General features: G+C 75.0%; 48 protein-coding genes. 22 read left to right on the forward strand and 26 right to left on the reverse strand.

The window, feature by feature from the left end:
* The coding region (locus ACFVU3_RS30225) for an ABC transporter permease (protein ID WP_390071169.1) at positions 1–749 on the forward strand (749 nt) is incomplete at its 5' end.
* A gap of 154 nt (positions 750–903) precedes the next feature.
* On the opposite strand, the gene ACFVU3_RS30230 is transcribed toward ACFVU3_RS30225, so the two are convergent.
* Both ACFVU3_RS30230 and ACFVU3_RS30235 read right to left on the reverse strand, forming a co-directional pair.
* On the reverse strand, positions 904–5,028 hold the full coding sequence (locus ACFVU3_RS30230; protein ID WP_390071170.1) for a HEAT repeat domain-containing protein: 4,125 nt from the start codon (positions 5,026–5,028) through the stop codon (positions 904–906).
* Positions 5,029–5,307: 279 nt separating this feature from the next.
* Positions 5,308–5,445, reverse strand: a complete 138-nt coding sequence (locus tag ACFVU3_RS30235) for a hypothetical protein (protein WP_390071172.1) — start codon at positions 5,443–5,445, stop codon at positions 5,308–5,310.
* 331 nt (positions 5,446–5,776) lie between these two features.
* Here ACFVU3_RS30235 and ACFVU3_RS30240 point away from each other — a divergent pair, with 331 nt between their 5' ends.
* The 3 genes from ACFVU3_RS30240 (at position 5,777) to ligA (ending at position 9,605) form a co-directional block, all read left to right on the forward strand.
* Positions 5,777–6,442: a hypothetical protein gene (locus ACFVU3_RS30240; protein WP_390071173.1), complete on the forward strand. Its 666-nt coding sequence runs from the start codon at positions 5,777–5,779 to the stop codon at positions 6,440–6,442.
* The gene (locus ACFVU3_RS30245; RefSeq protein WP_390071175.1) at positions 6,439–7,449 is read left to right on the forward strand and encodes a nucleotidyl transferase AbiEii/AbiGii toxin family protein; all 1,011 of its coding nucleotides are present in this window, start codon (positions 6,439–6,441) and stop codon (positions 7,447–7,449) included. Before ACFVU3_RS30240 ends, ACFVU3_RS30245 begins: the two co-directional genes overlap by 4 nt.
* 68 nt (positions 7,450–7,517) lie before the next feature.
* Complete coding sequence (gene ligA, locus ACFVU3_RS30250) at positions 7,518–9,605, forward strand: NAD-dependent DNA ligase LigA (protein ID WP_390071177.1); 2,088 nt, start codon at positions 7,518–7,520, stop codon at positions 9,603–9,605.
* Between the two features lie 101 nt (positions 9,606–9,706).
* Here ligA and ACFVU3_RS30255 read toward each other — a convergent pair whose 3' ends face one another.
* A complete protein-coding gene (locus ACFVU3_RS30255) occupies positions 9,707–11,407 on the reverse strand; it encodes a DEAD/DEAH box helicase (RefSeq protein ID WP_390071179.1) in 1,701 nt (566 codons plus the stop codon).
* Positions 11,408–11,497: 90 nt separating this feature from the next.
* Positions 11,498–11,701, reverse strand: coding sequence for a cold-shock protein (locus ACFVU3_RS30260; protein WP_007502648.1), 204 nt, complete (start codon positions 11,699–11,701; stop codon positions 11,498–11,500).
* A gap of 447 nt (positions 11,702–12,148) precedes the next feature.
* Here ACFVU3_RS30260 and ACFVU3_RS30265 point away from each other — a divergent pair, with 447 nt between their 5' ends.
* Entirely contained in the window at positions 12,149–16,843 is a 4,695-nt protein-coding gene (locus ACFVU3_RS30265) for an RHS repeat-associated core domain-containing protein (protein ID WP_390071181.1), read from the forward strand.
* Between the two features lie 96 nt (positions 16,844–16,939).
* Positions 16,940–17,425 (forward strand): hypothetical protein, encoded by a 486-nt coding sequence (locus ACFVU3_RS30270; protein ID WP_390071323.1) that lies wholly within the window; start codon positions 16,940–16,942, stop codon positions 17,423–17,425.
* Between the two features lie 20 nt (positions 17,426–17,445).
* Here the strand turns inward: ACFVU3_RS30270 and ACFVU3_RS30275 are convergent, their stop codons facing one another.
* The 5 genes from ACFVU3_RS30275 to ACFVU3_RS30295 form a co-directional block, all read right to left on the reverse strand.
* On the reverse strand, positions 17,446–19,338 hold the full coding sequence (locus ACFVU3_RS30275; protein WP_390071182.1) for a helix-turn-helix domain-containing protein: 1,893 nt from the start codon (positions 19,336–19,338) through the stop codon (positions 17,446–17,448).
* A 122-nt stretch (positions 19,339–19,460) separates the two neighbouring features.
* Positions 19,461–19,943: an NUDIX domain-containing protein gene (locus tag ACFVU3_RS30280; protein WP_390071184.1), complete on the reverse strand. Its 483-nt coding sequence runs from the start codon at positions 19,941–19,943 to the stop codon at positions 19,461–19,463.
* 41 nt (positions 19,944–19,984) lie between these two features.
* Positions 19,985–21,598 (reverse strand): apolipoprotein N-acyltransferase, encoded by a 1,614-nt coding sequence (gene lnt / locus ACFVU3_RS30285; RefSeq protein ID WP_390071186.1) that lies wholly within the window; start codon positions 21,596–21,598, stop codon positions 19,985–19,987.
* Positions 21,599–21,707: 109 nt separating this feature from the next.
* Complete coding sequence (locus tag ACFVU3_RS30290; protein ID WP_390071188.1) at positions 21,708–22,265, reverse strand: hypothetical protein; 558 nt, start codon at positions 22,263–22,265, stop codon at positions 21,708–21,710.
* A gap of 79 nt (positions 22,266–22,344) precedes the next feature.
* Entirely contained in the window at positions 22,345–23,142 is a 798-nt protein-coding gene (locus ACFVU3_RS30295; RefSeq protein WP_390071190.1) for a glutamate racemase, read from the reverse strand.
* 58 nt (positions 23,143–23,200) lie between these two features.
* On the opposite strand from ACFVU3_RS30295, the gene ACFVU3_RS30300 reads away from it, so the two are divergent.
* From ACFVU3_RS30300 to ACFVU3_RS30320, 5 genes are all read left to right on the forward strand, one after another.
* Entirely contained in the window at positions 23,201–24,427 is a 1,227-nt protein-coding gene (locus ACFVU3_RS30300) for a glycosyltransferase (protein ID WP_390071192.1), read from the forward strand.
* A 316-nt stretch (positions 24,428–24,743) separates the two neighbouring features.
* The gene (locus ACFVU3_RS30305; RefSeq protein WP_390071194.1) at positions 24,744–25,256 is read left to right on the forward strand and encodes a DUF6643 family protein; all 513 of its coding nucleotides are present in this window, start codon (positions 24,744–24,746) and stop codon (positions 25,254–25,256) included.
* A gap of 52 nt (positions 25,257–25,308) precedes the next feature.
* Positions 25,309–26,133 (forward strand): MOSC domain-containing protein, encoded by an 825-nt coding sequence (locus tag ACFVU3_RS30310; RefSeq protein WP_390071196.1) that lies wholly within the window; start codon positions 25,309–25,311, stop codon positions 26,131–26,133.
* Between the two features lie 128 nt (positions 26,134–26,261).
* Positions 26,262–26,870 (forward strand): hypothetical protein, encoded by a 609-nt coding sequence (locus tag ACFVU3_RS30315; RefSeq protein WP_390071198.1) that lies wholly within the window; start codon positions 26,262–26,264, stop codon positions 26,868–26,870.
* 206 nt (positions 26,871–27,076) lie between these two features.
* A complete protein-coding gene (locus ACFVU3_RS30320) occupies positions 27,077–29,497 on the forward strand; it encodes a right-handed parallel beta-helix repeat-containing protein (protein WP_390071200.1) in 2,421 nt (806 codons plus the stop codon).
* Here the strand turns inward: ACFVU3_RS30320 and ACFVU3_RS30325 are convergent.
* A complete protein-coding gene (locus tag ACFVU3_RS30325; RefSeq protein ID WP_390071201.1) occupies positions 29,467–31,908 on the reverse strand; it encodes a hypothetical protein in 2,442 nt (813 codons plus the stop codon). The genes ACFVU3_RS30320 and ACFVU3_RS30325 overlap by 31 nt on opposite strands.
* 135 nt (positions 31,909–32,043) lie before the next feature.
* Here ACFVU3_RS30325 and ACFVU3_RS30330 point away from each other — a divergent pair, with 135 nt between their 5' ends.
* Genes ACFVU3_RS30330 through ACFVU3_RS30340 form a run of 3 tightly spaced genes read left to right on the forward strand, consistent with a single transcriptional unit; the run spans position 32,044 to position 33,869 of the window.
* Positions 32,044–32,862, forward strand: coding sequence for a DeoR/GlpR family DNA-binding transcription regulator (locus ACFVU3_RS30330; protein ID WP_390071203.1), 819 nt, complete (start codon positions 32,044–32,046; stop codon positions 32,860–32,862).
* Positions 32,859–33,317 (forward strand): SRPBCC family protein, encoded by a 459-nt coding sequence (locus ACFVU3_RS30335; protein WP_390071205.1) that lies wholly within the window; start codon positions 32,859–32,861, stop codon positions 33,315–33,317. Before ACFVU3_RS30330 ends, ACFVU3_RS30335 begins: the two co-directional genes overlap by 4 nt.
* 51 nt (positions 33,318–33,368) lie before the next feature.
* Complete coding sequence (locus ACFVU3_RS30340) at positions 33,369–33,869, forward strand: SRPBCC family protein (protein WP_390071207.1); 501 nt, start codon at positions 33,369–33,371, stop codon at positions 33,867–33,869.
* Here ACFVU3_RS30340 and ACFVU3_RS30345 read toward each other — a convergent pair.
* Positions 33,829–34,956: a PLP-dependent cysteine synthase family protein gene (locus ACFVU3_RS30345; RefSeq protein ID WP_390071209.1), complete on the reverse strand. Its 1,128-nt coding sequence runs from the start codon at positions 34,954–34,956 to the stop codon at positions 33,829–33,831. The genes ACFVU3_RS30340 and ACFVU3_RS30345 overlap by 41 nt on opposite strands.
* A 193-nt stretch (positions 34,957–35,149) precedes the next feature.
* Between ACFVU3_RS30345 and ACFVU3_RS30350 the strand changes: the two genes are divergently transcribed.
* Together ACFVU3_RS30350 and ACFVU3_RS30355 are read left to right on the forward strand one after the other, a co-directional pair.
* On the forward strand, positions 35,150–35,467 hold the full coding sequence (locus ACFVU3_RS30350; protein WP_390071211.1) for a hypothetical protein: 318 nt from the start codon (positions 35,150–35,152) through the stop codon (positions 35,465–35,467).
* 189 nt (positions 35,468–35,656) lie between these two features.
* Positions 35,657–36,235, forward strand: coding sequence for an ATP-binding protein (locus tag ACFVU3_RS30355; RefSeq protein ID WP_390071213.1), 579 nt, complete (start codon positions 35,657–35,659; stop codon positions 36,233–36,235).
* 144 nt (positions 36,236–36,379) lie between these two features.
* On the opposite strand, the gene ACFVU3_RS30360 is transcribed toward ACFVU3_RS30355, so the two are convergent.
* The 3 genes from ACFVU3_RS30360 to ACFVU3_RS30370 form a co-directional block, all read right to left on the reverse strand.
* On the reverse strand, positions 36,380–37,150 hold the full coding sequence (locus tag ACFVU3_RS30360; RefSeq protein ID WP_390071215.1) for an SAM-dependent methyltransferase: 771 nt from the start codon (positions 37,148–37,150) through the stop codon (positions 36,380–36,382).
* Positions 37,151–37,228: 78 nt separating this feature from the next.
* The gene (locus ACFVU3_RS30365; RefSeq protein WP_390071217.1) at positions 37,229–38,455 is read right to left on the reverse strand and encodes an ROK family protein; all 1,227 of its coding nucleotides are present in this window, start codon (positions 38,453–38,455) and stop codon (positions 37,229–37,231) included.
* 481 nt (positions 38,456–38,936) lie between these two features.
* Positions 38,937–39,647, reverse strand: a complete 711-nt coding sequence (locus ACFVU3_RS30370) for a TetR/AcrR family transcriptional regulator (protein ID WP_390071219.1) — start codon at positions 39,645–39,647, stop codon at positions 38,937–38,939.
* A gap of 227 nt (positions 39,648–39,874) precedes the next feature.
* Here ACFVU3_RS30370 and ACFVU3_RS30375 point away from each other — a divergent pair, with 227 nt between their 5' ends.
* Positions 39,875–40,339: a nitroreductase family deazaflavin-dependent oxidoreductase gene (locus tag ACFVU3_RS30375; RefSeq protein ID WP_390071221.1), complete on the forward strand. Its 465-nt coding sequence runs from the start codon at positions 39,875–39,877 to the stop codon at positions 40,337–40,339.
* Between the two features lie 55 nt (positions 40,340–40,394).
* Here the strand turns inward: ACFVU3_RS30375 and ACFVU3_RS30380 are convergent, their stop codons facing one another.
* Positions 40,395–41,831 carry a geranylgeranyl reductase family protein gene (locus tag ACFVU3_RS30380; protein ID WP_390071325.1) on the reverse strand — a complete coding sequence of 479 codons (1,437 nt, stop codon included), beginning with the start codon at positions 41,829–41,831 and terminating at the stop codon, positions 40,395–40,397.
* Between the two features lie 253 nt (positions 41,832–42,084).
* Between ACFVU3_RS30380 and ACFVU3_RS30385 the strand changes: the two genes are divergently transcribed.
* On the forward strand, positions 42,085–43,452 hold the full coding sequence (locus ACFVU3_RS30385) for a dipeptidase (protein WP_390071223.1): 1,368 nt from the start codon (positions 42,085–42,087) through the stop codon (positions 43,450–43,452).
* 119 nt (positions 43,453–43,571) lie between these two features.
* On the forward strand, positions 43,572–44,264 hold the full coding sequence (locus ACFVU3_RS30390) for an MBL fold metallo-hydrolase (RefSeq protein ID WP_390071224.1): 693 nt from the start codon (positions 43,572–43,574) through the stop codon (positions 44,262–44,264).
* Positions 44,265–44,298: 34 nt separating this feature from the next.
* Here ACFVU3_RS30390 and ACFVU3_RS30395 read toward each other — a convergent pair whose 3' ends face one another.
* Positions 44,299–45,336, reverse strand: a complete 1,038-nt coding sequence (locus ACFVU3_RS30395) for an NUDIX domain-containing protein (RefSeq protein WP_390071226.1) — start codon at positions 45,334–45,336, stop codon at positions 44,299–44,301.
* Between the two features lie 138 nt (positions 45,337–45,474).
* On the opposite strand from ACFVU3_RS30395, the gene ACFVU3_RS30400 reads away from it, so the two are divergent.
* Positions 45,475–45,684 (forward strand): hypothetical protein, encoded by a 210-nt coding sequence (locus tag ACFVU3_RS30400; protein ID WP_390071228.1) that lies wholly within the window; start codon positions 45,475–45,477, stop codon positions 45,682–45,684.
* 19 nt (positions 45,685–45,703) lie between these two features.
* Here the strand turns inward: ACFVU3_RS30400 and ACFVU3_RS30405 are convergent, their stop codons facing one another.
* Positions 45,704–46,666 carry an ROK family protein gene (locus tag ACFVU3_RS30405; protein WP_390071230.1) on the reverse strand — a complete coding sequence of 321 codons (963 nt, stop codon included), beginning with the start codon at positions 46,664–46,666 and terminating at the stop codon, positions 45,704–45,706.
* Between the two features lie 152 nt (positions 46,667–46,818).
* Between ACFVU3_RS30405 and ACFVU3_RS30410 the strand changes: the two genes are divergently transcribed.
* The gene (locus ACFVU3_RS30410; protein WP_390071231.1) at positions 46,819–47,859 is read left to right on the forward strand and encodes a LacI family DNA-binding transcriptional regulator; all 1,041 of its coding nucleotides are present in this window, start codon (positions 46,819–46,821) and stop codon (positions 47,857–47,859) included.
* Positions 47,860–47,871: 12 nt separating this feature from the next.
* Here the strand turns inward: ACFVU3_RS30410 and ACFVU3_RS30415 are convergent, their stop codons facing one another.
* The 5 genes from ACFVU3_RS30415 to ACFVU3_RS30435 all read right to left on the reverse strand — a co-directional run bounded on the left by ACFVU3_RS30415 (position 47,872) and on the right by ACFVU3_RS30435 (position 52,429).
* Entirely contained in the window at positions 47,872–49,176 is a 1,305-nt protein-coding gene (locus ACFVU3_RS30415; protein ID WP_390071233.1) for a DUF6986 family protein, read from the reverse strand.
* A gap of 155 nt (positions 49,177–49,331) precedes the next feature.
* The gene (locus ACFVU3_RS30420) at positions 49,332–50,294 is read right to left on the reverse strand and encodes an electron transfer flavoprotein subunit alpha/FixB family protein (RefSeq protein WP_390071235.1); all 963 of its coding nucleotides are present in this window, start codon (positions 50,292–50,294) and stop codon (positions 49,332–49,334) included.
* Positions 50,295–50,350: 56 nt separating this feature from the next.
* Entirely contained in the window at positions 50,351–51,136 is a 786-nt protein-coding gene (locus ACFVU3_RS30425; protein ID WP_390071237.1) for an electron transfer flavoprotein subunit beta/FixA family protein, read from the reverse strand.
* Between the two features lie 198 nt (positions 51,137–51,334).
* On the reverse strand, positions 51,335–51,859 hold the full coding sequence (locus tag ACFVU3_RS30430) for a flavin reductase family protein (protein ID WP_390071239.1): 525 nt from the start codon (positions 51,857–51,859) through the stop codon (positions 51,335–51,337).
* A 243-nt stretch (positions 51,860–52,102) separates the two neighbouring features.
* A complete protein-coding gene (locus tag ACFVU3_RS30435) occupies positions 52,103–52,429 on the reverse strand; it encodes a TlpA family protein disulfide reductase (protein WP_390071240.1) in 327 nt (108 codons plus the stop codon).
* A 226-nt stretch (positions 52,430–52,655) separates the two neighbouring features.
* On the opposite strand from ACFVU3_RS30435, the gene ACFVU3_RS30440 reads away from it, so the two are divergent.
* On the forward strand, positions 52,656–53,381 hold the full coding sequence (locus ACFVU3_RS30440; RefSeq protein WP_390071242.1) for a lysophospholipid acyltransferase family protein: 726 nt from the start codon (positions 52,656–52,658) through the stop codon (positions 53,379–53,381).
* A 13-nt stretch (positions 53,382–53,394) separates the two neighbouring features.
* Here the strand turns inward: ACFVU3_RS30440 and ACFVU3_RS30445 are convergent, their stop codons facing one another.
* The 4 genes from ACFVU3_RS30445 to ACFVU3_RS30460 form a co-directional block, all read right to left on the reverse strand.
* Positions 53,395–54,096, reverse strand: a complete 702-nt coding sequence (locus ACFVU3_RS30445) for a B3/4 domain-containing protein (protein WP_390071244.1) — start codon at positions 54,094–54,096, stop codon at positions 53,395–53,397.
* Positions 54,097–54,121: 25 nt separating this feature from the next.
* A complete protein-coding gene (locus ACFVU3_RS30450) occupies positions 54,122–54,721 on the reverse strand; it encodes a transglutaminase family protein (RefSeq protein ID WP_390071246.1) in 600 nt (199 codons plus the stop codon).
* Between the two features lie 80 nt (positions 54,722–54,801).
* Positions 54,802–55,884 carry a threonine aldolase family protein gene (locus ACFVU3_RS30455; protein ID WP_390071327.1) on the reverse strand — a complete coding sequence of 361 codons (1,083 nt, stop codon included), beginning with the start codon at positions 55,882–55,884 and terminating at the stop codon, positions 54,802–54,804.
* Positions 55,881–56,639: an SDR family NAD(P)-dependent oxidoreductase gene (locus tag ACFVU3_RS30460; protein ID WP_390071248.1), complete on the reverse strand. Its 759-nt coding sequence runs from the start codon at positions 56,637–56,639 to the stop codon at positions 55,881–55,883. Before ACFVU3_RS30460 ends, ACFVU3_RS30455 begins: the two co-directional genes overlap by 4 nt.
* Between the last annotated feature and the right edge of the window lie 34 nt (positions 56,640–56,673).

The following is a 56,673-nucleotide window of genomic DNA, read 5'->3' on the forward strand; positions in this document are numbered from 1 at the left end:
TGCTCCGCCGCAACCTCCTGCACGCCCGCCGCTACCCGTCGCTGACGCTGAACCTGCTGCTCACCCCGGTGATGATGCTGCTGCTCTTCGTCTACGTCTTCGGTGACGTGATGAGCGCCGGCATGGGCGGAGGCGCGGACCGCGCCGCGTACGTCGCCTATGTGGTGCCCGGCATCCTGATGATGACCGTCGGCGGCACGGTGGTGGGGACGGCGGTCTCCGTCTCGAACGACATGAGCGAGGGCGTCATCGCCCGCTTCCGCACCATGGCGATCCACCGGCCCTCGATCCTCGTCGGACACGTCGTCGGCAGCGTCCTCCAGTGCCTCATGAGCGTCGTCCTCGTCGGTGCCGTCGCCGTCGCCATCGGCTTCCGCTCCACCGACGCCACCGCTCTCGAATGGCTCGCCGCGTTCGGCCTGACCGCCCTGATCGCCTTCGCGCTCACCTGGATCGCCGTCGGCATGGGCCTGGTCTCCCCGAACGCCGAGGCCGCGAGCAACAACGCCCTCCCGCTGGTGGTGCTCCCGCTGATCTCCAGCGCGTTCGTCCCGATCGACTCGATGCCGGGCTGGTTCCGGCCCATCGCCGAGTACCAGCCCTTCACCCCCGCCATCGAGACCCTCCGCGGCCTCCTCCTCGGCACCGAGATCGGCCACAACGGCTGGCTCGCCCTCGCCTGGTGCGCCGGCCTCACCGTCCTCGGCTACCTCTGGTCGAAGTCCGTCTTCGACCGCGACCCCACGTAGTCCCCCGCGGCCCCTCAGCGGGGCCACCGGCCGCCTGGGCGGCGTACCCGACACCGGTCGGCGTACGCCGCCCCCGCCGCGTTCGCCCGCGCCGCGTTCGCCCCCGCCGCGTTCGCCCGCGCCCCGAGCCCGGCGGGATCCCGGAAGGAACGGCCTACCCCTGCGCGTCCCGGATGCGCGCGAGCAGGCTCTCGTAGCCGGCCCGGCGGTCCGGGCGGGCCCGGGAGACCGTGCGGCGCAGCAGGGGGACGGCGTCGGCTCCGGCGCGCAGCACGGCCTCCTCCGCCGCCCGCCGCACGGTGGCCCGCCCGTGGTCGAGGAGCGCGACGAACGCCGGGACGGCCGGCTCCCAGCGCGCCCGCGACAGGATCCGGATCGCGGTGCGCACCAGGTCGGGCCGCGTGTCGTCGAGCAGGACCTCGGTCAGCCGCAGGTGCGCGTCCCGGTCGAGCAGCGCCCGCGAGGTCCGGTGCGCGTGCAGCCGTACGCCGGTCTCCGGGTGCGCCAGCAGCTCGCGCAGCGCCTCTTCGAGGCGCTCCGGTCCGAGGACGGCGGAGCGCTCCGTGAGACGGGCCAGGGTGCGGCGGATCCGGAGGGGTTCCGGCGACCGCAGCAGGGCGAGCAGCTCCTCGTACGAGGGGGCGGACGTGCCCGCCGGTACGGGTGCGGGCGCGCGTTCCCGCAGGGCGCGGAGCGCGACCGCCTGGCGCTCGGCGGCCCCGGGACCCGACAGCGGACCGTCGACGAGGACGAGCCGGGCCTCGGGGTGCCGCTCGCCCAGCCGGGCGAGGAGGGGCGTGCGCAGCAAGGGGCGGTCCGCGAGCAGCTCCAGCAGGCCCGGCTCCCCGGTGGCGACGCGATGCTCCAGGTGGACCGCGAGGGCGTCGGCGGGCACCCGGCGCAGCGCCCCGAGCGCGTCCGCCCGTGCCTCCCGCGGCCCGTGCCGCCACAGGTGGAGGAGGACGGGCAGGAGGGGCTGGAGCTGCCGCGCGTCGAGGCTCGTGGCGGCGATCCGGGCGATCCGGCCGGGCAGCGCACCACCGGCGCCGGCGAGCAGCGGTTCCGGGTCGACCCCCGTCAGCGCGCGGGCCAGCGCGGTCCCGAGGGCGCGGTCGTCGGGTACGTCGGTGCGGCCGCGCAGGCAGGCGTCGAGGACGGCGTCGGCCGCCTCCGGTTCGGGCCAGGCGAGGAGGGTGCGCGCGGCCGTGTTCCGCTGCTCCGGGGTGCCGGAGGCGAGCAGGGCGAGCAGCCGGTCCCGCTGGGCGGCGGAACGGGGCTGGTCCAGGTCGGCGGCGTGGGCGGCCCGGGGGGCGCGGGCCGCGGCCGCCCGGGCGTCCTCGGCGAGGGTCCAGGGCGCGGCGCCCAGCGGCTGAAGGTCCGTCATCCAGTCGACCAGCCGGGCCTGGACGTCCGGGGGCGCGGCGGCGTGCGCGTCGGCGAGGGCGGCGAGCAGCGCGCGCGATCCGGCGGCGGTCCCCCGCTCGCGGTACGCGGCGAGCGCGCGCACGCTCCGTGCGGCGGCGGCGAGTTCGCCGTGCCAGGCGGGCAGGACGGTCGGCCGGACGGCGGAGCGGACAGGGGTGCGGTCGGCGGGGCCGTCGCTTCCGAACGCCTCCCGCAGCAGCGCGGCGCCCGCGGCCTCCGGGTCGGAGGCCAGGGCCGCGGCGGCGAGTTCGCGGTCGAGGTCGGCGCGGACGACGACCGCTCCGGCGAGCCGGAGCAGCCGCAGCGTCGTCCGCCGGCCGGGGCGCCTCGGGGGCGAGGCCCGTACGGCGCCGGCGATCCGGTCCCGGACGGAGGCGCGTTCCGCGATCGTCTCCAGGAGGGAGACGAGTCCGTCCCGGCTCTCCCCCTCCGCCTCCGCGAGGCCGTCGAGGAGGACCGTGACGTGCCGGGCGAGCGCGTCGCGTTCGGGTGCCGTGCGGGGGCCGGGGCAGACGCCGTCCGGCAGCACGCCGAGGACGGCCCGCCGGGCGCGCTCCGACGTGGCGGCGAGCGCGAGCCAGTCGGAGAGGTGCGGGCGCGTGGCCTGGAGCCGCGTGGCCCGGCGGGCGGCGGGCGTGCCGGGCGCGTGGCGTTCGGCGAGGCCAAGGGCGGTGTCCGGGTCCCATCCCTCCCGTGTCAGGCGGTCGAGGCCGGTCTCGTCCGGGTCCGGGTCCGGTGTGGCGAGCGCGGCGCGGAGCCGGTCGCGGACGCGGTCGTCCGTCGCGCGGGCCGCGGCGGCGGTGACCGCCGCGGGCAGGGTGTCGCCGAGGAGGGCCCGGAGGGCGTCGAGGAGGAGGGTGCGCAGGCCGGGGTTGTCGTCGTGGCCGAGCCGGCGGAGGAGCGGCGGTACGGCCCGGGCGGTCCCGGCGCCGGCGAGGGCCCGGGCGGCCGTCTTGCGGACGTTCATGACGGGGTGGTCGAGGCAGGCGGCGATCGCGCCCGACGCCCAGCGGGCCCCGGCGTCGCCGAGGGCTTCCAGCGTCCGGCGCACGGTCTGCGGATCCCGGTCCGGTCCGGTCAGCGCGAGCAGCGTCGCCGACACGGCTTCGACGCCGTCACCCTCGGTGTCGCGGGCGAGGAGGACGACGGCGTGCTTGCGCACGTGCGGGTCGGGGTGGCGCAGGAAGGGGTGCACCCGGCGCCGGACGGTGCGGTGCGGGGCGCGCGGGAGGTCGGTCAGCAGGCGCAGCAGGACGGTCTGTTCGCCCGCGGTGAGCCCCGGCCGGTCCAGCAGCCCCAGGGTCAGCTCCGTGACGAGCGCCTGTCCTGCGGCGTCGGCGTCGTGGACGTCCAGCAGGCACACCGGACGGATCCGGCGGCGCTCGTGCAGCCGCCGTCCGAGACCCCGCAGCGCGTCGGCGGCCTCGGGCGGGACGACCGGCTCCGCGCCGGGCACGGGCTCCGTGCCACCGGGTTCCCACGCCGCGGCCGCCTCCCCCGCGATGCGCAGCAGCAGGTCGGCGAGGACGGGCAGGAGGCCCGGGCCGGCGTGTGCGGCGAGCCGGGTCAGGGCGGCGACGGGCCGGTCCGGATCCAGGTGCGCGGCGAGGAGGGCGAGTTCGCGTTCGTCGGGTCCGCCGAGGTCGGCGGCCATCCGGGCGGGCAGTTCGGCGGCGTCGGCCCGGACGAGCAGCTGGCGCCGGACCCCCGGATCCGTGGCCAGCAGCCAGACCAGCTCCAGGGCCCGGTGCCGGAAGGCCCGTACCGCGCGCTCGACGTGCGCCGGCTCGGGCAGGCCGCGGGAGGGGGCCGCCTCCGGGCCGTCGAGGCCGAGGGCCGCGCCGAGGACGCGTACCGTCCGCTCGCCGCCGACGGCCTCCAGCGCGTCGAGCGCGTCGGCGGGCGCGTGCGGGAGGGCGGCGAGGACGGCGTCCTCGGTCCCGGGGTCGCGCAGCGCGCGGAGGGCGCGGAGGAAGGGGCCGGGGACGGTGGCGAGCGGCAGGACGCGGGCGATCTCCGCGGCCACCGGCAGGTCGCCGACGCCCTGTTCGTCCAGGGCGACGAGGAGGTCGAGCCGGCGCGGCCACGCGGGGTCGTCCGGCGTGGTGTCGGCCAGCAGGCGCAGCAGCTCGCCGCGGGCGGTGTAGAGGACGGTCGCCACGGTGCGGGCGGGGATCGTGTGGTCGGCGAGCGCGAGGGCCAGCACGGCCGGGACGTCCGGGCCGGTGGCGAAGTGGCCGCGCCGGTGCATCGCGCGCAGGCAGTCCGCCGCCGGCCCGGCGAGCAGCAGCGGGTCCTCCCCGGCGAGGTCCAGGACGGCGGGCACGTCGCCCCGTCGCGCGGTCTCGCCGTACAGGGCCAGGGCGCGCCTCCGTACGCCGGGGGCGTGGTCCGGGTCCCGCGCGGCCTCCCACAGCAGGTCGCCGTGCCCGTGGGCGGCGGCGGTGGTGAGCGCGGCGTCGGCGGTCGCCGGGCCGAGCAGTCCGGCGAGCCGGGCGGCCGGCAACGGCTCGGCGGCGGCCCAGGGTTCGGCGAGCGCGGCGAGCGCGCCGCCGACGACGGCCGTCGCGGCCGAGCCGAGCAGGCCCGTCAGCGTGGCGCGGACGAAGGCGGGGTCGAGGACCTGGGCGCGCAGCCCCTCCCCGGCCAGCCGCAGCGCCTCCGCCTCCAGGACGGCGTCGCCGCTGCCCGCCAGCGCCCCGACGAGGACGTCCGGCGCGCGGGTGGTGGTGTCGGCGTGCGCGCCCCGGACGGCCTGGTAGAGCGTCTCGCCGCGCTCCTCGTGCCGCAGCGGCGCCGGATCCCGTACGAGCTCCGCCGTCAGCAGCGCCACCCGCACGGGCGGCACCAGCACCTCGGCGGGCCACGCGCGCCAGCCGGGCGGGGGTCCCCCGGCGGCCGCGGCCAGGGCGAGCGCCTCCTCGGGGCTCGCCGGAACCGCGGGGCACGGCGAGGGACTCGCCGGTGCCGGGCGGGACGGCGACGTGCGGGACGTCGACGTGCGGGACGGCGACGTGCGGGGAGGGGACGGGTGAGGCGGGGACGGGCGGGGGGACGGCTGGTGGCTCGGCTGCGGGCTCGGCGTCGGAAGCACTCCGGGATCGTAGGGTCCGCGCCGGAATCGCCCCACCCGTTATTCCGGCGCCCCCTTGTGGAGGACGTGGATCCTGCCCTCGTCCGGGTCGCCGACGGGCACGAACAGCTTCGGGTGCTCCGGCGTTCCGTAGGCCCTCCACGGCTCCAGGCCGCAGCCGTCGACCTCGACCCTCACCCGCTGCGCCCACGGGTCGTCGCCCGGGGAGTACCTCCAGGCGCCGGTAGCGCTGCACCGGGAGGCCGCGGTCTCGTCGCCGGACCCGTCGAGCGCGCCAGTCCCGTCGCCGGACCCGTCGAACGCGCCGAACGCGCCGGTCCCGACGCCGTGGGTCGCGGCGCGGTCGCCCGCGCCGGCGCGAAGGGCGAGGCCACGACCAGCAGGAACAGTCCCATCGCGTGGTATCCCGGCGCCGGACACGGCCGGACGCCGCGCGCGGTAACCGGGATGAGCGAGCGGTCTCCCGTCTGGCACACTCGCCCCGCCAGGAGAAGGGGCGCGGGTGCACGTGAGGAAAGAGACCGGCGGGGCGGCCGACGCCCCCGGGACGTACGAGACGCACATCACCGTGCGCTGCGGCAGCGAGGACGAGCGGACGCGGCTGGCGTCCTGGGCCGATCGCCGGGGCCTCAAGCTGACCACCATCGTGCTGGCCCGCGGCCGCACGCCGGTCCAGCCGATGCTGACGCTCCCCGACCGGACCGGCCACCCGGCGCTCGTGGAGGCGCTGCGGTCGGACGGGTTCGCGCCGGTGCGGGTGAAGGTCGAGACCGTCCCGTGGAGCGAGGAACCGGCGGGCCCCGGCGGCGGCTATCACGAGCACCACCTCAAGCTGGCGCTGCCGGCCGCCTACGACCGGGCCGCCCTCGAAGCCCTCGTCGTGCCCCACGGCGCGCACGTCTCCTGGAACGCCCGCCGGGCCCTCCCCGGGCCCGGGGGCCGCCACGAACGCTTCGTCACCCAGCGGCACCCAGGACCGGCCCCCGCCGCCCTGCGCGCCTGCGACGCCCTGCTCGCCGCCCTGACCGCGGCCGGACACGAGGTCGTCGGCGAGGAGCGCGAACGGGTCCTCTCGGACAGCGACCCGGCGGTGGACGAAGGCTGGCTGGCACCGGCCGCCCGGCATCCGGGCGGCACCCCCGCGGAACCGCGCGACACGGAGGAGACGGCATGAGCGGCACCCCATGGACGGACCCCATCCCGGACGGCCCCGGCACCGGCGGCGAGCCGGGCGCCGAGGCGCGGCGGCGCCGGGTGAGCCACCCGGACACGCTGACCGCCGGCATCGGCGCGGCCGCGGTCCGGCACCGCGTCTTCGACCCCGCCCTCAAGCACTTCCAGGACGCCTTCCGCCCCACGGACGACGTCGTCGAGGACCCGGAACTGCGCGTCCGCTGGCAGGCGGCACGCCGCTCGGCGCTCGACCTGGTGCTCGCGGCGGTGGCCGGCTCGGCCTGGGCGGACTCGCTCGTGCTGCGCGGCAGCATGCTGATGTCCGCGTGGTTCGGTGAGGCCGCGCGCCCGCCCAAGGACATCGACTTCGTCGTGGTCCCCGAGACCTGGCGCATCGAGGAGGCGCGCACCCGGGCCATGCTCGACGGCATCGCCGTGGCCGCCGACCGGCTCGCCCGCGCGCTCGACGTCGACCTCACCCTCGACGACGCCGGCGCCGTGTCCGAGTACATCTGGACGTACGAACGCGTCCCCGGACACCGCCTCGTGCTCCCCTGGACCGCCCCCGGCCTGCCCGGCGGGCAGGTGCAGCTCGACTTCGTCTTCCACGAGCGCCTCCCGACGCCGCCGCGGCCGGCCGAGGTGGCCGGCGTGCGGGTCCGCGCCGCGGACCGGGAGCTCTCCCTGGCGTGGAAACTCCTCTGGCTGAGCTGCGACATGTACCCCCAGGCCAAGGACCTCTACGACGCCGTGCTGCTGGCCGAGAGCTGCACCCTGCCGCTCCCCCTCCTGGAGACCGTCCTGAGGGAGGCCGGCGAGTGGCCCGGCGACCACGACGAGCCGCTCTCCCCCGCCGTGTTCGAGCGGGCGGCCCGTGAGGTCGACTGGTCGGCCTTCCCCGAGGAGGGGCCGGCCGCCGGTGCGGCGTCCGGGGGGTCCGGCCCGTCCGTCCGCGAGGAGCTGACCCGCCGCCTCCTCGCCGCGCTGGCCCCGACGTTCGCCTCCTGACGGACCGGCACCGCTCCCCGCCCGCCGGCCGGAAGGGCATTGTCAGACCCTCGCGCCAAGATGGATCCATGACCGCAACTCCCGCCGTTGAGGCGCACCTCGTCCTGTCCAGCTCCGCCGCGTACGAGGACGCGCTCGACCGGCTGCGCGCCGCGTCGGGCGCCTACTACGCCGGCGAGAACAGCCCGCTGGACGACGCGTCGTACGACGCGCTGCGCCTGGCCGTGCTGACGTGGGAGGCGGAGCACCCGGGCGAGGCGCCGGAGTCGCCGACGGGGCTGGTCGCCGACGGCGCCGCGCCGGAGGGCGACGTCGCGCACACCACCCGCCTGCTCAGCCTGGACAACGTCTTCGGACCCGAGCAGCTGATCGCCTGGGACGCCTCGCTCCAGAGGCGCCTCGGCCGGGCGGTCGAGGGCGGGTTCACGGTCGAGCCGAAGCTGGACGGGGCGGCGGTCGCCGCCCGCTACCGGGACGGGCGGCTCACCCAGGTCGTCACCCGCGGCGACGGCGCCCACGGCGAGGACGTCAGCCATGTCGTCGGCTCCGTCGTCGGCCTGCCCGAGCGGCTGGCGGAGCCGGTGACCTTCGAGGTCCGGGGCGAGGTGCTGTTCACGCACGAGCAGTTCGAGACGGCGCAGGAGGTGCGCGCGGCGCACGGCGGAGCCCCGTTCGCGAACCCGCGGAACGCGGTGGCGGGCACCCTGCGGGCCAAGGACCGGCCGTACCGGCTGGAGATGACGTTCTGGGCGTACGGCGCCGTCGAGCTGGACGGCGGATCGTTTCTCCCCGCCGGGGCGACGCACGCCGAGGTGCTGGCCGCCGTCGCCGGCGCGGGTGTCATGACGACGGCGGACACCCCGGCCGGGCTCCACGTGGTGGACACCGTCGCCGAGGCGCAGGAGCGGGTGGACGCGATCGGCGCGCTCCGCGCCGGGCTCCCCTTCGGCATCGACGGCGTGGTCGTGAAGGCGAACAGCGCCGCCGAGCAGGCCGAGGCCGGACTCGGTAGCCGCTTCCCCTACTGGGCCATCGCCTACAAGCTGTCGGCCGTCGAGCGCCAGACGGTGCTGCGGGACGTCGTGTGGGAGGTGGGGCGCACGGGCGTCCTCGCGCCGACCGCCGTCCTCGACCCGGTCGAGATCGACGGCTCCACGGTCTCCCGCGCCACCCTGCACAACCCGGCCGACATCGCCCGCCGCGGCCTCCACCTCGGCGACACGGTCACCGTCTACAAGGCTGGCGACATCATCCCGCGCGTCCAGGCCCCCGTCGTCGAGCTGCGCCCCGAGGGCGCCGGGCCGGTCCCGCTGCCGGCCGCCTGCCCGAACTGCGGCGGCGACATCGACAAGAGCCAGGAGCGCTGGCGGTGCGCGAAGGGGGCGGGCTGCGCGCTCGCCCCGCTCATCGAGTACGCGGCCGGGCGCGACGTCCTCGACATCGACGGGCTCGGCAAGACGTACGTCAAGGCGCTGATCGACGCCGGTCTGGTCACGGACGTGGCGGACCTGTTCACCCTCACCGAGGAGCAGCTGACGGTCGCCGCGGGCAGCGCCCGGCGCGGCGCGAAGCTCTTCGAGCAGTTCGAGCTGGCCCGGAGCCGGCCGCTGAGCCGGGTCTTCTGCGCCCTCGGCATCCGCGGCACCGGCCGCCGGATGTCGCGGCGGCTCGCGGCGCACTTCGGCACGATGGAGGCGATCCGCGCGGCGAGCGCCGAGGACCTGCTGGCCGTCGAGGGCATCGGCCCGGAGAAGGCGCCGGTGGTCGTCGCCGAGCTGGCCGCCCTCGCCCCCGTGGTGGACAAGCTGATCGCGGCGGGCGTCACCATGACGGAGCCGGAGCGGCCCGCGCCACCCGCCGGTGCCTCGGCCGATGGGTCCGCGTCCGCGGAGGGCCCGCTGGCCGGCAGGACCGTGGTGGTCACCGGGAAGATGACGGGCCGGCTGGACGGCTACGGCCGCTCGCAGATGAACGAGCTCATCGAGCGGGCCGGGGGCCGGGCGGGCAGCGGCGTCAACGCGAGGACGAGCTACCTGGTCTCCGCGCCCTCCGCCGGCGGCAAGCCCAGCTCGAAGGCGGTCGCCGCCGAGAAGCTCGGCGTGGAGGTCCTCACGCCGGAGGCGTTCGCCGACCTCGTCGCCGACTTCCTCGGCTGACGGTCCCCCTCCTCGCACGAGCAGGCCCGGCCCCCTGAGGGGCCGGGCCTGCTCGTCGACGTGTCGCCGCCGCGGCCCTCCGAGGGCCGCCGCGGCGGGCGTCAGCGCTCCGACGTACCGCCCTGGGCGGAGGTGCGGCGGCGCGGACGACGGTCGCCGCCGCGGGTGCCGGCCTTGGCGCCGGCCTCGCCGGACTTGGCCGCTCCCGCGGAACCCGTACGACGGGCGGGGGCACGGCCGCCCGCGGTCGCGCCGCCGGCGGACGTGGTCTTCGCCCCGGCGGCGGTCTTCGCCCCCGTGGCGGGCTTCGCTCCGGCGGCGCCGGTGGCGGCCTTCGCCGCGCCGGCGGTGCGGCGGCCGGTGCCGCGGCCGCCCGTGCGGGCGGGGGCCTCGGACGTCGCCGTCGTGCCGCCGCCGCCACGACGGCGCCGGGACGGGCGGCCGCCTTCGGCAGCGGTCTTCCGGGCGGGGCGGGCGGCCGGGGCCGCGGGCTGGGGCACCTCGATGGTGACCGCGACGCCGGACGGCTCGCGGGCGCCGGTGAGGGTCGTCAGCTCCTCGTCGCTGGACTTGAGGCGGGTCGTCCGGGGGGCGATGCCCGCGTCCTTCATCAGCCGGCTGACCTCGTGCTTCTGCTCCGGCAGGACCAGCGTCACGACGCTGCCGGAACCGCCGGCCCGCGCGGTGCGGCCGCCGCGGTGGAGATAGTCCTTGTGGTCGCCCGGCGGGTCCACGTTCACGACGAGGTCGAGGTCGTCGACGTGGATGCCGCGGGCCGCGACGTTCGTCGCCACCAGCGCCGTGACCTGGCCGGTCTTGAACTGCTCCAGGGTCCGGTTGCGCTGCGGCTGGGTCCGGCCGCCGTGCAGGGCCGCCGCGCGGACACCGACGGAGAGCAGACGCTTGGCGAGGCGGTCCGCCGACCGCTTGGTGTCGAGGAAGAGGATGACCCGGCCGTCGCGGGCCGCGATCTTCGTGGTCACGGCCTTCTTGTCGGTCACGTCCTGCACATGGAGGACGTGGTGCTCCATCGTGGTCACCGCACCGGCGGACGGGTCGACGGAGTGCACCACCGGGTCGGTGAGGAAGCGCTTCACCAGCTGGTCGATGTTGCGGTCCAGGGTGGCGGAGAAGAGCATCCGCTGACCGTCGGGCCGCACCTGCTTGATCAGCTTGGTGATCTGCGGCAGGAAGCCCATGTCGGTCATCTGGTCGGCCTCGTCCAGCACCGTGATGCGGACGTCGTCGAGGACGCAGTCGCCCCGTTCGACCAGGTCGTTCAGGCGGCCGGGGCTCGCCACGACCACCTCGACGCCGCGGCGCAGGGTGGTGGCCTGCTTGGTGATCGACAGCCCGCCGACGACGGTGGTCAGCCGGACGTTCACGGCGGTCGCGTACGGCGCGAGGGCGTCCGTGACCTGCTGCGCCAGCTCCCGGGTCGGCACCAGCACCAGCGCGAGCGGAGCCTTGGGCTGCGCGCGCAGTCCCGCCGTACGGGCCAGCAGCGCCAGGCCGAAGGCGAGGGTCTTGCCGGAGCCCGTCCGCCCCCGCGCCAGCACGTCACGGCCGGCAAGCGAGTCGGGCAGGGTGGCGCCCTGGATGGGGAAGGGCGTGGTCACGCCCTGCGCGGTGAGGGTCGCCAGCAGCCCCGCGGGCATGTCCAGGCCGGCGAAGTCCTCCGCGGCGGGGAGGGCGGGCGTCGCGCTCTCGGGCATCCGGAACTCGCCGGGCGAAGCCGGGGACGAGGCCGGAGCCGAGGATGCCGAGCCGCGCTTGTTCGGCTTCCGGGGCCTGCGGGACATAAAATTCTCTGCCTTTCATCGAACAGCACAAACCGGGGTCCGCACCACGACGGTGCGAACCCCGGTGAGCGACGGAAGAACGTCCGGCTATCAGGCGGGGACGATGTTCTCCGCCTGCGGGCCCTTCTGGCCCTGCGTGACGTCGAACGAGACCCGCTGGCCCTCCTGGAGCTCACGGAAGCCCTGGGTGGCGATGTTCGAGTAGTGGGCGAAGACGTCCGGGCCGCCGCCGTCCTGCTCGATGAAGCCGAAGCCCTTTTCCGAGTTGAACCACTTCACGGTTCCCTGTGCCATGACCTTCTCCTTCTGTAGGCAGAGGCCCCATCCGGAGATGCCGGAAAAACGAATAATGCGCCTGCGGAAAAGCATTCCGGTCAGGCGCACATAGGTTCATGGGTACCACAACTGCAACAAGTCCACCGTAGCACGACCCGGAGGGGCACGAGTGACGACACGGCGCGGCGCGCCGGACACTCCGGGTCACGGACCCGCCTCCACACCCTCCCGACGCCCTCCCGTCACACCGGGTGACTTCGCCATCGCCAACCGTGAACGCGACGATACCCGCACGGCCGCCGGGACCGGCCGCGCGACACCCGGCCACCCGGCCATCCGGCCGCCGGGCCCTCCCCCACCGCCTCCTCGCGCGGAACCACCGACTCCGCCGCGAGGCGACGCTCCGTCACATGTCAGACTGGCCCGCGCATTTGTGTTGCATGTGAGAACGGGGGATGCAGCGACATGGGGTACACGATTCCCGAAGGCGTCGACACCATGCTCGACGTGATCGGCGTCGGATGGCCGAATGTGGACGAGGACGCCTACCGCGACATGGCGGACGCGCTGCGGGAGTTCGCGGACGACGCGGACGACGACGCGGGCACCGCCTTCGCCCACGTGCAGAAGCTCCTCGCCACCGGACAGAGCGAGTCGATGACCGCCCTGGACGAGCACTGGTCGAAGGTGCAGGCCAAGCACAAGGACCTGGCGAAGGCGGCCCGCCTGGTGGCCGGGGCGCTCGACCGGGTCGCCGACCTCGTCGTCGCCCGCAAGGCGGCCGCCGTCGCCGAGCTGGCCGACCTGTGCGCCACGGTGGGCATCACCCTGGCCTTCGCGCCGGTCACCGCCGGCCTGTCGACGCTCCTGGCGGGCGCGAAGATCGCCGCGACCCGCGTCGCGTTCAAGCGGATCCTGAAGGAGATGGCGGAGGCGGCCGTCGCCGAGATCGTCGCCACGCTCACCGAACCGGCGGTCGCCGCGATCGAGAACATCGTCGCCGACCTCGTGATCCAGACCGCCTTCAACGTCGCCGGTGTCCAGAACGGTTACGACGCCGGGCAGACCGCGCAGGCGGGCAAGGACGGGCTCCGGCTCAACTCGGCGGGGCCCGGCGGCCGCGGCCCCGGCGGCGGCCCGGAGATCGACCACGACGCCCACGGCAACGCCGCGACGCGTCTCGCCTCCGTACAGGTCACCATGCGGTCCCGGGCCGGCGACAAGCTGGGCAGGGCCAAGGGGCACCACGGCCGCGCCAAGGGCAAGGACTCCCTGACCGCCGTGCTCGACACCACCGTCGAGGGGATCACGGAGAAGCTCACCAAGGCGCTCGACGACCTCGGCGACCACGTCGGGAAGAAGGTCCCCGCCGCGATCAAGGGCGGCTCCCGGACGCACAGGGCGACCGACGACGACGTCCGCGACCGCCTCCGGGCCATCGCCGCGAAGGACGGCGGGGACGGCCGGGACGGAGGCGGGCTCGACGGCCGCCGCGGCAGCTCCGGGCCCGCGCGCCGGCCCCGGCCCACCTCGATGCGCGAGGCGCTGGACCGCCTCCGCGAGGTCGCGGCCCCGCTCCTCGGCCGGAGGTGCAAGAGCGACCCGGTGGACGTGGCCACCGGCGAGATGGTCATGCCCCAGACCGACCTCGCGCTGCCGGGCGTCCTCGCCCTGGTGCTGCGCCGCACCCACATATCGGGCTACCTCTTCGGCCACTGCTTCGGCAGCAGCTGGGCCTCCACGCTCGACGAGCGCCTGGAGATGACCGGCGCGGGCGTCGCTTGGGCGCGGGAGGACGGCTCCGTCCTCTTCTACCCGGCCGTCCCCACCGGGACCGACCAGGAGGTGCTGCCGGTGGAGGGCGCCCGGCTGCCGCTCGTCCTGGAGGAGCGCGGTGCCCTCGGCGAGGTCACCTACGCGGTCACCGACCCGTGGTCGGGCCTCGTCCGGCGCTTCACCGGCAACCCCTACCACTCGGGGCTCTACTGGCTGGCCGAGGTCGAGGACCGCAACGGCAACGCCTACCGGATAGGCCGCTCGCAGGACGGCCTGCCGGCGCTGGTGAGCCACGACGCGGGCTACCGTGTCCGCGTCGGCACCGACCCGGCGCGCGGCGTCGTCACCTCCCTGGACGTCGAGACCCCCGAGGGACCGGTCCGCGTCGCCGCCTTCGGATACGACGGCGAGCGGAACCTGGAGACGGTCGCGGGCTCGTCCGGTGTCCCCCTGCGCCTCACCTACGACGACCGGCGCCGGGTCACGTCCTGGACGGACCGCAACGGCCACACGTACTCCTACGTGTACGACGCCGCCGGTCGCGTGGTGGAGACCCTCGGCCCCGGCGGGGCGCTCTCCTCCCGCTTCTCCTACGACACCGAGGCCCGCGTCACCCGGTTCACCGACTCCACGGGCGCCGTCACCGTCACCCGGTTCGACAGCCACGGCCGGACCGTCGCCGAGACCGACGCCCGCGGCCACACCGTGCGCTTCGTCCGGGACCGCCACGACCGGCTGCTCTCCCGCACCGACGAACTCGGCAACACGGCCGAGTTCTCCTACGACGAGCGCGGCGACCTGGTCGGCATGGTGCTGCCCGACGGGCGCCGCGCCTCCGCGGCCTACGACGAGCTGCACCTGCCCGTGGCCGTCACCGGCCCGGACGGCACCGTCTGGCGGCAGACCTTCGACGACCGGGGGAACCGGCTGTCGGTGACCGCCCCGGACGGAACCTCGACCCACTACACGTACGACGCCGCGGGCGCCCCCGCGACGGTGACCTTCCCGGGCGGACCGACGGAGCGCAGGGTCAACGATCCCGCGGGGCTCACCCTGTCGGTCACCGACGGCCAGGGAGCCACCCACACCCTGACCCGGGACGCGTTCGGGCGGCCCCGAGAGTCGACCGACCCGGCCGGCTCGGTCACCCGGCTGGAGTGGACGCCGGACGGCCTGCCCTCACGGCGCACGGCCCCGGACGGCGCGACCGAGTCGTGGACCTGGGACGAGGAGGGGAACTGCCTGTCGCACACCGGCCCGTCGGGCGGCACGACGCGGTTCGCGTACACCTGGTTCGACCTGCTCGCCTCGCGCACCGGCGCGGACGGGGCGCGGTACGAGTTCGCCTACGACACCGAGCTGCGGGTCACCGGCGTCCGCGACGCGCAGGGCCGGACCTGGTCCTACGGCTACGGCCCGACCGGTCTGGTGGCGTCGGAGACGGACTTCGACGGCCGCACCACCCGCTACGAGCACGACCCGGCCGGCCGGCTCACCGCCCGCACCGCCCCGTCCGGTGCGCGCGTCACCCTGGCCTACGACGCCCTCGGCCGCCTGCGGGAGAAGGACGCCGCGGGGACCGTCACCCGGTTCGAGTACGACGCGGCCGACCGGCTGACCCGGGCCGAGACGCCCACGTCCGTCCTCGCCCTGGAGCACGACGTGATGGGCCGCCTGCTGGCGGAGACCGTCGACGGACGCACCCTGCGCTTCGGCTACGACGCCCACGGCGAGCTGATCTCCCGCACCACGCCCACCGGGGCGGTCACGTCGTACGGCTACGACGCCGGCGGCAACCGGACCAGCGTCGTGGCCGGCGGCCACGCCCTCCGCTTCACCCGTGACGTGCTGGGCCGCGAGCTGACCCGCGCCTTCGGGTCCTCCGAGACCCCCGTGACGCTCACCTCCACCTGGGACACGATCGGCCGGCTGACGTCCCAGACCGTCTCCGCCGGGCGCGGCGCGGTCCGCTCCCGGACGTTCGGCTACCGCGCCGACGGCCTGCTCCTCTCCGCCACCGACGAACTGCGGGGGCTGACCACCCGGTTCGACCTCGACCCGCTGGGCCGCCCGCTCGCGGTGACCGTGGACGGCTGGTCGGAGCGGTACGCGTACGACGCCGCCGGCAACCAGACCGACGCCCGGTGGCCCGACCGGGCCCGGCACACGGAGAGCCGCGGGGAGCGGGTGTACGAGGGGACACGGCTCGTCTCCGCGGGCGGACTGCGCTACACGTACGACGACGCCGGCCGGGTCGTCCTGCGGCAGAGGAAGCGCCTGTCCCGCAAGCCCGACACCTGGCACTACACCTGGGACGCCGAGGACCGGCTCACCTCCTGCACCACCCCGGACGGCACCGTCTGGCGCTACTCCTACGATCCCTTCGGCCGCCGCACCGCGAAGCACCGCATGGCCGCCGACGGGACCACGGTCGCCGCCACCGTCCTCTTCTCGTGGGAGGACACCCGGCTGGCCGAGCAGACCGACCTCGCGTCCGGCGTCACCCTCACCTGGGACCACGAGGGCTACCGACCCCTGTCCCAGCTGGAGCGCCGCACCACGGGCGACGCTACCTGCCGGGACGAGGTCGACAGCCGCTTCTTCGCGATCGTCACCGACCTGGTCGGCACGCCCACCGAGCTCGTCGACGAGGACGGCGGGGTCGCCTGGCACAACCGCTCCACCGTCTGGGGCCTCACGGCCTGGAACCGCGACGCCACCGCCTACACGCCGCTCCGCTTCCCGGGGCAGTACGACGACCCGGAGACCGGGCTCCACTACAACGTCCACCGGCACTACGACCCGGAGACGGCCCGCTACGTGTCGTCCGACCCCCTCGGACTCGCCCCCGCGCCGAACCCGGCCGCCTACGTCGTCAACCCGTACACCTGGATGGACCCCGAGGGGCTGATCGCCAAGGGGTGCACGGAGAACGCCGGATGGTACGGCGGTCTGCTGCCGGCCAACGAGAGGGCCAACGGATCGCGCTTCCCCACCGCGATGGAGGTCAACCACATCCCGCCCAAGGCGGCGTGGAAGCAGGTGATCGAGCCGGGCTTCTACATCGCGAACAAGCCGCACAAGAAGCAGAAGGTCAACAACGGCCCGGCCATCCGCATGGAGCGCGCCGACCACAAGAAGCTCAACAGCACGGACAACGACCTGGTGGCGCAGGCGTGGCACCAGTGGCAGCGCGAACTGATCGGCCAGGGCCGGCTCACCGAGGCGATGCGGATGGACATCGACGACATCAAGCACAAGTTCCCGGGGAAGTACGACGACCACATCCGGGAGATGGTGGAGAGCCTCAAGGACAACAAGAACTTCCAGGACATGCTCAAGAAGCGGGGCTGGACGATCGACGAGGCCGAACTGCTGCGATGAGGACTCCCCCGCACGCCCCGGCCCCCGCACACGGGGACGGGGCGCCATGAGGCAGAGTGGACGACGCTACCTACGCACCCTCGGGAAGGCTTGACGATGATCCTGGAACTGCTCCCGGAGACCGGAGTCGCCACGCTCAGGCTGGGCTCGTCGGCGGACGAGGCGGTCGGGGCGGCGCGCGCGCTCGGCTTCGTCCTCCCCGACCCGGACCACGGGGACTCGCCCGGCCAGGTGCTCTGCGAGCACCCGGAGTCGGAGACGGACTTCACCCTCGGCTTCACCAAGGGCGCGCTCACCGACATCCACGTGTACCGGTTCCGGAACGAGGACGCGGACGTCACCGTCGCCCTCGACGGGCTCGACGTCTTCCGGACGCCCAGCGAGGAGCTGCTGGACCTCCTCGCGGAGCGTGGGCACCGGGTCGAGCAGAACGACGACGGCGTGGACACGCTGCCCGACCTGCGGATGATCCTCTCGAACGAGAGCAGCTTCGAGTACCCGATGGACGAGGAGGGCGACCCGATCTACTTCGACTACGTCCTCGTCACCTCGGTCGACCTCTGGAGCCCGCGCGGCGACTGACATCCCCGGCGGCCCCGCGGTCACCCGCGGGCGGGCGGGGCCGCCAGGGCGTGCAGGCGCAGCGCCAGCTGTATCTCCAGGGCGCGGGGCGGCGACTGCCAGTCCGGGCCGAGGAGCCGGCCCACCCGCTCCAGCCGCTGCGCCACCGTGTTCACGTGGACGTGCAGGTCGTCCTTGGTGCGGGCCGGGCTCATGCCGCTGGCGAAGTAGGCGTCCAGGGTGCGCAGCAGGTCGGTGCCGCGGCGCTCGTCGTAGGCGACGACCTGGCCGATGGTGCGCTCCACGAAGCCGCCGATGTCCCGGCTGTCGGCGAGGAGCAGGCCCAGGAAGCCGAGGTCCTCGGCCGCCGCGCCCTCGCCCGCGCGGTGCAGCAGCCGCAGCGCGTCGAGGCAGCGGCGGGCCTCCTGGTACGCGCCCGCCACCTGGTCCGGGTGGTCGAGCGGGGCCCGTACCGGCGCGGAGGCGCCGACGGTGACGGGTTCGCACAGGGCGCCGCCCAGCTGGGCGGCGGTCTGGCGGGCGAGCAGCGCGGCGTCCTCGCCGGGGCCCAGCGGCAGCAGCAGGACCGTGCCGCCGTCGCGGGCGGAGGCGAGACCGTGACGGGTGGCGGCGAGGTGGGAGGCCGCGGACCACAGGCGCTGCCGGTCGGCGCTCTCGCGGCCGGGCTGCTCGGTGCCGACGGCCGGGCCGGCCCGGTCGATGCGGGCGGCGAGCACCACGTGCGGCGCGTCGCTGTCGGTACGGAGGCGGGCGGCGCGCTCGCGGAGCAGGCGGCGGTCGCGGTCGGGGGCGTCGAGGAGGTCGTCGAGGAGCTCTCCCCGGACCCGCTGCTCGGCCTCGCCGGCGGAGCGGCGCGCGAGCAGGAGCAGGGAGGTGACGAGCGCGGCCCGCTCCAGGGTGCGCAGGTCGACGGGGTCGAGGTCGGGCCGGCCACGCAGGACGAGCGCGCCCAGGAGCTCGCCGCCGGCGGAGACGGCGGCCACCCAGTCGTCGCCGTCGCGGACCGCGTGCCCGCCGGCGCGGCGGGCGGCCCCCGCGGTGGTCTCGGTGAAGTCGACGGTGCCGCCAAGGACCTCGGAGACGGCCTCGGCGACGTCGTGGACGCCGCCGCCGCGCAGCACGAGCTCGGAGAGGCGGTCGTGGACCTCGGAGGCGCGCTCGATGACGGCGCTGTGCTCGCGGATGATGTCGTTGGCCCGCTCCAGCTCGGCGAGGGCGGAGCGGGTCTCGGCGAGCAGGTTGGCCGTGTCGATGGCGACGGCCGCGTGGGCGGCGAAGGAGCCGAGGAGCGCGACCTGCTCGCGCTCGAAGACCCGGGCCCTGCGGTCGGCGGCGAAGAGCACCCCGATGACCTGGCTGCCGAGGGTGAGCGGCACTCCCAGGATGGCGACGAGGCCCTCGTCGCGGACGGCGGTGTCGATGGTGCGGGTGTGCTGGAAGCGCTCGTCGCCGAAGTAGTCGTCGGTGACGTACGGGCGGGCGGTCTGCGCGACCAGTCCGCCGAGCCCTTCGCCCATGCCCAGCCGGACCTGCTGGAAGCGGGCGGAGACGGAGCCCTCGGTGACCCGCATGTAGGTGTCGCCGGCGACGGGGTCGTTGAGGCTCAGGTAGGAGACCTCGGTGCCGAGGAGGGCGCGGGCGCGCTGGACGATGGCGCGCAGCACCGCGTCGAGGTCACGGAGCCCCGCGAGGTCGTGGGCGGTCGCGAAGAGGGCGGACAGCTCGGCCTCGCGCCGCCGCCGGCCCTCCAGCTCGGCGCGGACCCGGAGGGCGAGCTGCTTGGCCTCCTCGAGACCGGCCAGCGCCTCGGGACCCGCGCCGCTCGCACGGGCGAGGAGCACGGGCCGGTCGTATGCCTCCGTGGCGGCTCCCCGGGCGAGGAGTTCCAGGTAGGAGACGTGTTCGTGGGACATGGAGACAGGGATACCCGGCGGACGGGGGCGGGCACCAGCCCTGTGGACGACTCCTGTGGACGACGCCACCCGCGTCCGGGGCGGGCCTCCTCCCCGGCTCCGTCCCGGCTCCGTTCCCCGCCTCAGCTCCCGTGGGCGGTGCGGAACCAGGCGGGCCCGTCGCCGAGCGCCTTCTCGATGCGCCGGTGGGAGAAGCGCTTCATCTCGGGGAGGGCGTCCAGCGCGAACCAGCCGACGTCGATCGACTCGTCGTCGTTGACCCGTGCCTCGCCGCCGACGGCCCGGCAGGCGAAGGCCACGTCCAGGTACTGGCAGATGTCGCCGTTGGGATAGACGACGGGCTTGCGGAGGGTCTCCACGAGGAGGATCCGCTCGGGCACGCACAGGACCCCGGTCTCCTCCTCGACCTCGCGGACCGCGCAGTCCGCCGGCTGCTCACCGGGTTCGACGATGCCGCCGATCACGGCCCACGCCCCGGTGTCGGCGCGCCGTCCCAGCAGGACCCGGCCCCGGTCGTCGAACACGACGGCGCTGACCCCGGGCAGGAAGAGGAGCTGGTGCCCGGCGGTCTTGCGGAGTTCTCGGATGAAGTCAGGGATAGCCATGCGTTCGACCCTAGATCATCCGTCGGAGCGGGCCCCGGGGCTCAGGACCGCGCGCGGCGGGCCCGTACGGCGCGGGCTGCGGCCCAGCCGAGTCCGGCGGCGGCCACGGCGGCGAGCAGGGCCTCCGGGAGGGTGCCGAGCCGGGTCGCGGGGGTCTGGGTGGAGCGCAGGGGCACCTCTTCGACCAGGTAGTCGGGGGTGAACATCTCGGTGCTGGAGACGATCTCGCCGTCGGGGCGGATCACCGCGCTGACGCCGCTGGTGACGGGCACGACGACGGCCCGGCTGTGCTCCACGGCACGTACCCGGGACATCGCGAGCTGCTGGTAGGTCATCTCGCTGCGGCCGAAGGTGGCGTTGTTGCTGGGGACGGTGAGCAGCTGCGCGCCGTGGGTGACGGTGTCGCGGACGGCCCAGTCGAAGGCGGCCTCGTAGCAGGTGGCGAGGCCGACCTTGGTGCCGGCGAGGTCGAAGACGCCGACCTTGTCGCCGGGGCCGAAGTCGCGGGCCACGCGGTCCACGTTGCTGTTGAAGATCCGTACGACGGACCGCATCGGGATGTACTCGCCGAAGGGCTGCACGTGCCGCTTGTCGTAGGTGGCGACGGGGCCCTTGCCGGGTTCCCACTGGATGAGGGTGTTGCGGAGCTTCCCGGTGGGCGGGGCGATGACGGCGCCGATGACCGTGGGGGCCTTGACGGCGTCGACGGCGCCCTCGATGACGGCGGCGGCGTCGGGGTTGGCGTAGGGATCGATGTCGGAGGAGTTCTCCGGCCACAGGACGAAGTCCGGCTGGGGCTCGGTGCCGGCCTTCACCTCCTCGGCGAGCTCGCGGGTGCGGGCGGCGTGGTTGTCGAGGACCTGGCGGCGCTGGGAGTTGAAGTCGAGGCCGAGGCGCGGGACGTTGCCCTGGATGGCGGCGACGGTGGCGGTGCCGTCCTCGGGGGCGTCGCTGACGAGCGGCAGGGCGGCGAGGGCGCCGGTGACCGGGACGAGGACGGAGAGCGCGGCGGCGGCCAGCGGGCCGCGGGGGACGGCGCCGGTGGCGCGGTGGAGGCGGACGAGGCGGACGGCCTCGTACAGGCCGAAGCCGCACAGGGCGACCGCGAAGCCGAGCACCGGTGTGCCGCCGACGGCGGCGAGGGGCAGGAAGACGCCGTCGGCCTGGCCGAAGGCGATCTTGCCCCAGGGGAAGCCGCCGAACGGTACCCGCGCGCGTGCCGCCTCGCCGAGGACCCAGACGCCGGCGGCGAAGACGGGCCACCACGGCAGCCGGGAGACGGCGGCGATGCCGAGTCCGGCGGCGGCGACGAAGAGGGCCTCGACGGCGGCGAGGGCGAGCCACGGCACCGGGCCGACCTCCTCGCCGGTCCACACGAGGAGGGGCAGGAAGAAGCCGAGTCCGGCGAGCTGTCCGAGGCCGAAGCCCGCGCGGAGGCGGCGCCCGTACAGGCTCCAGCCGAGGAGGGCGAAGGCGGGCAGCGCGAGCCACCACAGGGGGCGCGGCGGGAAGCTCAGGTAGAGCAGGACGCCGGAGAGCAGGGCCGCTCCGGGGCGGACGAACCGCGCGGCCCGGCCGAAGCGGCGCGGCCGGTCCTCGGTCGCGGACGGGTCGTCGGCGGCTCCGGCCGCTTCGGGGGTGATGGTGGTGCTCACCTTGCGGAGTGTACGGGGCGTGCCTGTTGACGCCTGGTCCGGCAGGGTACGGCGTCGGGCCCGGCGCCCGCTCCCGCCGGTCCGTCCCACGCGTCCGCGCGCGTGCCGGTCAGGCGCCGGCGGGGGTCTGGGGCGGGGCCGGGCGGCGGAGGTGGTCGCGGATGGAGGCGACCGCCCCCTCGGCCCCGTCGACGGTGACGGTGAAGCTGCGTCCGTCGGCGAGGCGGAGCACCAGGCCCTCGCCGCGGCGGACGACGACGGCGGTGCCCCCGTCGGGGCGCCAGCGGTAGCCCCAGCCGCCCCAGTGGCGGGGGGTCACCGTGGGGGCGTAGGCGGCGTCGACGACCTCGGTGAAGGGGATGGTCCGGCGCGGGACGCCGATGTGTCCGCAGCGGACCTCCATGGCGCGCTCGTCGACGCGGACCTCCACGTGGACGAAGGCGAGGGTGCCGAAGAGGACGAGGAGTCCGGCCGCGACGCAGCCGACGACGGCCATGACGAGGGCGGCGATGCCGGAGGTCCAGGGGGACTCGACGGCGAGGGTGATGCCGAGCGCCATGCAGGCGGCGCCCGCGACGGCGGCGACCCACTGGAAGCGGTTGGTCGCGTGGCCGGTCCACACGGCGGGCGAACGCCCGTCGGCACGCTGCTGCCCGGAATGCCTCATATCGGGAAGATTACCCACTCGCGCCCGGTTCAGCGTGGCGAAGTGCCACCACCCGGTCACCCGGAGTGAAAGACGCGCGTCAGGAGGCGGGGGCGGGGGCGGCCGCGAGCAGCCGCCCGGCGGCGTACTCGAGGGCGGCGGCCGGGAGCCGGCCGGGCCGGCCGCTGAGGAGCACGGAGAGCGTGCCGGTCGGGTCGGCGGCGGGCGCGGGCTCGGCGCCGATGCGGCGGAGGGCCTGGGCGACGACGGCGTCGGCGGAGCCGTGGAAGACGATCGGCGGCAGCCCGGGGCTGCGGCGGGGGGCGAGGGCGGCGAGGATGCGCTCCTCGACGAGTTCGTAGTGGGTGCAGCCGAGGACGAGGGCGCGGACGTCCGGCGGGGTGAGCCGGGCGGCGGCGGCGACGGCCCGGTCGACGGCCTCGGGGTCGGCGTGCTCGACGGCGTCGGCGAGGCCGGGGCAGGGCACCTCGGTGACCTCGGCGCCCGCGGCGAACTCACGGATGAGCCCGCGCTGGTAGGGGCTGCCGGTGGTGGCGGGGGTCGCCCAGATGGCGATCTTGCCGCCGGCCGCGGCGGCCGGCTTGATCGCGGGAACGGTGCCGATGACCGGGATCCCCGGTTCGAGGGCCGCGCGCAGGGCGGGCAGGGCGTGGACGGTGGCGGTGTTGCAGGCCACGATCAGCGCGTCCGGCCGGTGGGCGGCGGCGGCCCGGGCGACGGCGAGCGCCCGTCCGGTGAGGTCCTCGGCGGTACGCGGTCCCCACGGCATGCCGTCGGGGTCGTTGGAGAGCAGCAGTTCGGCGTCCGGGCGGAGCCGGCGCACCGCGGCGGCTGCCGCGAGGAGGCCGATTCCGGAGTCCATGAGCGCGATCTTCACCCGGTCACCCTAGCCGATGGCCCCCGGATCCCCGGCGTTCTGGGGCAGACTGCGGCAAATGAGCACCCTTGCCTGGTTCGCGTCCGCCTCCCTGGCCGTCTGGGTCTGGCTCCTGCTCGGCCAGGGCTTCTTCTGGCGCACGGACCAGCGCCTGCCCCGGGTCGGTCCGGGCCGGAACCGGCCCCACGCGCGCGTGGGGCGGGAGGGGTGGCCCGGGGTCGTGGTGGTGGTGCCCGCGCGGGACGAGGCCGGGGTCCTGCCGCTGAGCCTGCCGTCGCTGCTGGCCCAGGACTATCCGGGGCGGGCCGAGGTGGTCCTGGTCGACGACGGGAGCACGGACGGCACCGGCCGCCTCGCCGCCGAGCTGGCCGCGCGGCACGGCGGACTTCCGCTGACGGTGGCGTCGCCGGGCGAACCCGCGCCGGGGTGGACGGGGAAGCTGTGGGCGCTGCGGCACGGCATGGCCCTGGCACGCGCGCGGGAGCCGGAGTTCCTGCTCCTCACGGACGCGGACATCGCCCACGAGCCGGACAGTCTGCGCCGGCTGGTGGCCGCGGCGCTCGGCGACGACCGGGACCTCGTCTCGCAGATGGCGCGGCTGCGGGTGAGCGCCCCCTGGGAGCGCCTGGTGGTCCCGGCCTTCGTCTACTTCTTCGCCCAGCTCTATCCGTTCCGCTGGATCAACGCCGCCCAGCCGCGGGCGACGGCCGCGGCCGGGGGCTGCGTGCTGCTGCGGACGGAGACGGCGGTGGCGGCCGGGGTGCCGGACGCGATCCGCACGGCGCTCATCGACGACGTGGCACTGGCGCGGGCGGTGCGGGCCGCGGGGGGCCGGATCTGGCTGGGACTGGCCGAGCGGGTGGACTCGGTGCGCCCCTATCCGGGGCTCGGGGAGCTGTGGCGGATGGTGACGCGGAGCGCCTACGCCCAGCTCCGCCACAACCCGCTGCTGCTTCTGGGAACGATCGCCGGGCTCGCGCTCGTCTACCTGGTGCCGCCGGTCGCGCTGGTGGCGGGGCTCGCGGCCGGTGACGCGCCGGCCGCGTGGGCGGGCGGTGCGGCATGGGCGGTGATGGCGGGGACGTACCTGCCGATGCTCCGCTACTACCGCCGGCCGCCCTGGACGGCACCGCTGCTGCCGTTCACGGCCTTCCTCTACCTTCTGATGACGGTGGATTCGGCGGTGCGCCACCACCGGGGGCGCGGCGGGGCGTGGAAGGGGCGGGTCTACTCGGGAAGCCGCGCGCCGGAGGGCGGGGAATTCGCTTCCCGCCACGGGGAGTAACGCGGCGAATTCGGCGCGTGCGCGTCACGGCGCGAGGCGTCGTATTGACGTTTCGGCATACCCAAGATCACTTCCCTCACTCCTTCCGGTCGCTTTTTCTTTATCCGTTCTTCATACCGGAGGCACCCCTCCACGCCGATCCGGCCGACCCACCGGTAACCCCCTCCCAGCTCGGGTTTTGCGCGATCATGGGACAAGAGTGTGCCCGTTTTTGACATGTTCGCTCTGGTTGGGGATCCGCAACCGTCAGAACCCTGTCAAAGAAGGTGTTGAGCAGGCTCCCCAATCGGCAGATCGTGGGCTTAACTTATGTGCCATGACCTCCCCCCGCTCCAGCTATGGAGGCGGTTACTACACCGCGCCGTCCTTCCCGGACACCCCTATCTACGACTCCCTGGTCGCGGAGCGGGGCACGCCTCAGATCGCCCCGATCCGAGTGCCCGCCGCGTACGAGGCCCCCGCCGGCTACCCGGCGCCCCAGCCGACCGGCTCCTACCTGCCGGCGCTGCCGGCGGCCCTGCCCGCCCTCCCCTCGGCGCCGTCCCCCCAGCCGGCCCCGGCCTACCACGGCGGCGGGTACGGATACCCGCAGCCGGCCCCGCAGATGGCGCCCGCGCCCCTGCAGCCGGCGCCCACGCCGTACATCCCGCAGCAGCCCGCGCCGCCGCGCGGCTACCCGGGCGGACCGGTCCCGCAGCCGGCCCGCCCGATGGCCGGCGGCTACGAGGCGATGCGCCCCGCCGCCCCGCGCCCCGCACCGGCGCCGGTCCCGGCCCCCGCGCAGTACCAGGACCCGTACAACCGTCCCTACCAGGGCGGCGGTTACTGACGGGCCGCGCATCCGGTCCCACCGGGGACGGAGCGGCTGGCAGGATGAGGGCATGTCTGATCCCGTCCTCCGCTCCGTCCATGTCCACCCGGTGAAGTCCCTCCGCGCGCTCGACCCCGCGGAGGCCGAGGTGCAGCCCTGGGGGCTCGCGCACGACCGCCGCTGGGCCGTCGTCGACGCCCAGGGCGTGGTCATGACCCAGCGCCGTCACCCCCGGCTGGCCCTCGCGTCCGCCGAGCCCCTCGCGGACGGCGGTCTGCGCCTGACCGCGCCCGGCCTGGAGCCTCTCGTGGTCGCGGTGCCGGAACCCTCGGCCACGCTCACCATGAACATCTTCGACAAGCCGGTGGAGACCGTACCCGTCGGCGAGGCGGCCGCCGCCTGGTTCTCCGCCTACCTGGAGGCCGACGCGCGCCTCGTGCACCTGGACGCGCCCGAGCACCGGCGCCCCGTCGACCCCGCGTACGCGCTCCCCGGCGAGACCGTCAGCCTCGCCGACGGCTACCCGCTGCTCGTGGCCACCACCGCCTCCCTCGACGCCCTCAACACGCTGATCGCGCGGGGCGATCACCCCGACGAGGGCCCGCTGCCCATGAGCCGCTTCCGGCCGAACCTGGTCGTCGACGGCACCGCGCCGTGGGCGGAGGACGGCTGGACCCACCTCACCGTGGGCGAAGTGAGCTTCCGGGTGGCCAAGCCGTGCGGGCGGTGCGTCGTGACCACCACCGACCAGGCCACCGCCGCACGCGGCAAGGAGCCGCTGCGCACGCTGGGCGCGCACCGGAAGCTGAACGGGAAGCTCGTCTTCGGCCAGCTCCTCGTCCCCGAGCACCGCGGCACCGTCCGCGTCGGCGACCCGGTGAAGATCCTCGGCTGACCCCGCCTCCCCTCTCCGCTCGCCGCTCTCCGCTCTCCGCTCTCCGCTCTCCGCTCTCCGCTCGACAGGCGAACCCGGCACACCCCGGGCACACTCGTCCAAGGAGCGACGAACGAGAGGGTTCCGGCATGCGCGCAGTCACCGGACTCTGGCGCTGGCGGCACAATCCACTGCGCCGGACGACGGACCTGGTCGAGGCGTGGGTGGCCCTCGTCGCCGCCGTCGTCCTGTGCGTGGCGGTGCCCGTGGCCGGCTGGGCGGCGGGTTCCTCCGCGCACCAGTCCCTCCAGCGCGCGGCCCGGGCCCAGCAACAGGGGCGTCTGGAGACCGCGGCCCAGGTCCTCCGGCCCGCCCCCGCGCCGCACGGCGCCGCCGAGGCGAGCGACCAGGCGGCCGAACAGCGGTTCCGGCGCGCGGTCGTGGCCCGGTGGACCGCCCCCGACGGCACCTCCCGCACCGGCACCGTCACCGCCTCCCGGGGCAGTGCCACGCCCGGCGACACCTTCCCGCTCTGGACCGACCGGGACGGCCGCCCCGTCCCCGCCCCCCTGGCCCGCGACACCGCCCGCGCCCACGCCCTCGTCGTCGGCCTGACCGTGACCCTGCTCGCCGGGCTCGGCGTGGAGGTCGTCCGGCGGCTCGTGATGCGACGGCTGCGCTTCCGCCGGTACGCCCGCCTCGACCGCGCCTGGGCCTCGGTCGGCCCCGACTGGGGCCGCACCGGCACCGGCAGCTGACGGCAACGGGAACCCGGGGTTCCGTGCCCCGTACGGGTGCGGCTCGACGACCCGTCAACCCCGCGCCGTCATGCGCGCTACGGTGGGGCATCGGATCCAGCGTCCAGGAGACCGGATCCGAGCGATCGGATCCCGGAGGCCGGCTGCCGGACGGCGCATCCGATCCGGTTCAGCGTCGACGCACGAGGCGGGGGCAGAGCACACCCATGGCACAGGGCACGGTCCAGGTGACGCACACCGGCACGTCGCGGTGGCGGCGCCGCACGGGCGAGTACGCCTCCCTCGCCGCCGCGCTGGAGGCGGCGGGCGACGGCGACATCCTCACCGTCGCGCCCGGCACGTACCGCGAGAACCTCGTCGTGACCCGCGCGGTGACCCTGCGGGGGCCGGAGGACGGCGCGGGTCCGGTGCGGATCGCCCCGCCGGACGGGGTGCCGCTGACGCTGCGCGCGTCGGCCATCGTGCAGGACCTGCACATCGAGGGCCAGGACGTGGCGGCGCCCGCGCTGCTCGTCGAGGACGGCACGCCGGAACTGCTCGACCTGCGGATCATGACCCGCTCGGCGGCCGGCATCGAGGTGCGCGGCCAGGCCCGCCCGACCGCCCGCCGCTGCACGATCGACAACCCGGCCGGCGTCGGCATCGCCACCGTCGACGGCGCCGGCGGGGTCTTCGAGGAGTGCGAGGTCGTCTCGGCCGGACAGGCCGGGGTGTCGGTGCGCGGCGGGGCGCACCCGCGGCTGGAGCGCTGCCGGATCCACCACGCCTCCGGGGCCGGGATCGCCGTCACCGGCGAGGGCAGCGGACTGGAGGGGATCGGCTGCGAGGTGTACGAGATCAAGGGCGCCGGGCTGCAGATCGCGGCCCGCGGCGCCGCGCACCTCGTGGACTCCTCCGTCCACCGCACCTCCGCCGACGGCGTCACCCTGGACACGGACGCCGTGCTGACGCTCTCCGACTGCGACATCCACGACGTGCCGGAGAACGCGGTGGACCTGCGGTCCCGTTCGGTGCTCACGCTGACCCGGTCGACGGTGCGCCGCTTCGGGCGCAACGGGCTGTCCGTCTGGGACCCGGGCACGCGCGTGGACGCCCATCAGTGCGAGATCCACGACAGCACGGGCGACTACCCGGCGGTGTGGGTGAGCGACGGGGCGAGCGCGGTCCTCGACGCGTGCCGGGTGCACGACGTGCCGGACGCGCTGTTCGTGCTGGACCGCGGCTCCCGGGTGGACGTCGTGGACAGCGATCTGACCCAGGTGCGGAACACCGCCGTGTCGGTGAGCGACGGCGCCACCGCCCAGCTCGACGACTGCCGGATCAAGGAGGCGTCCACCGGAGCCTGGTTCCGCGACCACGGCAGCGGCGGCACCCTCGCCAACTGCACCGTGGACACGGTGCAGACCGGCGTCATCGTCACCAAGGGCGCCGATCCCACGGTCGAGCGCTGTGTGGTCACCTCGCCCGCCGAAGCCGGTTTCTACGTGTCGGCGGAGGGCCGCGGCACCTTCCACGGCTGCCGGGTCACGGGCAGCGGCGGCTACGGCTTCCACGTGATGGACGGCTGCCGGACCGTGCTGCGCCGCTGCCGGACCGAGCGGTGCGCGCGCGGCGGGTACGAGTTCCCCGAGGACGGGCCCGTGGTCGAGGACTGCACCGGCGACGAGAGCGCGGTCCGCACCCCGCCGCCGCCCGAGCCGGCGGCGCCCGCCCCGGTGCTGACGGCCACCCAGCACTCCCCCGGTCTGCTCAGCGCCTTCCCCCCGCCGCGTACCGCCACCGCCCCGGCCGCGGCCCCGGCTCCGGTGCCCGCCCCCCGGTCGTCGGAGGACGTGCTCGGCGCGCTCGACGGACTGGTCGGCCTGGACAGCGTCAAGCACGAGGTGCGGACGCTCACCAACATGATCGAGGTGGGCCGCAAGCGGCAGGAGGCCGGGCTGAAGGCCGCCTCGGTCCGCCGCCATCTCGTCTTCACCGGCAACCCGGGCACCGGAAAGACCACCGTCGCCCGTCTCTACGGCGAGATCCTCGCCTCGCTCGGCGTGCTGGAGCGGGGGCATCTGGTGGAGGTCTCCCGGGTGGACCTGGTCGGCGAGCACATCGGCTCGACCGCGATCCGCACCCAGGAGGCGTTCGACCGGGCGCGCGGCGGCGTCCTGTTCGTCGACGAGGCGTACGCGCTGTCGCCCGAGGACTCGGGCCGGGACTTCGGGCGCGAGGCGATCGACACGCTGGTGAAACTGATGGAGGACCACCGGGACGCGGTCGTGGTGATCGTCGCCGGCTACACCGCCGAGATGGAGCGGTTCCTCACCGTCAACCCCGGCGTGGCGTCGCGTTTCTCGCGGACCATCAGTTTCGGTGACTACACGCCGGAGGAGCTGCTGCGGATCGTGCGGCAGCAGACGGAGGAGCACGAGTACCGGCTGGCGGAGGGGGCGGAGGACGCCCTCCTCACCTACTTCGAGAAGCTGCCGAAGGGCCCGGCGTTCGGCAACGGGCGGACCGCGCGCCAGACCTTCGAGTCGATGGTCGAGCGGCACGCGGGCCGGGTCGCCGTGCTCGCCGAGGCGAGCACCGACGACCTGACCCTGCTCTACCCGGAGGACCTGCCCGAGCTCCCCTGATCCGGACTCCCCTGGTCCGCCGTCTCGTCGACGCCTCGCTGGCGCGGCAGGGCGGGCAGCAGCCGGTCGAGGAGCGCGGCCCGGCAGACCGCGAAGGCCGGGTCGGCCTGGTAGTCGGAGTGGCCGAGGAGCGGTTCGGGCAGCGGGTGGGCGCGGGTGCGTCCGTACGTGACGGGGTCGCGCAGCACCGGGGCGTCGACGCCCGGGCGGCCGTCCTCGGCGGGGACGCGGACCGGGCCGCCGATGGGGTCGGTGGCGCGGTGCAGGTTGGTCCAGCAGTGCACGGCTCGGTGCAGGCCGCGCAGGGCGTCGGGGCCGAAGTAGGCGGGGAACCAGCGGCCGTAGAGGCGTTCCAGCGGGGAGCCGTAGGTGAGCAGGGCGACCCGGGCACGGGTGGCGGACGGCAGCTGCCAGACGGCCGCTGCGGCGAGGACGCTGCCCTGGGAGTGGCCCGAGATGACGAGCCGGCCGCCGGTGTGCCGGGTCCAGGAGCGCATCCGCCAGGTGAGGTCGGGCACGGCCCGCTCCGCGTAGCAGGGCGGCGCGAAGGGGTGGGCGGCGCGCGGCCAGAACGTGCCGACGTCCCAGAGGATGCCGATGGTGCGGCGGGCGGAGGCGTCGCGGTAGGCGCGGCGGCCCCAGGTCACGAAGAGCAGGAAGCCGAAGCCGATCATCCAGGAGCCGAGCGCCTGGGTGGTGGTGGCGAGGGCGGCGATCGCGGGGTGGGCGCCGGAGAAGGCGCTGCCGGGGACCTCGTCGCTGGTCCAGGCGCCGGCGACGGAGGCGGCGCCGAGCAGCAGCGCGGTGCCGGAGATCACGGCGATGAGGACGGGCGCGGAGTCGGTGAGGGAGGCGCGGGCGCGGCTGGTGGCGATCTGGCGGGTGCGGACCGGATCGGGGCGCTCACCGGCGTAGTCGGCCTCGACGGCGGACCGCAGCCGGCGGGTCGCAAGCGCCGTCCGGACGCCGAGGAGTGCGGCGGGCACGAGGAGCAGCAGGAGCAGGACGGGGATGACGGACGCCTGCCAGCTGAGGAGGACGGGCGGTCCGGCGAGGGGGCTGCCGCCGGTGCCGGGGGTGGCGCCTCCGTCGAGCCGGTCCGCGACCCACTGGGCGACGCCGCCGGACATGACCCCGCCCAGCGCGCAGGCGAGCATGGCGGTGGCGGGCCCGCCGAGGCCGGCGAGGGCGGTACGGGGGTCGTGCCGCTCCCGCTGGAGGAGCAGGGCGACGACGCCGAGGGCGACGACGAGGCCGCCCTGGACGAGGGTGACGATCCCGAAGACGGCGTTCCCGGGGAGGGTTCCGGACGAGGTCCAGCCGGGCCGGTCCCAGCCGGTGTGGAGGACGGTCAGCGCGAGCAGGGCGACGGCGGTGGCGGGCAGCCGGGTGACGAGGACGCCGTCGACGCGCTGGTCGAGCCGGCGTTCGCTGCGGCCCCGGGCGCAGACGGCCCACAGGACGACCGCGGCGCAGACCACCAGGGCGGCCCGCAGGGCGAGTCCGGTGGCGGCGAGCGCGCCGGTGTCGTGCCGGGCGGGGGCGGCGGCGAGGACCCCGGCGACGGTGAGGAAGCCGGCGGCGGTGTGCGCCGCGCGCAGCCGGGCGACGAGCCGTCTCCCGTACCAGAAGCCGGGACGGCCGAGCGCGGGCCGCGGATCCTCGGACGGGACGGGGGCGGGCGCCCCGGCGGAAGCGGGCGCCCCGGCGGGGACGGGCATCTCGACGAGAGCCGGCGTCTCGACCGGGGCGGGCGTCTCCGCGGAAGCGGGCGGGTCGTCGGTGGGCGGGCGCTGGGCCTCGTACGCGCTCCAGGTGCGGCGGGAGAGGTACCAGAGCAGGCCGACGAGCACGGCCGGGAGGACCGCGGCGAGGGCGAGGCGGCGGCCGGGCCCCGACCACCAGCCGGCCCGGTCGGCGGAGACGAAGCCGAGCCAGGCGCGTCCGTCGGCGCAGGCGGTGGTGCCGGCGCACTGCCAGGCCGTCAGATCGAGGGCGACCTCGCAGACGGCGGCGGTGAGCAGCACGGTGAGGCTGAGGGCGAGCAGCCGGACCAGCACGCCGTAGAGCCGGACGAGGCCGGGCCGGCCGGGGGCGGGCGGGCGCATCCAGTGGGCCAGGTTGACCACCATGAACGGCAGGAGCAGCAGCCACAGGGCGCGGGCGCCGTCGCCCGAGGTCAGGTTGGACCAGACGTACGCCTCCGGCACCGGCCCGGCCGCGTACCGGCCGGGATGCTCCTCGGCGTCGACGTCGTCGGCGCGCCGGTGCACGGCGGCGGTCTCGTCGCCGGTGACCCGTACGGTCCTGGGGTCGTCCAGCATGGACTGAGGGGTGGCTCCGCCGACTCCGTGGACGAGGAGTTCGAGCGCCGCGCCCCCGTGCTCCGGGGCGGGTGTGGCAGGGGACACTTAGGAGTCTTCCTCTCGTGGGTGGGAGGATGCGACGTCGGCTCCAGGATCGCGGACGACCGTGCCCCCGCGCACGGTCCCTCACCGAATCCGACAGCCATCCCCTCGTCTCCTGCGGAAGGACCGGCCCCGGCGGTGACTGACAATCAGAACCTCCTCGCGGAGCAGCGGCGCGCCCTGATCCTCGACGAGGTGCGGCGGCGCGGCGGTGTCCGGGTGAACGAGCTGACGCGGCGCCTCAGCGTCTCGGACATGACGATCCGCCGCGACCTGGACGCGCTGGCCCGGCAGGGCATGGTCGCGAAGGTGCACGGCGGGGCGGTGCCGGTGGCGGAGCCGAGCACGCACGAGCCGGGGTTCGAGGCGAAGTCGGTGCTGGAGCCGAGCGCGAAGGACGATATCGCGCGGGCAGCGGCGGCGCTGGTGGTGCCGGGTTCGGCGATCGCGCTCTCCGGCGGGACGACGACGTACGCGCTGGCCCGGCAGCTGCTCGACGTGCCGGACCTGACCGTGGTGACGAACTCGGTCCGGGTGGCGGACGTCTTCCACGAGGCGCGGCCGGTGTCGGGCGAGGGCCGGCGGGCGCCGACCGTGGTGCTGACCGGCGGGGTGCGCACCCCGTCGGACGCGCTGGTGGGCCCGGTGGCGGACCGGGCGGTCCGCTCGCTCCACTTCGACCTGCTCTTCCTCGGGGTGCACGGCCTCTCGGTGGAGGCGGGTCTGTCGACGCCGAACCTGGCGGAGGCGGAGACCAACGGCTGTCTGATCCGTGCGGCGCGCCGGGTGGTGGTGGTCGCGGACCACACCAAGTGGGGGACGGTGGGCCTGAGTTCGTTCGGGACGCTGGACGAGGTGGACACCTGGGTGACGGACCGGGGCATGGCCGCCGAGGTGCGGGCCGAGGTCACGGAGCACGTGCCGGGGCTGCTGGTGGCGGGCGAGACGGCGGCGTGAGCCGGTTCCGGGTGGTGCGCTCCGTGCCGCTGGGGCCGGAGGAGACGTGGCGGCGGCTCACCGACTGGCCGGCGCACGGCCGGCAGGTGCCGCTGACCCGGACGGTGGTCCTCACGCCGGGGCCGAGCGGGGCCGGGACGCGGTTCACCGCGCGCACCGGGCTCGGCCCGCTGGGCTTCGACGACCCGATGGAGGTGGTCCGCTGGGAGCCGCCGCTCGGCGACCGGCCGGGGGTGTGCCGGCTGGAGAAGTACGGGCGGTGGGTGCGGGGCTGGGCGGAGATCGAGGTGGCGGCGGGGTCCGGCGGCGCGCGGGTGGTCTGGACGGAGGAGCTGACCGTGCGCGGGGTGCCCCGGGTCTTCGACGGGGTGCTGGCGCGGGCCGGGCGGGTGGTCTTCGGGCGGGCCCTCGACGGACTCCTCGGCCACCGCCCCTCGAACGGTCTTTCGGCCTGACGCCGTCTCGGCTAAGGTGCTGGCTCCCTTCGCCCCCGGGAGGTACGGTCCATGCCACGCCGACTGCGGCCGGTGGAGCTCGGCTTCACCGCCACCGCGCCCGTCCGCCTCGCCTTCGAGGCCACGCTCCAGGCGCCGCCCCCGGCGGTCTACCGTTCGATAGCGGTCGAGGTGGGCAGTCTGCCCGCCTGGTTCACCCCGGTCGCCTCGGCCGTCCCGCTGGACGACGGGGCGCGCCGCACGATCCGGCTGCGCGGCGGCGTCCGGTTCGAGGAGACGATCCTGGCCGCCGAACCCGACCTCCGCTACGCCTACCGCGTGGACGTGACCAACGCGCCGGCCGTGTCCGCGCTGGCCGAGGAGTGGGCCCTGTCCCCGGAGGGCGCGGGGACGCGGCTGCGCTGGACGATGGCGGCCGACGGCCCGGCGCCGTTCCGCGCCGGTCTGCGGCTGTCGTCACCGGGCCTCGGCCTGTCGTTCCGGCGGGCGGCGGCCCTGCTGGACCGGCGGCTCACTCCGGCCAGACGCCCGTCGCCAGGAACCGCTCGATAGCGGCGGAGTAGGGGGCGATGTCGAGCCCCTGCGCGGCGAGCCAGGCGTCGGAGTAGTACTTGTCGAGGTAGCGGTCGCCGGGGTCGCAGAGGAGGGTGACGACGCTGCCGGTGCGCTCCTCGGCGACCATCTCGGCCACGATCTTGAAGGCGCTCCACAGACCGGTTCCGGTGGAGCCGCCCGCCTTGCGTCCGATCGCGGTCTCCAGGGCGCGGACGGCGGCGACGCTCGCCGCGTCCGGGACCTTCATCATGCGGTCGACGGCGCCGGGCACGAAGCTGGGCTCCATCCGGGGCCGGCCGATGCCCTCGATGCGCGAGCCGCAGTCGGCGGTGGCGTCGGGGTCGTGGTGCACCCAGCCGTCGAAGAAACAGGAGTTCTCCGGGTCGGCCACGCAGATCCGGGTGTCCTGCTGGGTGTAGTGGACGTAGCGGGCGATGGTGGCGGAGGTGCCGCCGGTGCCGGCGGTGGCGACGATCCAGGCCGGCTCGGGGTACCGCTCCAGGCGCAGCTGCTGGTAGATCGACTCGGCGATGTTGTTGTTGCCGCGCCAGTCCGTGGCCCGCTCGGCATAGGTGAACTGGTCCATGTAGTGGCCGCCGGTGCGCGCCGCGAGCGCCGCCGACTCCTCGTACAGGGTGCGCGAGTCGTCGACGAAGTGGCACTGCCCGCCGTGGAATTCGATGAGGCGGCACTTCTCCGGGCTGGTGGTGCGGGGCATCACGGCGACGAAGGGGACGCCGATGAGCTTCGCGAAGTACGCCTCGGAGACGGCGGTCGAGCCGCTGGACGCCTCGATGACGGGCTTTCCGGGGCGGATCCAGCCGTTGCAGAGCGCGTACAGGAAGAGCGAGCGGGCGAGGCGGTGCTTGAGGCTGCCGGTGGGGTGGGTGGACTCGTCCTTGAGGTACAGGTCGATGCCCCACTTCTCGGGGAGCGGGAAGCGCAGCAGGTGGGTGTCGGCGGAGCGGTTGGCGTCGGCCTGGACCTTGCGGACGGCCTCCTTCAGCCAGGCGCGGTAGGCCGGATCGCTGCGGTCGACGTCCACGGTGGCGACGGCGTCGGCGGTGTGGGGGGTGGTGCTCAACGGTTTCTCCTCGCTGTCCCGCCGGGGCGGACCCTGGCTTCCCACCCCCGACGATATCGCTCTCACCTGGGCAAACGTTCTCTTTGACGTTCCATAGGGACGCCTTGGGGAACGGTCGTACGACGCTCCCTGGTGCCCGCGCCGACGGCCCGGCACACTGGGAGGGACGGGCAGGCGGAAGGGGTGGTCCGGCATGACGGAACCGGAGTTCAGCGCCAGGGGCGTACGTATCGCGCGGTGGCCGCGCTCGCTCACCCGGGCCGGCGAGGTCCGCATCGAGGACGGCCGGCTCGCGCTGTTGACGAGTTACGGCACCGAGATCGACAGCGCGCCGGTGAAGGCGGTGCGGGCGGGCCGCCCGTGGTTCGCGAAGGCGGACGAGACGGTGGCGAAGGTGAACGGCACGCGGTACCGCCTGACCATGGACGGCGCCGGGGAGGACGACGACCGGGACGCCGAGCAGGCGGGCCGGTTCCTCGCCGCGCTGAGGCGGGCGGCCGGCGGCAGATGACCGGCCGGCCGGGGCGCTGACCTGGGGAAGCTCGCGGCGGGTTGCGGGGCGGTCACGGCTGGTTCACGCTGGAACCACCTCACTGAGGGTCGAGCGGTGGTGACATCGAGCTCAGCGCGCCACCCCGATGGACCGCATGACAGATCCGAATCTCCGTCTTCTTCAGGACTACTTCGGGGAGTCGCAGCCGTGATCAGCGAGCCGAGCAGGTACTACGCGGTGGAGCTCCAGGCCCTGCCGCCGCGGATCGGACAGATCCGCAGGATCGTCGCCACCCATCTGCGCCGATGGAAGCTCGACGACTTGGTCGATCCCGTCGCTCTGGGAGTGACCGAGCTGTTGAGCAACGTGCACCGCCACGCGCAGCCCGACAAGGAGTGCACCGTCGAGCTGGAACTCCTGCTCGACCGGCTGACCGTCTCGGTCGGGGACAACGACCCCCGGATACCGGTGGCGGCGGAGCCGGCCGCCGAGGACCTGTGGGACGAGCCGGACACGCTCGCCACCTCGGGCCGCGGCCTCGCCATCGTCGGGGCGCTCAGCGACAGCTGGGGCGTCCGCCCGCGAGGCGCGAGCGGCAAGGTCGTCTGGTTCACCCTGACGGCACCGCCGTACGCCGGCGGACCGGCCCTGGCCGGCGCCGAGGCCGACTTCGCCTTCGGCCTCGTGCCCCTGGCCCCGATCGTCTCGTACAGCCGCCTCGCGGGCGTCCCCCTGGGCACGCCCGCGGAGACCCCGGCGCTCGCGGCGAGCGGCGCCCGGGCCTGACGGTCCGGCCGTCCGGCGCGCCGTCCCCGCGGGGCCCCGCCCGTCCGGCGCGCCGTCCCCGCGGGGCCCCGGCAGCCCGGCGCGCCGCCCCTGCGGCGTCCCTGCGGCGTCCGGCCGTCCGGCCGGCGGGCGGGCGGGCGGGGTTCAGGCGGTGGCCACCAGCGTCAGGTACGCGATGCCGAGGACGTTCCGGTAGCCGTTCAGCCAGCCGGACCGCTGCCGGTCGACGCGCTCACGGGTCTCGGCGGCCAGCGGGTGGTCCGGGTGGGCGGCGAGCCACAGCTCCGTGTCGTACCGGTAGCCGGACTCGAAGGTCTCCCACTCGTCGCGGCTCGCCGTCTCGATCCACGCCGGACGGAACCCCGCCGCGATCGCCAGGTCGACGAGCTCCCCCAGCGGGACGTGGTCGCCGGTGGTCGCGCCGGGCCACATCCCGGCGAGCTCCGCCTCGGTCGGGGTCCGCTCCCAGAAGCCCTCGCCGAGCACGACCAGACCGCCGGGGCGGACCAGCCGGCGCAGCTCGCGCAGCGCCTCCGCCGGGTCATGGGGCAGCTCCGGGTCGCACAGGGCCTGGCTGGAGCCCAGGCAGAGGACGGCGTCGACGGGGCCGCGCTCGCTGCCGCGCGCGGACTCCTCGACGAAGACGGCGCGGTCCGCGAGACCGCGCTCCTCGGCGAGCGCCCGGCCCCGGGCCAGGTCCTCGGCGTCGATGTCGATGCCGACGCCCTTCGCCCCGGGCGCCGCGTCGAGGATCCGGAGCAGCAACTCGCCCCAGCCGCAGCCGATGTCGAGGACGTCGGCGGGGCCGGAGGCGGCGATCCGGCGGAGGAGGCTTTCGGCCCGCTCCTCGGAGAGCGGGCCGTGGAAGGTGAGACTGCCCAGGCGGGGCGGGAGTCCGGCGTCGGGAGTGATCATGGAGGGGGACGTTACCGGTCCGGCACGGCCCCGCCCACCCCTTTACGCGCGGGTGTCCCCGGCCCGCCCGCGACGCGGTCAGACGGGGGCGCCGCCGAGGGCCGCGAGGGGGTCGTCCAGGACCGGCTGCCAGGCCAGTTCGGCCGCGCCCACCAGGCTGTTGTGGTCCAGGGTGCAGGGCAGGATCGGGACGCCGCCGCTGCGGCCCCACAGGCTGCGGTCCGCGACGACCGCGCGCAGCCGCTCCGGATCGGCGTCCAGCAGCTCGCGGTGGAGGCCGCCGAGGATGATCCGGTCCGGGTTGAGGATGTTCACCAGGCCGGCGAGTCCCAGGCCGAGACGGTCGATCAGCTCCTCCACCGCGCCGCGCACCCCCGGGTCGTCCGGGGCGGTCCTGAGCAGGTCGCGGGACTGCTGGAGCAGGGACACCTCGGGGCCCGGCGCCCGGCCGGCGACCGTGAGGAAGGCGAGCGGGTCGGTCTCGACGTCCAGGCAGCCGCGGCCGCCGCAGTGACAGGGACCGCCGTCCGGATTGACCGTCAGATGGCCCACTTCGAGGGCGAGGCCCGAACTGCCCGTGTGGAGCCGCCCGTCGAGGACGAGCGCCCCGCCGACGCCCCGGTGGCCGGTCGCCACGCAGAGCAGGTCGCGGGCGCCGCGCCCGGCCCCGTGCCGGTGCTCGGCGAGCGCGGCGAGGTTGACGTCGTTGCCGGTGAAGGCCGGACCCTCGATGCCCGCGTCCCGGATCCGGTCGGCGAAGATCTGCCGGACCGGCGCCCCGGCCGGCCAGGCGAGGTGGAGCGGGTTGAGGGCGGTGCCCTCCGGCTCGGCGACCGCGGACGGCACGGCGAGCCCGGCGCCGACGCAGCGTCTGCCGGACTCCCGGAGCAGCGCGGCGCCCGCGTCCACGACGGCGCCGAGGACCTGGGCCGGGTCGGCGGAGACCGTCACCGAACCGGGGACCGTGGCGACGAGCGTGCCCCCGAGGCCGATCAGCGCGGCCCGGAAGCCGTCCGCGTGGACCTGCGCGGCGAGCGCCACCGGCCCCTTCTCGTCGACGGCGAGCCGGTGGGAGGGCCGGCCCTGCGAACCGGCGGCGGCCCCGGGGTTGGAGTCGACCCGGATGAGCCCGAGGGCCTCCAGCTCGGCGGCGACGGCTCCGGCGGTGGCGCGGGTGACGCCGAGCTCGGCGGTGAGGACGGCCCGGGTCGGCGCCCGTCCGGTGTGCACCAGCTCCAGCGCGGGGCCGAGCGCGCTGCGCCCCCTGTCCAGCCGAGTACGCGTCGTCGTCGCCTTGCCGTTCATGCGCCCGAGTCTGCCATGATCGGGGCCGCCCTCCGGACCGGGCCGGACCCGGGCGGGACCCGGGCGGGACCCGGGCGGGACCCGGGCGGGACCCGGGCGGGACCCGGGCGCGACAGCGGCGGGACGTCCGCGGAGGACGGGTGGACGATGCGGGTCGCGGAGCCCGTCGACGCGCCGGAGACCGCGGACTCGGCACTCGCCGCGGCGACGGAGGCCACCGGGCAGGACGCCGGGGACGCGTGGACGGTACGGCTCTCGGCGGCGCCGCCCGTGACGGAACGCGCCGGGGCCGCCGCCGGACCGGCGGACGCCGAGATCGCCGGGACCGCCGAGCGGCTCCGACTGACGCCGTGGAACCGGCTGCCGGGCCCGGCGGGTGACCGTCACGGGCGACGCGGAGCCGCTGCGGCTGTGGCGGGAGACCTCGGCGATCCGATCCCGGCGCGGGCGCCCGCCCGGGCCACGGCCGCGGCGCCCCGGGTCACCGCCGCGGGAGCGACAGCAGACCGGCCTCGCGGCCGAGGCGTTCGGCGGCGGTGGCGAAGAACGCGTCGCGGTCCTCGACGACCCGGTTGAACTGTCCGAAGACCTCGAAGGAGACCAGGCCGAAGAGCTGCGCCCAGGCGGAGACGAGGCCGACGGCGAGCGCCGGCGGCAGGTCGGGGGCGAGGTCGGCGGCGAGCCGCTCCGCCTCCGGGGCGAGGCCGTCCGGGAGCGGCGGCAGCGCGACGCCCTCGTCCTGGTACGCGGCGCGGGCGACCGCCACGAGCAGCAGGCCGACGCGGGCGGCCGGGCCGACCGTGTCCTGGGGGGCCGTGTAGCCGGGGACCGGGGAGCCGTAGATCAGGGCGTACTCGTGGGGGTGGGCGACGGCCCAGGCGCGCACCGCGCGGCCGACGGCCGTCCAGTGGGCGAGGTGGTCGCGGGGTGCGGCGCGGACGGCGGTGGCGTGGGCCGTCTCGGCGGCGGCGCCGACGGCGTCGTACGCGTCGATGATGAGCGCGGTCAGCAGGTCGTCCCGGCTGGGGAAGTAGCGGTACAGCGCGGAGGAGACCATGCCGAGCTCGCGGGCGACGGCACGCAGCGAGAGCTTGGCGGCGCCTTCGGCGGCGAGCTGCTTGCGTGCCTCGTCCTTGATGGCGGCGGTGATCTCGATGCGGGCGCGGGCGCGGGCTCCTTGAACGGTGGTCATGGAGAGCAGTCTGCCACGTTCCAGAGCGCCGCACTAAAAAGTGAGCACTGCTCTTGCCTGTGAGCGCCGATCCATGCAGACTGTTCTCAAGCGAGAGCAGTGCTCACGGTTCGGGGAAGCGATACGGATCGAGAGCAGCGCTCACGTCCACGGTGGCGCCCCCTCGGCACCGCCGGCCGTCCGCACCGACCCACGGCGCCCGCCGCGCCACACCCCAGGAGGTCCCGATGTCCGCCACCCCCGCCCACGTCATGAAGCCCGGCTGGTTCACCGTCAACGTCATGAACCGCGCCGTGGCGTGGCTGACCCGACAGGGCATCAGCGTCTGGGGTTCGCGGGTCCTCGCCGTCAAGGGCCGCAAGAGCGGCGCCTGGCGGACCACCCCGGTCAACGTCCTCACCCTCGACGGCGAGCGCTACCTCGTCGCCCCGCGCGGCCACGTCCAGTGGACCCGCAACATGCGGGCGGTCGGCGGCGGCGAGCTGCACCTGGGCAAGCAGGTCGAGGCGTTCACCGCGACCGAGGTCGGCGACGACGCCAAGGTGGAGGTGCTGCGCGCCTACCTCAAGCGCTGGAAGGCCGAGGTCGGGATCTTCTTCGGGGGCGTCGGCCCGGACTCCACCGACGACGAGCTGCGCGCCGTCGCGCCCAAGCACCCCGTCTTCCGCATCACCGCCGCCCCGAACGCGTGAGGGTGGGCACGGACCGGGGTCCGCACCCACCCTCACCACCGGACGCGCCCGCGCGTCAGGACGCCTCGGTCTCCCGCCGCTCGGCGGAGACCTCGTCGCCGCCCGCGCCGTCTCCGGCGGCCCCGGCGGCCCCGTCGGCACCGGCGGTTCCGTCGTCGTCCCTGCGGCCCACGCCCCGCCCCGCCGGCCCGACGCCCGACGCGGTGTCCATGCGCTTGTCGAGCACTTCGAGGGCCCGGCGGGCCAGACCGTTCGAACGGACCATGCCGGCCAGCGTCGCCGAGCCCCGGGTGATGTCCGCGAACGCCTTCCAGGCCGGCCGCACCCCGGTGATCACCGCGTGCAGCAGCCCCGGGCGGCGCTCGAAGACGGCGAGCATCCGCCGGCCGACCGCCATCTCCACCCCGAGGCCCGCCTTGATCGCGAAGGCGTAGTTCAGCGCCTGGCGGCGGGCGTCCACCGCGTCGCCGGCCTCCGCCACCCGGACCGCCCACTCGCCGGCGAGCCGGCCGGAGCGGAGCGCGTACGAGATGCCCTCGCGGGTCCACGGCTCCAGCAGGCCCGCCGCGTCCCCGCAGACCAGGACCCGGCCGCGGGAGAGCGGCGAATCGTCGGCGCGGCAGCGCGTCAGGTGCCCCGAGGAGATCGTGGGCTCGAAGCCGGCGAGGCCGAGCCGGGCGACGAAGTCCTCCAGGTACCGCTTGGTCGCCGCACCCTCGCCGCGCGCCGAGATGACGCCGACGGTGAGCGTGTCGCCCTTCGGGAACACCCAGCCGTAACTACCGGGCATCGGGCCCCAGTCGATGAGGATGCGGCCCTTCCAGTCCTCCGCGACCGACGGCGGCACCGGGATCTCGGCCTCCAGGCCCAGGTCGACCTGGCCGAGCTTCACCCCGACGTGGGCTCCTATCCGGCTGGCACTGCCGTCCGCGCCGACCACGGCCCGCGCGAGCACGGTCTCGCCGTCGGCGAGGACCACCGCGACCGTCCGCCGGTCCGGCACGGCCGGCCCGTGCTGCTCCACCCGGGTCACGGTCGCGCCGGTGCGCAGCTGGGCGCCGGCCTTCTGCGCGTGCTCGACGAGCTGGGCGTCGAACTCGGGCCGGTTGACCAGCCCGAAGAGCATCCGGCGGGAGCGGCGGGTGCGGGCGAAGCGGCCTTCGAGGGAGAAGGTGACGGCGTGCACCCGGTCCTGGAACGGCAGTTCGAAGCCGGGCGGCAGGGAGTCGCGGGAGGGGCCGATGATGCCGCCGCCGCAGGTCTTGTAGCGGGGCAGTTCGGCCTTCTCCAGGAGCAGTACCCGGCGGCCCGCGACGGCCGCCGCGTACGCCGCCGACGCGCCGGCCGGGCCGGCGCCGACGACCACGACGTCCCAGACGTCCGGCCGCTCCGGATCGAGGCCGGCCTCCGGATCGAGGCCGGTCTCAGGGCCGGGGCCGGCGTCGGGGACGGTCTCCGTCTCCCCGGCGGGGCCGGGCTCCTCGCCCGCCATCGCTTCGGACGGTCCGGCCGCCGGGGCCGACTCGCCGGGCACGAGCGGCTCGGTGTGCTCCGGACCGGTGTTCTCTGCGTGCTCGCTGCTCACGATGTGCTTCTGCTCCTGATCCGACCGGCGTCTGCTTCACGCATCCTACGGCTCGGTAGGCCACAGCCCGGTCGTAGGATCGACGGTGCGATCGCCGTACCACCAGATACGCCGTTCGCTCCCTCTTGCTCTCAACGTCGCACCCACGAGGAGCGTGCCCATGACGCCGAATCCGATCGCCGAGACCGTCCGGTCCCTGATGCCTCGGGCCAAGACCGAGCTGGCGGAACTGGTCGCCTTCGAGTCGGTCGCGGACGAGGCCGTGGCGCCCCGCAGCGAGTGCGAGGCCGCGGCGAACTGGGTCGCCGACGCGCTGCGCGCCGAGGACTTCCGCGACGTGGCGCTGCTCGACACCCCGGACGGTTCGCAGTCGGTGTACGGCGTGCTGCCCGGCCCGGAGGGCGCGCCGACCGTCCTCCTCTACGCCCACTACGACGTGCAGCCGAAGCTCGACGAATCGGCGTGGCTGACCCCGCCGTTCCGGCTCACCGAACGCGAGGACGGACGCTGGTACGGGCGCGGCGCGGCCGACTGCAAGGGCGGCTTCATCCTCCACCTGCTGGCGCTGCGGGCCCTGAAGGCCAACGGCGGCGTGCCGGTGACGGTCAAGGTGATCGTCGAGGGCTCGGAGGAGCAGGGCACCGGCGGCCTGGAGCGGTACGCGGAGGAGCACCCCGAGCTGCTGACCGCCGACACCATCGTGATCGGCGACGCGGGCAACTTCCGCGTCGGCCTGCCGACGGTGACCGCCACCCTGCGCGGCATGACGATGATCCGGGTCCGGATCGACACCCTGGAGGGCAACCTCCACTCGGGTCAGTTCGGCGGTGCCGCGCCCGACGCGCTCGCCGCGCTCATCCGGGTCCTGGACTCGCTGCGGGCCGAGGACGGCTCGACGGTGATCGACGGACTGCCGGCCGACGCCGTGTGGGAGGGCCTGCAGTACCCGGAGGAGCAGTTCCGCGCCGACGCCAAGGTGCTGCCGGGCGTGGACCTGCCGGGCGCGGGCTCCGTCGCCGACCGCATCTGGGCCCGTCCGGCCGTCACCGTCATCGGCATCGACTGCCACCCGGTGGCCGGGGCGACCCCGTCGATCCCGCGCACCGCCCGCGCCCAGGTCAGCCTGCGGGTGCCGCCCGGCCAGGACGCGGCCAAGGCCACCGAGCTGCTCTTCGCGCACATCGAGAAGCACACGCCCTGGAACGCGCGCGTGACGCTGGAGCAGGTCGGCCAGGGCCAGCCGTTCCAGGCGGACACCTCCAGCCCCGCGTACGCGTCGATGGCGGAGGCGATGCGGATCGCGTACCCGGGCCAGGAGATGCAGGCGGCCGGCATGGGCGGCTCGATCCCGCTCTGCAACACCCTCGCCACGCTCTACCCGGAGACGGAGATCCTGCTCATCGGTCTGAGCGAGCCGGAGGCGCAGATCCACGCGGTCAACGAGTCCGTGTCGCCGGAGGAGCTGGAGCGGCTCTCCGTCGCCGAGGCGCTGTTCCTCGTCAACTACGCGGCGGGCCACCGGGCCTGACGTCCTGACGGGAGCCGGAGCCGCCCACCGGGGCAGCTCCGGCGATTCAGCGTCGAGCGAAGCTCGCCGAGAGCGTAGAACGCCCCGCCGGGCCCGCTCCGGCGCTTACGTTCGGCGGTATGGAACCCCTCGGGATCACGCCCCGGCTGCATCTGCTCGACTACTCGATCGGGCAGGCGTACCTGTGGCGGGACGACACGGAACTGACACTCGTGGACGCCGGCTGGGCCGGATCGGCGGACCGCACGACCGCGGCGATACGGGCGGCGGGGCTCGACCCCGGGCGGCTGGCCCGGATCGTCCTCACCCACGCCCACCGCGACCATGTGGGCGCGGCGCAGGAACTGGCCGACCGGTACGGCGCCGAGATCGTCGCCCACCGGCTCGACGCGCCGTACGTCCGCGGCGAACTGCCGGTGCCCGACCCCGATCTCCTGGAGTGGGAGCGCCCGATCTGGGAGCACGGCCTCACCTGCCCCGAGGCGCCCCCGACCCGGGTGGACCGGGAGGTCGAGGACGGCGACGCGCTCGGCTTCGGGGACGGCGCGGTCGCGGTCCACGTCCCCGGGCACACGCCGGGCTCGATGGCCGTCCATCTCCCCCGCCACGGCGTGCTCTTCGCGGGCGACACCGTGGCGTCGGTGCGGGGGGTGACCTTCGGCGTGATGCACGTGGACCGCGCGCTCGCGCTCGCCTCGCTGCGCCGGCTGGCGGAGCTGCGTCCTTCGGTGCTGTGCTGCGGGCACGGGCCGGCGGTGACGGTGGACACCGCGGACCAGCTGTCGGCGGCCGCCGGGGCCGTCGTGCTCTGACGGCCCGGGGCCGCCGGGTGACGGCGGCGGGCGGTCAGCCCACCGGGACGCCCGCCTCCAGGTTGAGCACGGTGCCGCGTTCGCGGGCGCGCAGGGCCCAGCGGAGGCGGTCGTACCGGACGGGCGGGAGGAGGTCGGCGGCCTCCTCCTCGGTGACGAAGCGCCAGGCGCGCAGTTCGGCGCCGGGAAGGCGCAGCCGGGCGGTGTCGCGGGCGCCGAGCCGGCCGCCGTCGAAGAGGAGCCGGAGACCGCCGAAGCCGGGTGGCTGGGGGCGCTCCCAGTCGACGAGGAGCAGTCGGGGCACGGCGTCGAGTTCGAGCCCGATCTCCTCGGCGACCTCGCGCATCCCGGCGCGGGCGGGCGGTTCGCCGGCCTCGACGACGCCGCCGGGGAACTCCCAGCCGGGTTTGTAGGTGGGGTCGACGAGCAGGAAGCGGTCCTGTTCGTCGAAGAGGAGGACGCCGGCGGCCAGCGTCTCGCGGGTCGGCTCCGGTGTCTGGACGATGCCGCAGGGTTCGGCACGTCCGCCCTGGACCGCGTCGGCGACGGCCCGGGCGGTCTCGGCGACGGTGAGCGCCGAGGTGTCGACGGCGTGGGCGTCGGCGCCGAGCCAGCCGGCGGTGGCCTCCCGGTAGGCCGGGAGGTGGGCGTGGCACCAGCGGCGCACGTCGGCGTCGACGTGCGGGTCGCCGTAGTCGGCGCGTCCGTCGATACGGCTCCGCAGGATCGTTTCCTCCGGTGCCAGAAGCACATGCCGGACGTCGATGCGGCGGGCGGCGAGGCCCCCGAAGATCTCGTCGCGGTACTCCTGCCTCAGGAGCGTCATCGGCACGACGAGCACCCCGCCGACCTCGGCGTGCAGGGCGGCGGCGGTGTCCACGACGAGCCGGCGCCAGATCGGCAGGTCCTGGTAGTCGTCCACCTCGGCGAGGCGCTTGGCGGGAAGCAGCCGGCGCAGTTCACCTCCCGTCGTCTCGGGGTCGTACAGCGTGCTGTGCGGGATCAGTCCGACCAGTTCGCGCGCGGTGCTGGACTTCCCCGCGCCGAAAGCACCGTTGATCCAGACGATCACGATTCCCCCCTCATCGACGGCCCCCTGTGGCTTGCCCGCAACACCCTGCCACGAAAACCACGAACACACGTCCGGGCCGATCCGTAACGCTTCGGGGCCCCGCGTCGTTGAGAACGGCGAGCACGAGGGGGTGCGGAGATGGACCGTACGGTTCTGGAGCGGTTTCCGGCGGGCGGGCCCCGCGGGCACTGGCCCGCCGAGGAGTACGCGGGCGCGTGCCGCGACGAGGGGGTGCCGGCCCGGGTGGTGATGGACCTGGCGTCGGACGCCTTCCTGGTCGTGGTGGAGCAGCGCCGGACGGAGCCGCCGGCGACGGCGGAGCCCGGGGCCGCTCCGGTGCGGGAGTGAGCGCGGCGCCCGGGCCGGATCAGCGTCCGGGGGCCCCTGAGCGGGCCGCCGCGGCGGCGCCGAGGAGCCCCGCGTCCGTGCCGGTGGCGGCGGGGACGACGGTCAGACCCCGGGCGAAGGAGAGCGTGGCGTAGTCGGCGAGGCTGCGCCGGAGCGGGGCGAAGAGGACCTCGCCGGCCCCGGCCACTCCCCCGCCGATCACCGCGATGTCCACCTCCACCAGGTGCGCGGTGGCGGCGATGCCGGCCGCGAGCGCGCGGGCGGCCCGTTCGAAGGCGGCGACGGCGGCCGGGTGGCCGGCGCGCGCGGCCTCGGCCACCGCGGCGGCCGAGGCGTCGCCGTCGGGGCCGGGTCGCCAGCCGTCGTCGAGGGCGCGGCGGGCGATGTGCGGGCCGGCGGCGAGACGTTCGACGCAGCCGCGTCCGCCGCAGGCGCAGGGGTCGCCGTCGAGGTCCACGCTGAGGTGGCCGATGTGGCCGGCGTTGCCGGTGGGGCCCGGGTGGAGGCGGCCGCCGAGGACGAGGCCGCCGCCGACGCCGGTCGAGACGACGAGGCCGAGGGCGTCGGCGTGGCCGCGGGCGGCGCCGAGCCAGTGCTCGGCGGCGGTCATGGCGACGCCGTCGCCGACGAGGGTGACCGGGCGGCCGCCGGCGAGCCGCCGGACCCGGCCGACCAGCGGGAAGTCGCGCCAGCCGGGCACGTTGACCGGGCTGACCGTGCCCCGGGCCGCGTCCACCGGTCCGGCGCTGCCGATGCCGACGGCCTCGGTGGCGTCCCAGAGCGGAGAGGTCGCGAGGGCGTCGAGCACCTCGCCGACCGCCCTCAGCACCGTCTCCCCGTCCTCCCCCGCCGGGGTGGGGCGCCGGGAGCGGGCCAGGACGCGGCCCTCCGCGTCGACCAGCGCCCCGGCGATCTTGGTGCCGCCGATGTCGAGCGCGGCGACCGGGCCGGGGGCGGGGACGGGGCCGGGGGTGGTGGGCATGCCGGTAGGTTCTCACGGCGCCTCGGGCCGGCCTCCGGCCCGTACCGGCGGCCCTGGTCTGACAACGTTTTCCAGGCTCTATGCTCGGTCCGGAGGCGCATGATCCGCCGGACGGCGCCCGCCGGCACCCCACAACGGAGGACACCCGCACCGTGGCCGAGACCACCCGCCCCGAGCCCCGCTACGGCAACCGGCCCACGATGAAGGACGTCGCCGCCCGGGCGGGCGTCGGCCTCAAGACCGTCTCACGGGTGGTGAACGGGGAGCCGGGCGTCACCCCGGAGACCGAGCGGCGGGTCCGCGAGGCGATCGACGCGCTCGGCTTCCGCCGCAACGACAGCGCGCGGGTGCTGCGCAAGGGGCGCACGGCGACCATCGGCCTCGTCCTGGAGGATCTGGCCGACCCGTTCTACGGGCAGCTCAGCCGGGCCGTCGAGGAGGTCGCGCGGGCACACGGCACGCTGCTGATCAACGGCTCCAGCGCGGAGGACCCCGAGCGCGAGCAGGAGCTGGCGCTGACGCTGTGCGCGCGCCGGGTGGACGGGCTGATCGTGATCCCGGCCGGGGACGACCACCGCTATCTGGAGCCGGAGATCCGGGCGGGCGTGGCCACGGTCTTCGCCGACCGCCCGGCCGGCCTCCTCGACGCGGACGCCGTCCTCTCGGACAGCTTCGGCGGGGCCCGGGCGGGGGTGGCGCACCTGATCGCCCATGGGCACCGGCGGATCGGCTTCATCGGCGACCGGCCGCGGATCCACACCGCGGCGGAGCGGCTGCGCGGCTACCGGGCGGCCATGGAGGACGCGGAGCTGCCGGTCGACGAGGGGTGGGTGGCGTCCGGTCCGACGGATCCGGAGCGGGTGGCGGCGGCGCTCGCCGGCATGCTGTCCGGACCGGAGCCGGTGACGGCGCTCTTCGCGGGCAACAACCGGGTCACCGTCACCGCCGTGCGGACGCTCGCCGGGCGGGCCGGAGGGGAGCACCCGGTGGCGCTGGTCGGCTTCGACGACGTCGAGCTCGGCGACGTCCTGGGCGTCACCGTGATCGCGCAGGATCCGGCCGCGCTCGGCAGGACCGCCGCCGAGCAGCTCTTCCGGCGCCTCGACGGGGCCGCCGAGGCGCCCCGTCAGGTCGTCATCGGGACGCGGCTCCTCGCCCGGGGCTCGGGCGAGGTCCCTCCGCCGCCCGTCTGAGCGGCCGGCCGGTCAGCGCTCCGCGCCGGCGGTGAGGTCGCCGCGGCGCGGGGCGGCGAAGCGCTCCAGGGCGGCGCGGGTCATGCCGGTGAGGGCGTCGACCTCGGCGGTGTCGAGGGCGCCGCACTGGAGTCCGCGCAGCAGGTAGGAGGAGAGCGCCTTGGCGGTGGCGGGCTCGTCCATGACGTCGCCGCCGACGTGGTTCGCGTAGGCGGAGAGGCGCTTGGCGGCGGTCTCGAAGCCCTCGCGGTAGAAGGCGAAGACGGCGGCGTAGCGGGTCGGGATGTGGCCCGGGTGCATGTCCCAGCCCTGGTAGTAGGCGCGGGCCAGGGCGCGGCGGGTGAGGCCGTAGTGCAGCTTCCACGCCTCGTGGACGTGGGCGGTGGAGCCGACCGGGAGCACGTTGGTGGAGCCGTCGGAGACGCGTACGCCGGTGCCCGCGGCGGCGACCTGCATGATCGCCTTGGCGTGGTCGGCGGCCGGGTGGTCGCTGGCCTGGTAGGCGGCGGAGACGCCGAGGCAGGCGCTGTAGTCGAAGGTGCCGTAGTGGAGGCCGGTGGCGCGGCCCCCGGCGGCGTCGATCATGCGGGCGACGGCGGCGGTGCCGTCGGCGGCGAGGATGGACTGGCTGGTCTCGATCTGGATCTCGAAGCCGAGGCGCCCGGCGTCGAGGCCGTGGGCCTTCTCGAACGCCTCCAGGAGGCGGACGAAGGCGGTGACCTGCTCGGGGTAGGTGACCTTCGGGAGGGTGAGGACGAGGCCGTCGGGCAGGCCGCCGTTCTCCAGGAGGCCGGTGAGGAAGACGTCGGTGGTGCGGATGCCGCGGTCGCGGACGGCGGCCTCCATGCACTTCATCCGGATGCCCATGTACGGGGCGGCCGATCCTCCCCCGGCATACGCCTCGGTGATCAGGCGGGCGGCGCGGGCCGCGTCGTTGTCCTCTTCGGCCCCGCCGCCCCCCGCGTAGCCGTCCTCGAAGTCGACGCGCAGGTCCTCGATCGGCTCGCGCTCCAGCTTGGTGCGCACGCGCGTGTACACGTCCTCCGCGAGGTCGTCGGAGAGACCGAGGACGGCGGCGAAGGAGGCGGCGTCGGGGGCGTGCTCGTCGAGCGCGGCGAGCGCCTGGTCGCCCCAGGAGCGGATGGTGCCGGCGTCGAAGACGTTGCCAGGCACGTAGACGGTGTGGACGGGCTGGCGGGTGCCGGGGTCGCCCGGGTAGCGGCGGTCGAGCTCGGCGTCCACCGCGGCGAGGGAGGAGCTGATGCCCTCGCTGACCGCGCCCGCGAGGCTCGTCGACACCTTCTCCTGCTGACCCATCCCTGTCTCCTCCTTTTTTCCTCTTCCCGTAAAAAACAACCGTTATCCCTATGTTTGTCGCCCCCGGCCCGGGCTAAAAGGTTTCCCCTAACCGGCTGGGGCCCGCCCGGCTAAACTCGCGGTGCGGCCCCCTGGACCTGCGGAAGCGCTGGTCGTCAGCCCTTGCGGGCCTGGACCTCCTGGGTCAGGACCGGGACGACGTCGAAGAGGTCGCCCACCACGCCGTAGTCGACGAGGTCGAAGATCGGGGCCTCGGCGTCCTTGTTGACGGCGACGATCGTCTTCGAGGTCTGCATGCCGGCGCGGTGCTGGATCGCGCCGGAGATGCCCGCGGCGATGTACAGCTGCGGGGAGACCGACTTGCCGGTCTGGCCGACCTGGTTGGAGTGCGGGTACCAGCCGGCGTCCACCGCGGCGCGGGAGGCGCCGACGGCCGCGCCGAGCGAGTCGGCGAGGGCCTCGATGATCGCGAAGTTCTCGGCGCCGTTGACACCGCGGCCACCCGAGACCACGATCGCGGCCTCGGTCAGCTCCGGGCGGCCGGAGGACTCGCGGGCGGTGCGGGCGGTCACCTTGGTGCCGGTGGCCAGCGCGCCGAAGGAGACCGCGAGGGCCTCCACGGCGCCGGCGGCCGGGGCCGCCTCGACCGGGGCCGAGTTCGGCTTGACCGTGATGACCGGGGTGCCCTTGGAGACGCGGGACTTGGTCGTGAACGAGGCGGCGAACGCCGACTGCGTCGCGACCGGACCCTCGTCACCGGCCTCCAGGTCCACGGCGTCGGTGATGATGCCGGAGCCGATGCGGACCGCGAGGCGGGCCGCGATCTCCTTGTTCTCGGCGGAGGACGGGACGAGCACGGCGGCCGGGGAGACGGCCTCGTACGCGGCCTGGAGGGCGTCCACCTTCGGGACGACCAGGTAGTCGCCGAACTCGGCGGCCTCGGCCGTCAGGACGCGGGTGGCGCCGTGCTCGCCGAGGACGGCGGCGGTGTCGGCGGCGCCGTTGCCGAGGGCCACGGCGACCGGCTCGCCGATGCGGCGGGCGAGGGTCAGCAGCTCCAGGGTGGGCTTGCGGACGGCTCCGTCGACGTGGTCGACGTAGACGAGAATCTCAGCCATGGGACTTCAATCTCCTGCGAACGAAAGGGGGGCAGTCTGTACGGCTCGCGCGAGCCTTAGATGAACTTCTGGCTCGCGAGGTACTCGGCCAGCTGCTTGCCGCCCTCGCCCTCGTCCTTGACGATCGTGCCCGCGGTGCGCGCCGGACGCTCGTCGGCGGAGTCCACGGCGGTCCAGGAACCCTCCAGGCCGACCTCGTCCGCGTCGATGTCCAGGTCGTCGAGCTCCAGCTCCTCGACCGGCTTCTTCTTGGCGGCCATGATCCCCTTGAAGGACGGGTAGCGCGCCTCGCCCGACTGGTCCGTCACGGAGACGACGGCCGGGAGGGAAGCCTCCAGCTGCTCGGAGGCGGTGTCGCCGTCGCGGCGGCCGGTGACCTTGCCGTCCTCGACCTTGACCTCGGAGAGCAGGGTGACCTGCGGGACGCCCAGGCGCTCGGCCAGGATCGCCGGGAGGACACCCATGGTGCCGTCGGTGGAGGCCATGCCGGCGATGACCAGGTCGTAGCCGGTCTTCTCGATCGCCTTGGCGAGCACCAGCGAGGTGGCCATGACGTCGGAGCCGTGAATGTCCTCGTCGTCGACGTGGACGGCCTTGTCGGCACCCATCGAGAGCGCCTTGCGCAGCGCGTCCTTGGCGTCCTCGGGGCCGACGGTGAGGACGGTGACCTCGGCGTCGTCCGCCTCCTCGGCGATCTGCAGCGCCTGCTCGACCGCGTACTCGTCGAGCTCCGACAGGAGACCGTCGACGTCCTCGCGGTCGACCGTCAGGTCGTCGGCGAACTTCCGGTCGCCAGTGGCGTCCGGCACGTACTTCACACAGACAACGATCCTCAAGCTCACGCCGGCTCTCCTACTGCATCGTCATAACTGGGCTGCCTTGTTGCTCGCAGCATAGGCGCCTGAAGGGCGGGTTTCCGGTCGGGGCGCCGGACGCCCCGACCAGATATTACTCGTCAGTACACCCAGTTCGTGACCATTGAGCAAGCGCTCAGGAATGTGACCTTGACAACGCGCGTGACGGGCCCGTCACGGGAACTCTCAGTCGCGCAGGGCGTTGAAGCGCCCGTGGTGGTAGAGGAGCGGACGGCCCGCTCCGTCGGGGTCGCCCGCGACCGCCTGGGCTATCACGATCCGGTGGTCTCCCGCGGGCACCCGGGCCACCACCCGGCACACCAGCCAGGCCAGCACGCCGTCGAGCACGGGGACGCCCTCGGGGCCCCGGCTCCAGCGGGTCGGCCCGGCGAACCGGTCGGCGCCGCTGCGCGCGAAGGTGGCCGCCAGCTCCTCCTGGTGCTCCCCGAGTATGTGGACGCCGATGTGCTCGGCCTCGGCCACCACGGGCCAGCTGGAGGAACCGGTGCCCACGCCGAAGGAGATCAGCGGCGGGTCGGCCGCGACGGAGTTGAGCGAGGTGGCGGTGAAGCCGACGGGGCGCTCCCCGTGGGCGGTGATCACGGCCACGCCGGCGGCGTGGCGGCGGAAGACGGAGCGGAGCAGGTCGGGCGTGGCGGACCTGGGGGCGCCGATCGTGGGAACGGTGCGGAGCTCGGGCGAAACCGTCATGGAGTTGTCCTTCGTGCGGGGCGGCATGGAGCGGGGTCCGGGGGCGTCAGACGCCCGGACAGCGCGCGCTCGCATGACGGCCCAGGTCCACATGGGCCCGGCCGTAGAGAAGGAGTTCACCGGTCACTCCGTCAGGGTGACGACGGGTGACGGCCCCGGTCAAGTGCGTACCGGCATGTGGGAGATGTGTCACCGCGTCAGGGACGGCGCCGGGCGCGGCGGGAAGGCCGGCCGGCCGGGCGTTCAGAGCGCCCGCCCGAGGGCGGCGATGACGTCGGCGCGGCGGGGCTGCCCGGCCGCCCGGCGGACGATCCGGCCGGCGGCGTCGAGGACGAGCACGGTGGGGGTCCGGGTGACGCCGAGCGCGCGGACGAGGCCGAGCCGCTCCTCGGCGTCGATCTCCACGTGGGCGACGCCCGGCACCATGGCGGCCACCTCGGCGAGGGTGCGCCGGGTCGCCCGGCAGGGCTGGCAGAAGGCGCTGGAGAACTGGACGAGGGTGGCGCGCTCCCCCAGCTCCGCGCCGCCGAGCTGTCCCGGTTCGACCCGTTCCGTACTGTCCGCCGTCATCCCTGTCCCTCGCTCCCGCGTCCTGCCCTCCGGTGCAGCGTCGCACGGAACCGTCGCATTCCCGCCACGACCACCGCGAGTGACGAGAATCTCCCCGTACGAAGCCGCCTGGACTGGTCACGGCGGCCCACATGCGGCACGATCTGCCCAAAGCCGAAAACCTACGGCCGCGTAACTTCGCCGGGAGAGCCCTCCCAAAAGGCACAGACGAAGGGGTACCTCTCCCATGGCAGAACTCGTGTACCGACCGGTGGTCGGCGCAGCGCTCACCATGTTCAAGGCGCTCGACCTCAAGATCGACACACAGGGTTCGGAGCACATCCCGCGGACCGGCGGCGCCGTCCTGGTGAGCAACCACATCAGCTACCTGGACTTCATCTTCAACGGCCTGGCCGCGCTGCCCCAGAAGCGTCTGGTGCGTTTCATGGCGAAGGAGTCGGTCTTCCGGCACAAGGTCTCCGGGCCGCTGATGCGTGCCATGAAGCACATCCCGGTGGACCGCGCGCAGGGCGAGCACGCGTACCAGCACGCCCTGGAGGCGCTGCGGGCCGGTGAGATCGTCGGCGTCTTCCCCGAGGCGACCATCTCGGAGTCCTTCACGCTGAAGAGCTTCAAGTCGGGCGCGGCCCGGCTCGCCCAGGAGGCCGGGGTCCCGCTGATCCCCATGGCCCTGTGGGGGACCCAGCGGGTCTGGACGAAGGGCCGGCCGCGGAACTTCAAGCGGGCCCACATCCCGGTGACGATCCGTGTCGGGGAGCCGGTCGAGGCCCCCGCCGACCAGTACGCGGGTGCCATCACCCGGCGGCTGCGCGAGCGCGTCCAGGAGCTCCTGGAGGCCGCGCAGCGCGCCTATCCGGTGCGCCCGAAGGACGCGGCGGACACGTGGTGGATCCCGGCGCACCTGGGCGGCACCGCGCCGACCCCGGAGCAGCTGAAGGCGGCCGGGAAGTAGCTCCCGGCCCGGCTCACCCGGGGTCGCGGACGGTGATCCGCACCCCGGGGCTGACCTTCTGGAGCGCCTCGGCGAGCTCCTGCCCCGCCGCGAGCAGCTCCTCGCGGCTCATCGGGGCCAGGGACTCCAGGAGGAACAGGGCGTCCGTGGTGTCGTCGTCGATGCGGGTGCGCGGGCCCTGGCGCCAGTTCCAGCGGCGGCAGGTGACGCCCCGCTCGTCGCACCAGACGATCTCGCCCGGCTCGGGGTGCTCCACGCTCTCCTCGCCGCCGGCGACGGTGACGAAGTCCTCCTCGCCGGTGGCCCGGACGAGCCGCATGCCGCCCTCGATCCGGTCGAGGTCCTCGCCTCCCACGGGGATCAGGTGGGCGACGCTGATCGCGTTGTAGGCGTCGACGACCCGGTTGATGCGGGGCAGTCCGCCGGAGGGGCCCTCGACGAGCGCCCGGCGGGCGAGCGCCTCCGCGGAGTTGCGCGTACGGGAGGGCTTGGCGCCGAAGGCGGTGTACGCGGCGCGCCAGGCGGCGACGTGGGGGTCCTGGTCCGGGGTGCGGCCGTCGAGACGGGCGGCGAGCCGCCGGGCGGCCTCGTCGAGCAGGGCCGAGCTGGTCCCGTCGCTGGGGCCGTTGACGAGTCCGCGGGCCTCGACGGCCAGATGGGTGAAGCCGGGGACGAGGGCGCGCACCTCGTCGGAGACGGTGAGCGTCAGGGGCATGGTCGCCGTTCCTTGCTGCCGGGGGTCACAGGTCCGTGGGGAGGGTCCGCCACAGGTGGGGCCGGTCGGCCGCGGCCTGGAGCGCGCGGAGGACGACCGGATGCGGTTCAGCATAGAGCACCGGGTAATCCACTTCATTGAACTCCGGGCGGACGGTCCAGGCCAGCCGCTCCCCATCGAGGGAGAATTGGGCGTCGATGCCCGGGATGTTGCCGCGCACGTCCTGCCGGGCCCACCGCTCCCGGCCCGGCAGCAGGACGGCGGCCAGTCCGTGGATCACCGGGTTCGAGCCGTCCTCGTCGGCGAGGCGCTGGTAGCAGAGGGCGGCGGGGAGGGAGCGGGCCCTCAGGAGCGCCACGTACGCGATCGACTTGGCGTAGCAGATGCCGGTCCCGAGCCCCAGGACGTCGGAGGCGCGCCAGGTGACGCGGAGGTCGCCGGAGTCGGCGGAGTGCGGGATGGTGTCGCGGACGAACTCGAAGGCCGCCTCGGCGTATGCGTATGCATCGGGGTGCGCGGTGGCGAGCCGGTCGGCCGTGGCACGGACGAGCGGGTGGTCGTGGTCGACGGCCTCGCCGGCCGCGAGATACGCCGCGAGGTCAGGGATCTGCTGCTTCAGCTCCATGCGCCACGAGCATAGGAATGCGGTCGAGTGGAGTCAATCACTTTCCACTCGACCGCATACCTATTCAGTTGGGTCCTCGCCTACTGGCGGGCCAGTTCTTCCTTCAGGGCCTGGAGGAAGGCGTCGACGTCGTCCTCCGTGGTGTCGAAGGAGCACATCCAGCGCACGTCGCCGGCGACCTCGTCCCAGAAGTAGAAGCGGAAGCGCTTCTGGAGCCGGCGGCTGACCTCGTGCGGGAGCCGCGCGAAAACCGCGTTGGCCTGCACCGGGTAGAGGATCTCCACCCCGTCCAGCGAGCGCACGCCGTCCGCGAGGCGGCGGGCCATCCCGTTGGCGTGCCGCGCGTTGCGCAGCCACAGGTCCTTGGCGAGCAGCGCCTCCAGCTGCACCGACAGGAAGCGCATCTTGGACGCGAGCTGCATGGACAGCTTGCGCAGGTGCTTCATGTGGCTGACCGCGTCCGGGTTGAGGACGATCACGGCCTCGCCGAAGAGCATGCCGTTCTTGGTGCCGCCGTACGAGACGACGTCGACGCCCACCGCGTTGGTGAAGGCGCGCATCGGCACGTCGAGGGAGGCGGCCGCGTTGGCTATCCGGGCGCCGTCGAGGTGCACCTTCATGCCCTTGGAGTGGGCGTGCTCCACGATGGCGCGGATCTCGTCCACGGTGTAGACGGTGCCCAGCTCGGTGTTCTGGGTGATCGAGACGACCTGGGGCATCGCCCGGTGCTCGTCCTCCCAGCCCCATGCCTGCCGGTCGATCAGCTCGGGGGTGAGCTTGCCGTCCGGGGTGGGCACGGTGAGCAGCTTGAGGCCGCCCATGCGCTCCGGGGCACCGCCCTCGTCCACGTTGATGTGGGCGGTCTCGGCGCAGATCACGGCGCCCCAGCGGTCGGTGAGCGCCTGGAGCGCGGTCACGTTCGACCCGGTGCCGTTGAAGACCGGGAACGCCTCCGCGAGCGGGCCGAAGTGGCTGTGCACGATCCGCTGGAGATGGTCGGTGTACTCGTCCTCGCCGTAGGCGACCTGGTGGCCGTCGTTGGCGAGGGCGATCGCGGCGAGGACCTCGGGGTGGACGCCGGCGTAGTTGTCGCTGGCGAAGCCCCGGACCGACGGGTCGTGGTGACGACGGGCGTCGGTCCGGTGTCCGAGGGCCGCGGTCACGGCGCGGGGGTCAGCCACAGGCGCTGTCCATTCACTTCCTGGGCGGGCCGCTCCCACAGGCCGGCGATCTCGTCGGCCAGGTCCTTCACGTCGGTGAAGCCCGCGAACTTCGCGTTGGGGCGTTCGGCGCGCATCGCGTCGTGCACCAATGCCTTGATCACCAGGATGGCAGCCGCGGCCTGCGGGCCGTCCTCGCCCCCCAGCTTGCGGAAGGAGTCCGCCATGGCCAGGGTCCACGCCTCGGCGGCGGCCTTGCCGGCGTTGTACGCGGCGTTGTTGGCCTGCGGCTTGTGCGCGCCGACCTGGCTGACCAGGGCGTAGCGGCCGGTGCCGTCGCCGCGCAGCAGGGCGTCGTGGAAGGCGAGCGAGGTGTGCTGGACCGTACGGATGAGGAGCTTCTCCAGGAAGTCCCAGTCCTTGAGGTCGGTCTCGGTGAAGGAGGAGCTGCCACGCCAGCCGCCCACGAGGTGGACGAGGCCGTCGACGCGCCCGAACTCCTTCTCCGTCTTGTCGGCCCACGCGCGCGTGGCGTCGAGGTCGAGGAGGTCCACGGTGTCGCCGATGACCTTGGCGCCGTGGGCCTCGCGGGCGGCCTCGACGGCCTCGGCGAGGCGGGCGGGGTCGGCGTCGGCGGCGACCACGGTCGCGCCGGCGCCGGCGAGGCGGAGCAGGGCCGCCCGGCCGGCGGGGCCGGCCGCGCCGGCCACCGCGATGACGAGCCCGTCGAGGGGTCCGCCGTTCGTCTCGGCGTTCATGGGTGCCGCCTCCTCCGTGTCCTGGCGGGCCTCG

Origin of the sequence: Streptomyces sp. NPDC058052 (assembly GCF_042885515.1) — a bacterium.
Classification (GTDB): domain Bacteria; phylum Actinomycetota; class Actinomycetes; order Streptomycetales; family Streptomycetaceae; genus Streptomyces.

Coding starts and splice junctions, on each gene's coding strand:
- ACFVU3_RS30435 (WP_390071240.1), bottom strand. CDS start 52,429: ATGACGGCGGACAGTACGGAACGGGTCGAACCGGGACAGCTCGGCGGC.
- ACFVU3_RS30445 (WP_390071244.1), bottom strand. CDS start 54,096: ATGCCCCTGACGCTCACCGTCTCCGACGAGGTGCGCGCCCTCGTCCCC.
- ACFVU3_RS30440 (WP_390071242.1), top strand. CDS start 52,656: ATGGCAGAACTCGTGTACCGACCGGTGGTCGGCGCAGCGCTCACCATG.
- ACFVU3_RS30380 (WP_390071325.1), bottom strand. CDS start 41,831: ATGGCGGGCGAGGAGCCCGGCCCCGCCGGGGAGACGGAGACCGTCCCC.
- ACFVU3_RS30245 (WP_390071175.1), top strand. CDS start 6,439: ATGAGCGGCACCCCATGGACGGACCCCATCCCGGACGGCCCCGGCACC.
- ACFVU3_RS30450 (WP_390071246.1), bottom strand. CDS start 54,721: ATGGAGCTGAAGCAGCAGATCCCTGACCTCGCGGCGTATCTCGCGGCC.
- ACFVU3_RS30350 (WP_390071211.1), top strand. CDS start 35,150: ATGACGGAACCGGAGTTCAGCGCCAGGGGCGTACGTATCGCGCGGTGG.
- ACFVU3_RS30405 (WP_390071230.1), bottom strand. CDS start 46,666: ATGCCCACCACCCCCGGCCCCGTCCCCGCCCCCGGCCCGGTCGCCGCG.
- ACFVU3_RS30290 (WP_390071188.1), bottom strand. CDS start 22,265: ATGAGGCATTCCGGGCAGCAGCGTGCCGACGGGCGTTCGCCCGCCGTG.
- ACFVU3_RS30340 (WP_390071207.1), top strand. CDS start 33,369: ATGCCACGCCGACTGCGGCCGGTGGAGCTCGGCTTCACCGCCACCGCG.
- ACFVU3_RS30420 (WP_390071235.1), bottom strand. CDS start 50,294: ATGGCTGAGATTCTCGTCTACGTCGACCACGTCGACGGAGCCGTCCGC.
- ACFVU3_RS30305 (WP_390071194.1), top strand. CDS start 24,744: ATGACCTCCCCCCGCTCCAGCTATGGAGGCGGTTACTACACCGCGCCG.
- ACFVU3_RS30360 (WP_390071215.1), bottom strand. CDS start 37,150: ATGATCACTCCCGACGCCGGACTCCCGCCCCGCCTGGGCAGTCTCACC.
- ACFVU3_RS30260 (WP_007502648.1), bottom strand. CDS start 11,701: ATGGCACAGGGAACCGTGAAGTGGTTCAACTCGGAAAAGGGCTTCGGC.
- ACFVU3_RS30265 (WP_390071181.1), top strand. CDS start 12,149: ATGGGGTACACGATTCCCGAAGGCGTCGACACCATGCTCGACGTGATC.
- ACFVU3_RS30400 (WP_390071228.1), top strand. CDS start 45,475: ATGGACCGTACGGTTCTGGAGCGGTTTCCGGCGGGCGGGCCCCGCGGG.
- ACFVU3_RS30430 (WP_390071239.1), bottom strand. CDS start 51,859: ATGACGGTTTCGCCCGAGCTCCGCACCGTTCCCACGATCGGCGCCCCC.
- ACFVU3_RS30370 (WP_390071219.1), bottom strand. CDS start 39,647: ATGACCACCGTTCAAGGAGCCCGCGCCCGCGCCCGCATCGAGATCACC.
- ACFVU3_RS30365 (WP_390071217.1), bottom strand. CDS start 38,455: ATGAACGGCAAGGCGACGACGACGCGTACTCGGCTGGACAGGGGGCGC.
- ACFVU3_RS30280 (WP_390071184.1), bottom strand. CDS start 19,943: ATGGCTATCCCTGACTTCATCCGAGAACTCCGCAAGACCGCCGGGCAC.
- ACFVU3_RS30385 (WP_390071223.1), top strand. CDS start 42,085: ATGACGCCGAATCCGATCGCCGAGACCGTCCGGTCCCTGATGCCTCGG.
- ACFVU3_RS30315 (WP_390071198.1), top strand. CDS start 26,262: ATGCGCGCAGTCACCGGACTCTGGCGCTGGCGGCACAATCCACTGCGC.
- ACFVU3_RS30255 (WP_390071179.1), bottom strand. CDS start 11,407: ATGTCCCGCAGGCCCCGGAAGCCGAACAAGCGCGGCTCGGCATCCTCG.
- ACFVU3_RS30415 (WP_390071233.1), bottom strand. CDS start 49,176: ATGGGTCAGCAGGAGAAGGTGTCGACGAGCCTCGCGGGCGCGGTCAGC.
- ACFVU3_RS30300 (WP_390071192.1), top strand. CDS start 23,201: ATGAGCACCCTTGCCTGGTTCGCGTCCGCCTCCCTGGCCGTCTGGGTC.
- ACFVU3_RS30270 (WP_390071323.1), top strand. CDS start 16,940: ATGATCCTGGAACTGCTCCCGGAGACCGGAGTCGCCACGCTCAGGCTG.
- ACFVU3_RS30310 (WP_390071196.1), top strand. CDS start 25,309: ATGTCTGATCCCGTCCTCCGCTCCGTCCATGTCCACCCGGTGAAGTCC.
- ACFVU3_RS30375 (WP_390071221.1), top strand. CDS start 39,875: ATGTCCGCCACCCCCGCCCACGTCATGAAGCCCGGCTGGTTCACCGTC.
- ACFVU3_RS30320 (WP_390071200.1), top strand. CDS start 27,077: ATGGCACAGGGCACGGTCCAGGTGACGCACACCGGCACGTCGCGGTGG.
- ligA (WP_390071177.1), top strand. CDS start 7,518: ATGACCGCAACTCCCGCCGTTGAGGCGCACCTCGTCCTGTCCAGCTCC.
- ACFVU3_RS30275 (WP_390071182.1), bottom strand. CDS start 19,338: ATGTCCCACGAACACGTCTCCTACCTGGAACTCCTCGCCCGGGGAGCC.
- ACFVU3_RS30460 (WP_390071248.1), bottom strand. CDS start 56,639: ATGAACGCCGAGACGAACGGCGGACCCCTCGACGGGCTCGTCATCGCG.
- ACFVU3_RS30390 (WP_390071224.1), top strand. CDS start 43,572: ATGGAACCCCTCGGGATCACGCCCCGGCTGCATCTGCTCGACTACTCG.